Origin of the sequence: Hymenobacter sediminicola (assembly GCF_014250515.1) — a bacterium.
GTDB classification, from domain to species: domain Bacteria; phylum Bacteroidota; class Bacteroidia; order Cytophagales; family Hymenobacteraceae; genus Hymenobacter; species Hymenobacter sediminicola.
Genome location: NZ_CP060202.1, coordinates 3,867,181 through 3,915,000 on the forward strand (window position 1 = coordinate 3,867,181; position 47,820 = coordinate 3,915,000).

38 protein-coding genes and 2 rRNA genes (2 of these 40 cut by a window edge) are annotated in these 47,820 nt (G+C 57.5%); 11 read left to right on the forward strand and 29 right to left on the reverse strand.

Features of this window, described 5'->3' with window-relative positions:
* The 3 genes from porZ to H4317_RS16620 all read right to left on the reverse strand — a co-directional run.
* A protein-coding gene (gene porZ / locus H4317_RS16610) for a type IX secretion system anionic LPS delivery protein PorZ (RefSeq protein WP_185887679.1) crosses the window boundary here: on the reverse strand, nt 1–807 show its beginning. The gene continues 1,503 nt to the left of window position 1, outside the view; the window shows 807 of its 2,310 coding nt (coding positions 1–807); its start codon is at nt 805–807; the stop codon falls past the left edge of the window.
* A 57-nt stretch (nt 808–864) separates the two neighbouring features.
* The gene (locus H4317_RS16615; RefSeq protein ID WP_185887680.1) at nt 865–1,488 is read right to left on the reverse strand and encodes a thymidine kinase; all 624 of its coding nucleotides are present in this window, start codon (nt 1,486–1,488) and stop codon (nt 865–867) included.
* Between the two features lie 217 nt (nt 1,489–1,705).
* Nucleotides 1,706–2,032 carry a 2Fe-2S iron-sulfur cluster-binding protein gene (locus H4317_RS16620; RefSeq protein ID WP_185887681.1) on the reverse strand — a complete coding sequence of 109 codons (327 nt, stop codon included), beginning with the start codon at nt 2,030–2,032 and terminating at the stop codon, nt 1,706–1,708.
* Nucleotides 2,033–2,068: 36 nt separating this feature from the next.
* Here H4317_RS16620 and H4317_RS16625 point away from each other — a divergent pair, with 36 nt between their 5' ends.
* Together H4317_RS16625 and H4317_RS16630 are read left to right on the forward strand one after the other, a co-directional pair.
* The gene (locus tag H4317_RS16625) at nt 2,069–3,259 is read left to right on the forward strand and encodes a DUF8457 domain-containing protein (protein WP_185887682.1); all 1,191 of its coding nucleotides are present in this window, start codon (nt 2,069–2,071) and stop codon (nt 3,257–3,259) included.
* Between the two features lie 87 nt (nt 3,260–3,346).
* A complete protein-coding gene (locus tag H4317_RS16630; RefSeq protein ID WP_185887683.1) occupies nt 3,347–4,405 on the forward strand; it encodes a hypothetical protein in 1,059 nt (352 codons plus the stop codon).
* A 4-nt stretch (nt 4,406–4,409) separates the two neighbouring features.
* Here H4317_RS16630 and H4317_RS16635 read toward each other — a convergent pair whose 3' ends face one another.
* The 8 genes from H4317_RS16635 to purH all read right to left on the reverse strand — a co-directional run bounded on the left by H4317_RS16635 (nt 4,410) and on the right by purH (nt 14,092).
* Nucleotides 4,410–5,987, reverse strand: coding sequence for a hypothetical protein (locus H4317_RS16635; protein WP_185887684.1), 1,578 nt, complete (start codon nt 5,985–5,987; stop codon nt 4,410–4,412).
* 39 nt (nt 5,988–6,026) lie between these two features.
* Nucleotides 6,027–7,331, reverse strand: coding sequence for a rod shape-determining protein RodA (gene rodA / locus H4317_RS16640; protein ID WP_185887685.1), 1,305 nt, complete (start codon nt 7,329–7,331; stop codon nt 6,027–6,029).
* A gap of 107 nt (nt 7,332–7,438) precedes the next feature.
* Nucleotides 7,439–9,277: a penicillin-binding protein 2 gene (mrdA, locus tag H4317_RS16645; RefSeq protein ID WP_185887686.1), complete on the reverse strand. Its 1,839-nt coding sequence runs from the start codon at nt 9,275–9,277 to the stop codon at nt 7,439–7,441.
* A gap of 125 nt (nt 9,278–9,402) precedes the next feature.
* Nucleotides 9,403–9,930 (reverse strand): hypothetical protein, encoded by a 528-nt coding sequence (locus H4317_RS16650; RefSeq protein WP_211539049.1) that lies wholly within the window; start codon nt 9,928–9,930, stop codon nt 9,403–9,405.
* Entirely contained in the window at nt 9,927–10,853 is a 927-nt protein-coding gene (gene mreC / locus H4317_RS16655) for a rod shape-determining protein MreC (protein WP_185887687.1), read from the reverse strand. The genes H4317_RS16650 and mreC overlap by 4 nt, the downstream gene beginning before the upstream one ends.
* Before the next feature lie 88 nt (nt 10,854–10,941).
* Nucleotides 10,942–11,967, reverse strand: coding sequence for a rod shape-determining protein (locus tag H4317_RS16660; protein ID WP_044014329.1), 1,026 nt, complete (start codon nt 11,965–11,967; stop codon nt 10,942–10,944).
* 300 nt (nt 11,968–12,267) lie between these two features.
* Nucleotides 12,268–12,471: a hypothetical protein gene (locus H4317_RS16665; RefSeq protein ID WP_185887688.1), complete on the reverse strand. Its 204-nt coding sequence runs from the start codon at nt 12,469–12,471 to the stop codon at nt 12,268–12,270.
* Nucleotides 12,472–12,556: 85 nt separating this feature from the next.
* Entirely contained in the window at nt 12,557–14,092 is a 1,536-nt protein-coding gene (purH, locus tag H4317_RS16670) for a bifunctional phosphoribosylaminoimidazolecarboxamide formyltransferase/IMP cyclohydrolase (RefSeq protein WP_185887689.1), read from the reverse strand.
* 154 nt (nt 14,093–14,246) lie between these two features.
* Here purH and H4317_RS16675 point away from each other — a divergent pair, with 154 nt between their 5' ends.
* The 3 genes from H4317_RS16675 to H4317_RS16685 are packed head-to-tail and all read left to right on the forward strand — an operon-like array spanning nt 14,247 to nt 16,818.
* The gene (locus tag H4317_RS16675) at nt 14,247–15,431 is read left to right on the forward strand and encodes an acyl-CoA dehydrogenase family protein (RefSeq protein ID WP_185887690.1); all 1,185 of its coding nucleotides are present in this window, start codon (nt 14,247–14,249) and stop codon (nt 15,429–15,431) included.
* Entirely contained in the window at nt 15,424–16,173 is a 750-nt protein-coding gene (locus H4317_RS16680; protein WP_185887691.1) for a PIG-L deacetylase family protein, read from the forward strand. Before H4317_RS16675 ends, H4317_RS16680 begins: the two co-directional genes overlap by 8 nt.
* Nucleotides 16,174–16,215: 42 nt before the next feature.
* Nucleotides 16,216–16,818: a class I SAM-dependent DNA methyltransferase gene (locus H4317_RS16685; RefSeq protein ID WP_185887692.1), complete on the forward strand. Its 603-nt coding sequence runs from the start codon at nt 16,216–16,218 to the stop codon at nt 16,816–16,818.
* On the opposite strand, the gene H4317_RS16690 is transcribed toward H4317_RS16685, so the two are convergent.
* From H4317_RS16690 to H4317_RS16725, 8 genes are all read right to left on the reverse strand, one after another.
* On the reverse strand, nt 16,756–18,036 hold the full coding sequence (locus H4317_RS16690) for a glycosyltransferase (RefSeq protein ID WP_185887693.1): 1,281 nt from the start codon (nt 18,034–18,036) through the stop codon (nt 16,756–16,758). The two genes, H4317_RS16685 and H4317_RS16690, sit on opposite strands and share 63 nt — an antisense overlap.
* Nucleotides 18,037–18,216: 180 nt before the next feature.
* The gene (locus H4317_RS16695; RefSeq protein ID WP_185887694.1) at nt 18,217–19,431 is read right to left on the reverse strand and encodes a BamA/TamA family outer membrane protein; all 1,215 of its coding nucleotides are present in this window, start codon (nt 19,429–19,431) and stop codon (nt 18,217–18,219) included.
* Nucleotides 19,432–19,532: 101 nt separating this feature from the next.
* Nucleotides 19,533–20,465 (reverse strand): geranylgeranylglycerol-phosphate geranylgeranyltransferase, encoded by a 933-nt coding sequence (locus H4317_RS16700; RefSeq protein WP_185887695.1) that lies wholly within the window; start codon nt 20,463–20,465, stop codon nt 19,533–19,535.
* Between the two features lie 157 nt (nt 20,466–20,622).
* Nucleotides 20,623–20,817 (reverse strand): cold-shock protein, encoded by a 195-nt coding sequence (locus H4317_RS16705; protein ID WP_073284930.1) that lies wholly within the window; start codon nt 20,815–20,817, stop codon nt 20,623–20,625.
* A gap of 124 nt (nt 20,818–20,941) precedes the next feature.
* Nucleotides 20,942–21,445: a KdsC family phosphatase gene (locus H4317_RS16710; protein WP_185887696.1), complete on the reverse strand. Its 504-nt coding sequence runs from the start codon at nt 21,443–21,445 to the stop codon at nt 20,942–20,944.
* 131 nt (nt 21,446–21,576) lie between these two features.
* The gene (gene iscX, locus H4317_RS16715; RefSeq protein WP_185887697.1) at nt 21,577–21,816 is read right to left on the reverse strand and encodes a Fe-S cluster assembly protein IscX; all 240 of its coding nucleotides are present in this window, start codon (nt 21,814–21,816) and stop codon (nt 21,577–21,579) included.
* A gap of 120 nt (nt 21,817–21,936) precedes the next feature.
* The gene (locus tag H4317_RS16720) at nt 21,937–22,269 is read right to left on the reverse strand and encodes a 2Fe-2S iron-sulfur cluster-binding protein (protein ID WP_185887698.1); all 333 of its coding nucleotides are present in this window, start codon (nt 22,267–22,269) and stop codon (nt 21,937–21,939) included.
* Between the two features lie 61 nt (nt 22,270–22,330).
* The gene (locus H4317_RS16725; protein WP_185887699.1) at nt 22,331–23,167 is read right to left on the reverse strand and encodes a Rossmann-like and DUF2520 domain-containing protein; all 837 of its coding nucleotides are present in this window, start codon (nt 23,165–23,167) and stop codon (nt 22,331–22,333) included.
* A 191-nt stretch (nt 23,168–23,358) separates the two neighbouring features.
* Between H4317_RS16725 and H4317_RS16730 the strand changes: the two genes are divergently transcribed.
* Nucleotides 23,359–25,242 (forward strand): T9SS type A sorting domain-containing protein, encoded by a 1,884-nt coding sequence (locus tag H4317_RS16730; RefSeq protein WP_185887700.1) that lies wholly within the window; start codon nt 23,359–23,361, stop codon nt 25,240–25,242.
* 375 nt (nt 25,243–25,617) lie between these two features.
* Here H4317_RS16730 and ccsA read toward each other — a convergent pair whose 3' ends face one another.
* From ccsA to H4317_RS16770, 8 genes are all read right to left on the reverse strand, one after another.
* The gene (ccsA, locus tag H4317_RS16735) at nt 25,618–28,212 is read right to left on the reverse strand and encodes a cytochrome c biogenesis protein CcsA (RefSeq protein WP_185887701.1); all 2,595 of its coding nucleotides are present in this window, start codon (nt 28,210–28,212) and stop codon (nt 25,618–25,620) included.
* Nucleotides 28,213–28,347: 135 nt separating this feature from the next.
* The gene (locus H4317_RS16740) at nt 28,348–28,773 is read right to left on the reverse strand and encodes a cytochrome c maturation protein CcmE domain-containing protein (protein WP_185887702.1); all 426 of its coding nucleotides are present in this window, start codon (nt 28,771–28,773) and stop codon (nt 28,348–28,350) included.
* A gap of 123 nt (nt 28,774–28,896) precedes the next feature.
* Nucleotides 28,897–29,142: a CcmD family protein gene (locus H4317_RS16745; RefSeq protein WP_185887703.1), complete on the reverse strand. Its 246-nt coding sequence runs from the start codon at nt 29,140–29,142 to the stop codon at nt 28,897–28,899.
* Nucleotides 29,123–29,794 carry a cytochrome c biogenesis protein gene (locus tag H4317_RS16750; RefSeq protein ID WP_185887704.1) on the reverse strand — a complete coding sequence of 224 codons (672 nt, stop codon included), beginning with the start codon at nt 29,792–29,794 and terminating at the stop codon, nt 29,123–29,125. Before H4317_RS16750 ends, H4317_RS16745 begins: the two co-directional genes overlap by 20 nt.
* A gap of 95 nt (nt 29,795–29,889) precedes the next feature.
* Nucleotides 29,890–30,531: a heme exporter protein CcmB gene (locus H4317_RS16755; RefSeq protein WP_185887705.1), complete on the reverse strand. Its 642-nt coding sequence runs from the start codon at nt 30,529–30,531 to the stop codon at nt 29,890–29,892.
* 157 nt (nt 30,532–30,688) lie between these two features.
* Entirely contained in the window at nt 30,689–32,209 is a 1,521-nt protein-coding gene (locus H4317_RS16760; RefSeq protein WP_185887706.1) for a T9SS type A sorting domain-containing protein, read from the reverse strand.
* 127 nt (nt 32,210–32,336) lie between these two features.
* Nucleotides 32,337–35,624 (reverse strand): PD40 domain-containing protein, encoded by a 3,288-nt coding sequence (locus H4317_RS16765; protein ID WP_185887707.1) that lies wholly within the window; start codon nt 35,622–35,624, stop codon nt 32,337–32,339.
* Nucleotides 35,625–35,674: 50 nt separating this feature from the next.
* Nucleotides 35,675–36,772: an NAD(P)/FAD-dependent oxidoreductase gene (locus H4317_RS16770; protein ID WP_185887708.1), complete on the reverse strand. Its 1,098-nt coding sequence runs from the start codon at nt 36,770–36,772 to the stop codon at nt 35,675–35,677.
* A gap of 165 nt (nt 36,773–36,937) precedes the next feature.
* On the opposite strand from H4317_RS16770, the gene H4317_RS16775 reads away from it, so the two are divergent.
* The 5 genes from H4317_RS16775 to H4317_RS16795 all read left to right on the forward strand — a co-directional run bounded on the left by H4317_RS16775 (nt 36,938) and on the right by H4317_RS16795 (nt 45,062).
* A complete protein-coding gene (locus H4317_RS16775; RefSeq protein WP_185887709.1) occupies nt 36,938–37,573 on the forward strand; it encodes an MBL fold metallo-hydrolase in 636 nt (211 codons plus the stop codon).
* A gap of 75 nt (nt 37,574–37,648) precedes the next feature.
* Nucleotides 37,649–38,383, forward strand: a complete 735-nt coding sequence (locus H4317_RS16780) for a CDP-alcohol phosphatidyltransferase family protein (RefSeq protein WP_185887710.1) — start codon at nt 37,649–37,651, stop codon at nt 38,381–38,383.
* 134 nt (nt 38,384–38,517) lie between these two features.
* The gene (gene porU / locus H4317_RS16785; protein ID WP_185887711.1) at nt 38,518–42,513 is read left to right on the forward strand and encodes a type IX secretion system sortase PorU; all 3,996 of its coding nucleotides are present in this window, start codon (nt 38,518–38,520) and stop codon (nt 42,511–42,513) included.
* A gap of 49 nt (nt 42,514–42,562) precedes the next feature.
* A complete protein-coding gene (porV, locus tag H4317_RS16790; RefSeq protein ID WP_185887712.1) occupies nt 42,563–43,765 on the forward strand; it encodes a type IX secretion system outer membrane channel protein PorV in 1,203 nt (400 codons plus the stop codon).
* Nucleotides 43,766–43,775: 10 nt separating this feature from the next.
* Nucleotides 43,776–45,062, forward strand: coding sequence for a M16 family metallopeptidase (locus H4317_RS16795; protein WP_185887713.1), 1,287 nt, complete (start codon nt 43,776–43,778; stop codon nt 45,060–45,062).
* Nucleotides 45,063–45,283: 221 nt separating this feature from the next.
* Here the strand turns inward: H4317_RS16795 and rrf are convergent.
* Together rrf and H4317_RS16805 are read right to left on the reverse strand one after the other, a co-directional pair.
* A 5S ribosomal RNA gene (gene rrf, locus H4317_RS16800) occupies nt 45,284–45,395 on the reverse strand.
* A 98-nt stretch (nt 45,396–45,493) separates the two neighbouring features.
* A 23S ribosomal RNA gene (locus H4317_RS16805) occupies nt 45,494–47,820 on the reverse strand (it continues 579 nt past the right edge of the window).

Genomic DNA, 47,820 nt, shown 5'->3' on the forward strand with positions numbered 1-47,820 from the left:
CGCTGAGGACGTGAGGCTGGTGTAGAAATTGGCGTAGGTGGTGTTAATAGCCTCCCAAACAGAGCCGGAACGGTACCGCAGAATATTGCCGAAGCTGCGACCGGCATATACCTGCCCTCTATGCGTAACCAGGGTTTTGAAGAACCCATCATCGGCCGGAATATCCAGGGTCCAGGCCCGGTAGTCAGCCAGGTTGGCCGTGAGGCTGGCGTGGTGCAGGCCCTTATCGGTGGCGGCAAAGATGATTCCGCCCGAAACGGTGGTAGCGTACACCTTCACCCCTGCGCCCAGTGGCCCAATGTTGGAATACGTGTCGCGCACTTCCAGCTTGCTCAGGTCCACCACCACAATGCCAAAGTCGCAGGCGAGGTAGGCCCGCTGCCCGCTGAAGCTAATGGCATTAATGGCTTTGCTGCCCGAGAGTTGCTTGCGCTGAATGTCACTGATGTTGCGGATGCGGCCAGCATCAGCACTGATCAGGTCCAGATTGGCATCCTGATAGGCCACCAGCAGCTGCTGACTTACGGAGTCGTAGGCAATGGTTTTCACTCCAGCGCCATTTAGGCCGTCGCGGCTGGAGAGTAGCGTAGTCGTGCTAGTTTCCTTATCGAAGTAGTAAAATGAGTTGTCGGCGGCTACGTAGATGCGGTTGCCGGCCTCCGCCAGCACGCGGGCTCCGCTGGTAGGAAGGTGCAGCTGCCAGTCGCCGAAGCCTACGCTCTGCGCCTGTAGGGTAGCCGGCGCGGCCAACAGGGAAGCCACCAATAAAACGACACGGTAGGGTAACGCGCGTAGCAGACGAATCATGGGCAAGAACTGGCAATAATGAACTATAACTGGCTGCATAACGCCCGACGCCGGGAATTAGTGCTTGTGAGCCGCCGCCGTTTCCAGCGCCGATTTTTCCTGCATGCCTTCCAGAAAACACGGTCGGCAGCGGGCCTCGTACGCGTCGGTTTCGCCCAGCAGTATTTTATCTTCGGAAGCGGCCATGCGGAAGGAATACGAGGCAATTTCGCCGCAGCAGACGCACACCGCATGCACTTTGGTCACGTATTCGGCTACAGCCATCAGGGCCGGCATGGGGCCAAAGGGCTTACCCAGAAAGTCCATATCAAGGCCAGCCACAATAACGCGGGAGCCATGGTTGGCCAGCTGCACGCACACGTCCACGAGGCTCTCATCGAAAAACTGAGCCTCGTCAATGCCTACCACGTCGCAGCCCCCGGCCAGCAGCAGAATTTCCTGCGCCAGCGGCACCGGTGTAGATCGGATGCTGGTAGCATTATGCGACACTACATCCTCAATGTGGTAGCGCGTGTCTAGCGCAGGCTTGAAGATTTCGACCCGCTGACGGGCTATTTTGGCGCGGTTGAGGCGGCGGATCAGCTCCTCGGTCTTACCCGAAAACATAGAGCCGCATACCACTTCAATCCAGCCCCGGCGGGGTACATCACGGCCATTGCCGACACGGGGTTCAATAAACACAGACTTGTCAGTTGCAGGTTGCCAATTGCCCGGGAGCAGACACCCACCGGAACATCTAAAGTACGGCTTTCGGTGGGTTAGCTCCAACCCGATGTTGCCAGGTTTGTCCCGAAGTGCACAGCCTCAGGAAGTTGCTACCAATACAAGCTCATGCTCCAAATATTCAGCCGGCCGCATAGCGCCCCACCTACCGGACTGCTACAGAATAAAAGCGCTTCTAAAGCGTATACTGCATGTGCGGCAGCATGGTAGCGCTGGGCACGCTTCCTGTCACGTGTCCTTCAGCCAGCCGGGCTTGGCACGTCAGTCGTTCTTGTGGTAGCAGACGGCCGGCGGCGAGGTAACGCAACTCCGGGCCGGTGGGCGGCGTTAGGCCCTCGGCACCACTCGTAACAATGAGGCGGCAGGTGGTGCAGCGGCCTTTCGCGCCACACGCGTGCATCCAGTCATGGCCGGCGGCTTGTAGGGCTGCTAGCAGGGTGGCGCCGGCCGGCACAGGCACGGCCGCAGCAGCAGGCAGGTTTTGCACGGTGAGCGTAGGCATTTTCCTTAACTTTCTGGCCTGAATCAGGTGTTTTCGATGAACAACAAAGATAACGCGACCTTTCGCGAACAATACGGCCGCCGACTGGCTGCCCAACTCTGCGACCAGCACTTCGGCGCCCGCCCTACCGCTACCCTCGATGGTCCGGCGGTGCTACGCTTCACGCCCATCCGGCAGGTAAACCTGTTCGTGGTGCAGCAGTTGCTGGCGCAGTGGACTCAGGAAATGGCCCGTCTGCGCAGCCCCTATTTCGATTTCGAGGCTGAGGATGTGCGCCAGTCCCTCACGCAGTTTATGAATGTGCTGTCGCGCCGCATCAAGCTGGCTCGCCCCACTTTCGAGCCGCTGCTGGCCCGCGCCATCACCGACACGCTGGCTATTCTGCTGGACCCGGCCACTACATTCGAGCAGAAACTACTGGGCGCACAGGCTACCGCAACACCCGAGCAGTTGCGCGATTCGCTGCGTTATTTGGATGTAGACAAAGTTTTTTATCAGGATTTTCTTGAGTCGCTGCCCGCGGGCACCGCGCAACCCCAGGAAGCGCTGCTGAAACGGTTTGCTCTCTATCAGGAGGCGAACTACAAGCATCACGAGCCCCTGGCCAAGCTTGTGGAGGAGTTCAATGTGCTGCTGCCGCTGACCGAAGGCGAGTTGCAAGGCACGGTGCCGGCAGTTGCAGCTCCACCGGTGGTAGCTGCTCCTACTCCGTCTACCCCATCTTCAACCCCGGCACCGCCCGCCCCGCCTGTGGTGCCCCAGCCGGTTCCGCAGGCAGCACCAGCAGTAGCGCATACACCAGAAATGGCAATTGCCAAGCCCCACGTGGCGGCTTCTACTGCTGTAGCAGCTATGCCCATCAACAGCAATGCGGAAACAGCAGCTGTACCTCTTTACGAGAAGCTTAAAGCTGGCCAGCCAGCCACGGCTCCTCTCAGCGAAACTCTGCGGCCTGAGCGCGCTGCCTCCACTCTTGCCGACCAGGCACCCAAAGTAGAAACCTTGCGTGAGGCCATTTCCATCAACCAACGTTTCAGCTTCATTAATGAGCTGTTCAGTGGCGAAAACATGGAATACCACGCCGCCATTCAGCACCTAGACACACTGCCCGACGCCGACACGGCCAAAAGCTACGTCACGCAGGACTTGGCCGGCAAGCACGATTGGAGCCGCAAAGATGAGCACGTCAATAAGCTGCTGAAGCTGATTGACCGCAAATTCGCCTGATTTCTACCGCTAGCGCGTCATGCGGAACGAAGTTGAAGTAGTAGACTGCTAGGACATTACTAGCCTACTATTCCACCTCCGTTCCGCATGGCGTTTTCTACCCCCTCGATGCCTGACGTTTCCTTCCTCACTTCCCGCTGGCGGCGGTGGCTTCTGGTGTATCTGCTAGCGCTGGGCGTACTGGCTGGCCCGGCCTATACCATGTACGTACACTACGACTTCTCTCATTCGCTCGACACGCGCAGCTACCTGAGCATGGCGCGGGGGGAGTTTGAAGGTGTAAGTATCACGCGCCGCTACCGGGTACTGGTTCCGGCCGCGGCGGCCGTAGTGGCCTGGCCGCTGGAACAGGCCTATGCCCGCGTCTGGCCGCAGCGCGCCACCTCCGACTGGCCGCTACGGCTAGCCTTTTATATAGTGAATATGGCGCTGCTGGCGGCAACGGGCGTGGTTCTGTTTGAGACATGCCGGCTTTATGGGGCCACACCGGCTGCAGCGGCGTTGGCGGTAGTGGCGGTGCTGTGCAGCCGCTGGGCCGTATACACCGCCGGCCTGCCTCTCGTAGACAGCCTGTATCTGCTGGTTTTCGCGCTGGCCTTCTATGCGCCGCGCGCCGGCTCCGGCGTAGCCCTGGTGGCCGTGTTGGTGCTGGGCCCGCAGGCAAAAGAGTCGTTTGTGTTTCTGGTGCCGTGGCTGCTGCTGTTTGGCAGGCCGGCGCTGGGCTGGGCCCGGCAGTTGGGCTGGCTGGTGTTGGGCGGCGCGCTAACAATGGGAGTGCGCTACTGGATTGATGCCCGCATCGGCGCACCGCCAGCCGAGAGTGTGAGCAATGCGCTGGACCACGTGCATAACATCACCTACTCGCTCCGGCGGCTGTTTTCGGTGAAGGGGGCCGGCGAAATCTTCAGCATCTTTGGGTTCTTCTGGCTGGCGCTGCTAGCGGGCTGGCGCGGTAGCTCAACTGCTCGTTGGCAGTGGCTGCAGCCTGTAGGCTGGGCGGGGGCTGGGCTAGGGGCCGTGGTTGTAGTTCACATGCTGCTATCCGGTGACCTAGGCCGCATGGGCTACCTGGGCGCGCCGGTTTTTGCAGTGGCCTTCTCGCTGGTACTCACCCAAAAGCCGTGGCTGACGCAACAAGCATCGTAGTCTGCTAGCGGATTTCCGTGAGATATACAGGCCCAAAAAACGTCGGAAACGAGTCGGTGCGGACCAGTTGAAAGCCACGAAGCAACCGGAGGTGCGCCTCGTCGCCGCCCTGCGTGAGACGGGCGCGGTCCAGGAGTTGCGGTCCGCCCAGCACGTCGGTGTACACGCGCTGCCCGGCTGCCCGGCGCGCTTTCAGCCACGCCCGAAACTTCTCCGGCGACTGGCCCGGTTGCTGTACCAGCAGCGCTGGACCCGATAAAATGGTAGGTGGCCCTATTGGCTGGCCGGTGCGGTAGTGTAGCTGGTTCAGCACCAGATTGGGGTCGGAGAGCAGCCACCACGCCGTGGCCTCCTGCTCAGTACGGGCCAATAGGGAGGCCGTGTTGGTGAGGCGCAACCAGCGGAGCGGCACCAGCCCAAACGTGAGGTTCCAGAGCAGCAGCGCGGTACCAGCCAGTACCAACGGCCGGCTAGACCAGGGTCGTTGAATCAGCAGCAGGGCCAGCAAAGATGGTAGCATTACCATAAACTCGGCATTGCCGGCCGCCCACGCAGCGCAGGCAAGTTGCAGCACCAGAATAAGCAGATGAGCCTTAAAAAACAGCTGCTTGGCCCTGCCTGCCACCCCGGTAGGTGTAGCGGCAGATACAATCAGGGGGGCTGGCTCAGCCTTGCATTTTGCTTTCCACCAGTGCCAACCAGCATAAACCATTACTCCAATGCATAGTAGCCCTACAGCACCCAGGGCCGGCCAGCGCTGCAACAGGCTCAGGGTAGTGCCGTGCAGCTGTCCAAACGTACGAACCAGGTTTATGGCGGTAAGCAATAGTGTGCGGCCCGAAAGTGTTGCTCCGGCATGGCCATGGTACAGCTCGTAAAAGATAAAGCGCCACAAGGACTCCGGCGTGAAGAGCAGGTTCCAGGTAGGCAGCGCGGCCGCATATGCCACCGGCACCAGCAGCGCCGGCAACGCATAAAGCCCGGCAAATTTCCAGCGCCCACTCTGCCTGGACATGAGAATGCCCAGTAGCAGCCCTACTCCCCAGAATGCATGAATCTGGTGCAGCAGCGCGGCGGCGGCGGACCAGGCACCAGCCGCCACCCAACTTTGGGTGCCGCCCTGCCCGCTTACCCCCCGCCACCAACTCCGGCTGGCCAGCAACGAGAGCAGCAGCGGCAGCATGTAGGTTTCGTTTTCGGTGGCAAAGCGCAGCATCCCGAAGCTACTGCCCGCTACCAGCAGCCAGCCGGCCACCGGAGCCATTGGCCCACCCACGCGGCGCAGCAGGTCGCGTAGTACCAGCAGGCAGCCCCCAAAGGCCAGGGCGTTCATCACCTTTAGGCCCGCCAGCGTGTCAACGGAAGCGGGCAGCAGGTGCATCCAGAGCCAGCCCACCGCATTATAGAGCAAATGGTGCGGCAATAGCAACTCGTGGCCGTGGCGGACGCAGGCGGCGTAATACCAGGCATCGGGCGTTGAGTTGTGGGTAGGCAGCAGCAGCGCCACGGCCGTCAGCAACGCCACAACAGTCCATTCAGCGCGAGCCGGACGGAAGACAGAAACAGGCGGAGCAGTAGTCAAGACGAAGGAGCAGAAGCACAAATATGCGCTTCTATCTACTTAGTACCGTTCCAAATCCTGCTTACGATAGGCATCAATGCCCAGCAGAATGAACAGCAGAATGGTAAACGACCAGAGCGACGACCCGCCGTAGCTGAACAACGGCAGCGGAATACCGACCACCGGGGCCAGCCCAATGGTCATGCCGATGTTGATGGCGAAGTGGAAAAACAGAATGCTGGCCACGCAGTAGCCGTAGGTGCGCCCAAATACCGATTTCTGGCGCTCCGCCACATACAGCACCCGTCCCAGCAACGCCATGAACAGCACAATCACCCCGGTGGTACCAAGCCAGCCCCATTCCTCCCCGATGGTACAGAAGATAAAGTCGGTACTTTGGGCTGGCACAAAATCGAACTTAGTCTGGGTGCCCTGCAGGAAGCCCTTGCCGGTGAAACCACCCGAGCCAATGGCAATCTTGGACTGCGTCACGTTCCAGCCCACACCCAGCGGGTCGGCGGAAGGGTTGATGAGCACTTCGATACGTTTGCGCTGGTGGGGCTGCAGCACGTTGTTGAAGAAAAAATCTACCCCGAACACCATTCCGATTACGACAGCCCACACGCTTAATGACACCGGCAAATGGTGGCGCATCACCTTCGGATTGAAGACGAAGACCAAGCCCAGAATCACCGTAAAAACTCCTATCAACCACACTTTAGGCACCAGTAGCGCCAGAATCAGGATGATAGCGGCGGCGGCCAGAATCACCAGAATCAGCGGCGACATACCTTCCCGGAAATAGGCCAGCAGGAAAGCAGCAAACACCAGTGCCTGCCCGGTTTCGTTGGCGGCCAGAATTAGCAGCGGGGGAAGCAGCGTGAGGCCCGCCAGCACGGCTTGGTCGCGGAAGTTCTGCTGGCGCAGGTTGATGCTGGCCATGTAACGCGACACGGCCAAGGCGGTGACAAACTTGGCAAACTCGGCGGGCTGCAGCCGCATTGGCCCCAGCTCAAGCCAGGAGCGCGACCCGCCAATAGGACGCGCAATGAATGGCGTGATAATGAGCAGCAGAATCATGCCACCGTAGAGCACAAACGCAAACGTGTCGTAGGCCTTGTAGTCAATAACAAGCAGCATTACGATGAGCACTACGGCGGTACCAATCCACAGAATCTGCTTGAACCAGTCATAGACCATCAGCTCCTGAAAGCTCAGATTGCCGAACAAGCTGCCATTGGTCGGTGCATCGGGCGTGTAGCTGGCCGCGTACACGCTCACCCAGCCCAGCAGCACCATCAGGAAATAGATTCCGACAGTCACCCAGTCGACGCTACGCGAATATCTTGCTGGTGAGGAGGCCATGGTTGAAAGAAGAAGCTACTCTATTGGTAAGCAGGTGGAAGTAGTGGTTTCCTTCGGCAGAAAGGTTTCTACTGTCTCAGGATATTTGTTCAGGCGCCAACAGGGCTTTATCGTTTGCGGATAAATTGTTCGGCTGGCCCTTGGAGCCAGTTTTCCCAGCGTTTGCGCCAGGGCGCAATGTCGCCGCGCAGGTATTTCTCAATCATCAGAGAAGCCAATGGGGCCGCCGATGAGCCGCCGAAACCGGCATTTTCGATGAACACAACAATGGCAATCTTGGGGTCTTCGGCCGGGGCAAAAGCCGCGAAGGTGGCGTGGTCGGCACCGTGACGGTTCTGTACTGTGCCGGTTTTGCCCGCCACCGAAATGCCTACGTCCAGCAAAGACGCGTTGCTGCCGGTGCCGCCGCGGCCATCTACCACCTGCTGCATGCCCGGGATAATCGTTTCGAAATACTTCGGGTCTACCACCGTCACATGCCGTTCCCGGAATTGTGGCAGCGGCCCGCCGCTCCCGATTCCCTTCACGAAATGAGGCGTGTAGTAATAGCCGCGGTTGGCAATGGTTGCCATGACGTTGGCCATCTGTAGGCCGGTAATGCCCATTTCGCCCTGCCCAATGGACAGCGAATAGATGGTCCGAAAGTTCCAGCGGTGAAATCCGTAGGCCTTATCGTAGAAGTCTGATGTTGGAATCAGACCCTTTTTCTCCTGCGAAATATCGACGCCCAGCTTTTCGCCCAGCCCGAAGGTCATCACCTGCCGCCGCCACTCACTGTAGCCTAGTCGGGCATCCTCGAAGCGGTTGGTGGAACGCCCGCGCAGTACAGCCGTGCGCATCACCTGGTAGAAATAGGGGTTACAGCTGTTTTTGATGGCAATACTGACGTTGTAGGGGTGCTCGTGGCGGTGGGTGCAGCGCACTAGCTTCCAGTTGCAGTCGAAGCTGGTCTGGGGCGTCACGACGCCCATTTGCAGCGCCACCAGTTCGTTTACCAGCTTAAATACCGAGCCCGGCGGGTAGGTAGCCATCAGCGGGCGGTTGAAGAGCGGCTTGGCCGTGTCCTGGAGTAGTTCCATGTAGCGGTTGCCCATGCCCTTGCCCGTCAGCACCGACGGCTCGAAGCCCGGCGCCGATACCATGGCCAGGATTTCGCCGGTTTTGGGGTCGAGGGCTACGATGGAGCCGCGCTTGTTGCGCATCAGCATCTCACCGTATTTCTGCAGTTCAATGTCGATACTGGTGTGCAAATCCTGCCCGGCCACCGACAGCGTATCGTATTCGCCGTCGCGGAACGAGCCTTTCTCAATGCCGCGCACATTCACCATACGGTACTGCACGCCGCGCTTGCCCATCAACTGCTGCTCGTAGAAGGATTCCAGCCCCGAAATACCCAAAAAGTCGCCCGGCAGATACTTGGCATACTTCTCCTTCTCCAGGAAAGCCGGCGTGATGGCGCCTACATAACCCAGCGCGTGGGCCATGTTCTCGGTGCGGTAGGAGCGCGCCATCCGGGCCTTGATACTGAAGCCGGGAAAGTCGATGAGGTTGTCCTGGATGGCAGCCAACTCGGGCGTGCTCAGGTTCTGGACCAGCGGCGAGGCCTTGACGCGGGAGTAAGCACGGGCCATTTTCAACGATTCACGCACTTCTTCCAGCGGCAATTGCAGCAGCTGGCAGAAGCGCACCGTATCGAGCTGCTTTACTTCGCGCGGCACCACCATCAGGTCGTAGACGGGCGTGTTCTGCACCAGCAACTGGCCTTTGCGGTCATAGATCAGGCCCCGATAGGGCACCTGCACGATGCGCTGCAGCGTGTTGCGGTCGGCGGCCAGTTTGTAGCTGCCGTCGAGCACCTGAATGTAGAAAAGCCGGGCTCCGAAGGTGAGAGCTACAGCCAGAAAAATAGCCGCCACCACAAACCGGCGTCCTTCGAGATATTGCAAAGCGTGTGTTCTGAAAGAAAAGCACTTGCGGCCCTACGGCCGGATTCACAAAGGTACGGCCCGGCAGTCTTACTACCAGCTATATAGCCGCGCTATCCGGAAGCGGTTTCCAGGACGGTCGGTGCCTAGCGGTTCCGTCTTTTGGTGGGGAAGAAAATGAGCTGGATAATCAGCAGCGTGAGCCCTGTGAATAGCGTGCTGACCACAATCTTGACCAGCGTAAGTCCAAACGCCTGAAAGCTGCCCAGCTCCAGCAGAAAAAATGCGGTGTGGTGCAGCCCGATCAGCAGCGCCATGTATACCACAAACCACTGCCCGCCCATCTGGTGCACGTTCACCGAGTCCTGGGTTTCGTAGCCGTCGCGCGGCGTGAGCAGGCGCAACACCCACGGCCGCAGGTAGCAGAGCAGCACGGCCGCAGCCGCGTGTACACCGCCCGTGTCGTAAAAAATATCCATCAGCAGGCCCGTCACGAAGCCCAGCACCAGCTGCAGCACAATGGGCGTGCCGATGGGCAGAAACAGCAAAAAGCCGAGGTAAAAAAAGCACCAGCCAAGATCAAACAGGGCCAGCTTACTCACCAGGAGCATGTGCACGGCCATGTAGAACACAAAGCGCAGCAGCTGAATCAGCAGCATTCCTACTCCTTTCATGGCCGCTCCTCCCCTTCTGGCTTCATGCCGGCTTTTGCTTCCAGCGTGTCGCGCTCCACTTTCGGGCGCGGATTCACAACGTACACGTAAGTCAGTTTTGAGAAGTCGACGGACAGCCGCACCCGCACCGTCCAGAAGTTCTTGTCGGCTTCCTTCACAAACGAGTCAATGGTACCGATGATGACGCCCTCCGGAAACAGTGCGTTGTAGCCCGAAGTAACAATGGTGTCGCCGCGCACGAGTTTGTTCTGACGCGGAATGTAGTCGAGCAGTGCGTGCGTGAAATCGTCGCCGGGCCACTTAATACTGCCGAAAGTGCCGTCGCGCTTGATCTTGGCCGATATCGACGTTTTGGAGTGCAGAATCGACGTGACGGTGGAGTAATGCTCGCTGGCCACTTTCACCCGGCCTACCACACCTGCTGCCGCCAGCACGCCCATACCCGGCCGGATACCCTGTTGGGTGCCAACATTCAGCGTGAGGTAGTTATCCACACGTCGCAGTGAGTTATTCACAACCCGCGCCGCAATGAGCGGATAATCCGGGTCGCGGGTAGGCAGCGTGCGCAGGCCTAGCAGCAGTGAATCGGGGTGCGGGAGGCGAGCCATACGGGCCCGCGACGTGCTATCCTGAGGCACGGGTAGGCTGTCAGCCTCGCGGCGGCTTAGGTCGGCGCGGTAAAGCTGCTGGCGTAGCAGGGCATTCTCCTGCACCAGTCCTTGATTGATACTTACGAGACGGAAGTAGTCGAATATCTGCGTCCGCACGTCCAGAATCTGGCCTACGTAAGCATTCGATGAGTTGAAAAATGCTGCCCGCTGATAGGTGCTGTTGCGCACCAGCAAGTACAAGCTCGCCACTTCCAGCAACGCAAACACGAGCATACCCCGGTAGCGAAACAGAAAAGCGAAGAGGTTACTCATGAATCAAATACGCATGAGGAACGAACAGGAGGAACAGAGAACCGGCCGTTGCGAAATTCTCTGTTCCTCCTGTTCGTTCCTCATTAGATTACGTCAGCAGAACGCTGCGGAAGGCCTGAATATTCTTGATGGCGGCACCCGTACCGCGCACTACCGCCCGCAAAGGGTCTTCGGCAATGTGAATGGGCAGCTTGGTTTTGGCGGCCAGCCGCTTGTCGAGGCCCCGCAGCAGCGCGCCGCCACCAGTCAGGTGAATACCATTTTCGTAGATATCGGCCGACAGCTCGGGCGGCGAGATTTCCAGCGCTTTCAGTACGGCTTCCTCAATCTTGGCCACCGACTTGTCGAGGGCAATAGCAATTTCGGAAGAAGTCACCTTGATAACCTTCGGAATGCCAGTCATCAGGTCGCGGCCACGCACCTCGAAATCGGGCGGCGTTACGTCCAGTTCGGTCAGGGCCGCCCCTACTTCAATCTTGATGCGCTCTGCGGAACGCTCCCCGATCAGCAGGTTGTGCTGGCGGCGCATGTAGTCGAGAATGTCCTGGTTGAACACGTCGCCAGCCGTTTTGATGGACTGGTCGCAGACGATGCCTGACAGGGCAATTACCGCAATTTCGGTGGTACCACCTCCAATGTCGATAATCATCGAGCCCACGGGCTGCTCCACGTCGATACCGATACCAATGGCCGCGGCCATCGGCTCCTGAATCATCCAAACTTCTTTGGCCCCGGCGTGCTCAGCGGAGTCACGCACAGCGCGCTTCTCTACTTCCGTAATGCCTGACGGAATGCAGATGACCATGCGGTGCGACGGCTGAAACAGCCGGGTCCGGGTGTCAATCATCTTAATCATGCCCTTAATCATCTCCTCGGCGGCATGGAAGTCGGCAATTACGCCGTCTTTGAGGGGGCGAATGGTTTTGATATTGTCGTGGGTCTTTTCGTGCATTTGCTGCGCTTGCCGGCCCACGGCAATTACTTTGTTGGTTGTACGGTCTTTGGCGATGATGCTCGGCTCGTCCACCACGATTTTATCGTTATGAATAATGAGCGTGTTGGCCGTCCCCAAGTCAATGGCGATGTCGCTGGTCAGGAAATTAAAGAAACCCATTGATTAGCGGCAGTTTAAAAGAAGGTGCGCGGATGGAGTCCGTGCAAAGTGGGCGCAAAAGTACGGAAGTTTCGGCGAAGCACAGCTGGTATAATCATGGCATGCTTATAGGCTGGCCGAAGGTATTGTGGTCATTGCGAGGCGCAACGAGTAAAGCAGGCATCTTAGTATAGTATAATTCCGGCTTGGGGCGGAGCTCTGTTACTTTTCAGCAAAAAGCCCCGCCGTCTGCGTACGCCGGGGTTTTTTGCTGAAAAATGCGGTAGGGCTTTTGTTCGTTGGATTACGGTGGTGGGCAAACTAGGCTGTTAGCTCCTGCTGGCGCAGTCGGCGCGCCCGCCGCCAACCCACTAGCCGACCGACACTCCCCATCAGAAAACCAACCGCCAGCAGCGTAAAGCCCAGACGGGCGCTGGCCAGATGCCCGACCCGGATAACGGCCCCACCCAGCAGCAGTAAGACACCTACTACGTACAAGAGAACTTCCAGACGGCTGGTTTTCATAGGCTAAGTGGTTGATGGCGGAGCAACAGTCAAGTTTAGCAATAAAACTCTCTTCTACTACACCCGCTGCCCAGCCGCTTCTTGTCTAGTGCTTGAAGTGGCGCACTCCGGTCAGGACCATGGCCATGCCCAGGCGGTTGCAGGCGTCAATAGAGTCCTGGTCTTTGATGGAACCACCGGGCTGCACCACTGCCCGGATGCCGGCTTCGCCGGCAATTTCCACGCAGTCGGGGAAGGGGAAGAAGGCATCGGATGCCATAACCGAGCCCTGCAGGTCGAACCCGAAGCTGCGGGCCTTCTCAATGGCCTGGCGCAACGCATCGACGCGTGAGGTCTGACCCACGCCGGACGCCAGCAGCTGACCGGCCCGCGCCAGCACAATGGTGTTGCTCTTGGTGTGCTTACACACTTTGAGGGCAAACTCCAGCGCTGCCACCTCATCAGCAGTCGGGGCCGACTCCGTGACGGTCCGGAACTCAGTGGCGCCTTCTACTACTTTGTCGAAGTCCTGCTCAATCACGCCATTTAGCAGTGTTTTCACCTGTTTAACCGGGAAAGCCACCGGCTTCTGGCGCAGCAGGATGCGGTTTTTCTTGCTCTGCAGAATGGGTAATGCTTCAGCTTCAAACTCCGGCGCAATCAGCACCTCGAAAAACAGCTTGTTCAGCTCTTCTGCTGTAGCCGCATCTACCGGCTTATTCACAATGATGACGCCGCCAAACGCTGATACCGGGTCGCAGGTCAGGGCATTTAGGTAGGCAGATTGTAGGGTATCGGCCTGGGCGACGCCACAGGCGTTGGTGTGCTTGAGAATGGCGCAGGCGGCCGGACCGTTGGCATCGAACTCCTGCATCAACAATACGGCAGCATCCACGTCCACGAGGTTGTTGTAGCTGAGCTGTTTGCCATGCAGCTGATCGAAAAGAGCGTTTAGGTCGCCGTAGAAAGTGCCGGCCTGGTGCGGGTTTTCGCCGTAGCGCAGAGCAGTGGCGGGCTTCTGGCTTACTTTCAGAGCTGCGCCGCTCAGCTCGGTACCCTGGGCCATGTACTGGAAAATCTGGGTGTCATAGTGCGACGTTACCTCGAAGGCGGCGGCCGCGTAGTGGCGGCGGTCCTCCAGGTCGGTGGCGCAGTTTTTCTGCGTCAGCAATTCCGTTACGGCCGCGTATTGGTCGCGGCTGCTGACCACCAGCACGTCGCGGAAGTTTTTGGCGGCGGCACGCAGTAGCGAAATACCCCCGATATCAATCTTTTCAATAACCTCCTGCTCCGGAGCGTCGGAAGCCACGGTTTCTTCGAATGGGTACAGATCCACGATGACCAAGTCGATGGGCGGAATCTGGTGCTGGGTGGCCTCGGTTTGGTCGCCGGCCTCGTGGCGGCGCTGCAGAATACCACCGAACACTTTTGGGTGCAGGGTTTTTACGCGGCCGCCAAATACCTCTGGAAAGCCCGTCAGACTCTCTACAGCCGTTACCTCGGCTCCTTGCTGCTCAATGAACTGCTGCGTGCCGCCAGTGGAATAGATGGTTACGCCGTGGGCTTTCAGCAACGCGACCAAAGGCTCCAGACGGTCTTTGTAATAGACGGAAACGAGGGCGGAACGAATAGGCTGCGACATGGCGACAGGGGTTGGTGAGGGTGTGAAATGCGCCACGAAGGTAGGACGACCAGCGCACCTGCCTATGTTACCGAATTGTTACGTTGCAGAAAAACGGCTGGCAATAACTAGTCCGCCGCAAATGCAGTACTAGTAGTATCCAATCTGCCTGACTATGTCTACTGCCTTCTCCTCCACTTCTGCCATCGAGCCGGAGTCGGATATACTTGCTTATGTCCCCCCTGTTATACTTCCCCCCGAGCAAGCGGCGGCAGCGCTAGCGCCGAAGCTACTAGCCCATGCCCCGCATTCCGACCATGATGGCGGCTTTCCAGTACAAGAATTTAGCTGGCTGCGCGAAACCGGCCTGCTCCGAGCCCCATTGGAAACTCGCAGCGCCAGCCTGACAGCATCTGCCCAGACGTTGAAACTGCTACAGACCCTCAAACACATCGGGCGCGGCAATTTGGCGGTGGGGCGTGTGTACGAAGGCCATGTAAACGCGCTGCAGTTATTGCAGCGTATCGGGCAGCCGGAACAGATTAGCGGCTGGGTGGCTGATGTCCGCGCTGGTCATTTGTTTGGCGTCTGGAACACGGAAGCGCAGGATGGCGTGAAGCTGGAGCCGCTACCCAACGGGCGCTACCGGCTGCAGGGCAGCAAAACGTTTGCGTCGGGTGCCGGCCATGTCACGCGCCCGTTGCTGACGGCTGCTTTGCCGGATGGCGGCTGGCAAATGCTCATTCTACCAGCCGATACTCAACAGCCGGCGTTGGATTCCAGCTTCTGGCGGCCACTGGGTATGCGGGCTTCGGCCAGCTTCCGCGTTGATTTTTCAGGGTTGGAAATCAGTGAAGCAGATTTGCTGGGCCAGCCCGGCGACTATTACCGCCAACCGTGGTTCAGTGGCGGCGCCATTCGGTTTGCGGCCGTGCAGCTGGGTGGAGCAGAAGCAGTTTTTGACGAAACCCGCCGCTTTCTGCAGGCGCTTGGCCGCACCGATGACCCGTATCAGCGCCAGCGCCTCGGCGAAATGACCCTGCTTATTGAAAGTGGTGCTCTTTGGCTGCGCGGCGCGGCCGACCATGCTTCCCGCCCCAGCGCTGAGTCGGCGGCCGAAGCCACGGTAGCCTATGCTAATATGGTGCGAACTGCCATTGAGGACATATGCCTACGGGTATTGCAACTGGCCGAGCGAAGCGTAGGAGCCCGTGGCCTGTTGCAGCCGGAACCATTCGAGCGGCTACACCGCGACCTGACGCACTACCTGCGCCAGCCGGCCCCCGATGCCGCGCAAGCCGATGCCGGCCGCTTCGCACTGACCCATACTGCGCCTGCTTATCAGCTTTGGAATGCATAAGTCAGAGCCGCTCGATTTCAATGCGCTGCCGGTACGCTCCCCTGAGTTTGCCGCGACGCTGGGTCCTACTGTAGTTATTGTGCCGCATCCGGACGATGAAAGCTTAGGGTGCGGCGGTTTGCTGGCATTGCTGGCTCAGGCGGCACAGCCGGTATGGTGTGTGCTGGTAAGCGACGGGACTATGTCGCACCCTAACTCTGTAAAGTTTCCGCCAGCCGCCCGGCAGGCGTTGCGCGAAACTGAGTTGCAGGATGCTTTGCAGGAGCTAGGTGTAGGCTCGCACTTGCTGCAAACGCTTAACCTACCTGATGGGGCCGTGCCGACTTCCGATACGCCGGCTGGCAGTGCGGCAGCAAAGCAACTGCACAACTTTTTGCGCCAAATAGGTGCTACTACCATTTTGTGCCCCTGGCGCCGCGACCCACACCCTGACCATCGGGCTACCAGCGAGTTGGTACGCGCAGCTTTAGCTCAACTACCGCAGCCGCCTCGCCTGCTTGAATATGTGGTATGGGCCTGGGAACGCGCCAGCCCGACTGACCTGCCGCATACTGATGAAGCAGTGGGTTGGCGGCTCGATGTGACACCCGTACTGGCCCGAAAGCAACGTGCCATTGCCGCGCACCGCTCCCAGCTGGCTCCGAGTATTATTGATGATGACCCGGCGGGATTTGTGCTTTCAGCTGGCATGTTGGCCCACTTCGCCCAGCCCTATGAGGTGTATCTGGAAGCCAAAATGTAGCCTGCTTTGCCGCAATTTGAACTCTGCCCTTTTCCACGCTCCATGAATCCGAACCAGCCAAGCACCCTGCCGCCCACCTATTTTGATGACGTATACCGGGCCAACTCTGACCCGTGGAATTTTGAAACCAGTCCCTATGAGCGGGCCAAATATGCTGATACCATTGCGGCGCTACCCAGTGAGCCATACGACAGCGGCTTCGAGGTAGGATGTTCCTTGGGTGTGCTGACGGAACAGCTGGCGCCGAAGTGCCGGCATCTGCTGGCCATAGATGTGGCGGAAGCACCTCTCGAACGGGCCCGCCAACGCTGTGCCCAGTTGCTACAGGTAGAGTTTGAGCGCATGATGCTACCCGCGGAGTTTCCAGTCGGCCGGAGCTTTGACCTGATTGTGCTGTCGGAGGTGGGCTACTATTGGGCACTGCCCGACCTGCAATTGGCTTCTGAGAAACTGCTGAACGCCCTGCGGCCGGGCGGCCATCTGCTGCTGGTGCACTGGACACCGCCCGTACATGACTACCCCCTGACCGGTGACGAAGTACACGAGTTTTTTCTGGCACAGGCGGTTGCTTCGGACAGTCCTCTAAAGCACCTGCACGGCCACCGGGCCGAACAATACCGGCTCGATTTGTTGGCCCGACGCTAAGCTAGGCTGCCGGGTAGTCAGGCCTATTTCATGGCGCGAAACTAATTGGCGCAACTCAGCTATGGCTTTTGGCAAAGGCACGAGGCGCTTCCGTCGCCACCGGGCCCGATGCTGCTGCACCCATTCCCAAAGCGCCCCAAATGAAGCCGCAGCAGCCAACTGCCGCGACAGCGCAGGCGCAGGCACACTCAATGCGGCCGCCAGCTGTAGGCACAGCGGCAGGCGCTGTTGGCGGCCGCTATCCTGCAGTTGGCTCCACAAGTGGCGCAGCTGCTGCCGGGTTTTCCATTCTGCTACGAGGCCAGCCCCGCTTTCCACCAGTGGTTCGCGCTGCTGCTGCGCTAGGCTAGCCCACTCACGCAACTGCCAGGACAGCCCAACTGCCACTCGCCCCTCGTAGCGCGCCGATGTACTGACTCGAACCTGTGGGCTATGGCGCAACTGAAGGTCGTGGCGGCGCAACGCTTGGTAGAGGGCTTCATCTTCCAGAAAAGGCACTACAGGTAGCCCTCCTACTTGTCGATAAGCAGCAACTGTGAGGGCCAAGCTGGCACCAAAGTGCTGATGATGGCGCGGCCATGGGTCGGCGGGCTCGGGGTCGAGAAGGGCTTCTAGGCGGGTACGCAACAAGCGGTACAGCGTATCGTGCAGGTGCGTGCGGCGGACAGTGCATCCCTGAGAAAAAGCCGCATCCGGCAGTATGCGCCCCCCTACCGCGTCGGCTCCTGCTTCAAACTCGGCCAGCATAGCTGCCAGCCAGGTTGCGGCAACACGAGTATCCGCATCTGTGCTGGCGATAATGCCTGCTGGCCCGGCTGTGAGTTCTAGGCGGCGGCAGGCCTCATCCATCAGCAACCGGCGCGCTTTGCCAACGTGTGCTTCTGCGGAGGGCAGCGTGGTTTCGGCTATATACAATGCCATGCCAGGGTGACGAGACGCAAAGGAGCGCACAGTTGCGGCCGTCTGGTCGTGGCAGTTGTTGGCGAGTACTAGCACCTCATACTGGCCGTAACTCAACGGCTGGCCTTGCAAATCCAGCTGTACAGCCAAAGCCGCCAGGGTAGCGGGTAGCTGCTCCGCTTCATCTTTAGCCGGAATGATGACACTTATTTTCAGGGCGGGTGCAGGCGGCGGCAGATGCTGCCAGAGGCCAGCGGCCACACTAGGGGCAGCCGGGTCGCTGTTGGTATAAAAGCGCACAGGAGTAGCGTGGTTCATTTGGCCATCTTCTACGCGAAAGCCAGCAGGAAGATGAGTTGGAAATGCCTTTTGCAGCCTACAGACGAGCTTTGCCAGCGCTGCTGGGAGCCGCTGAGTATACAAAAGCACCACCCAGGGTGGGTGGTGCTTCCGAGTTGCGGGCATTTCTGCCAGCACATGTTAACTGGAAAAAGCGGGCTAGAATGCTTCGCCCACAGCGAAGATGATACCGGAGTTGCCACCCGAGCCTACGCCATAGTCGAGGCGGATATTGAGCCGGTCGCGGCGGTTGAACCGGAAACGAGCACCCAGGCCACCGGCGAATTTGGTACCATCGAAGGAGTAGTCAGAAAGGTTGTAGCCCACCTGACCAACACCCATGAAAGCGGCAATATCGAAGCGCCAGATCAGCTTCTGGCGGATTTCGGCCTGAAACGTGCTAAACTGCCGGTCGCGGTAGCGGGCTTCATAGATGCCGCGCATCAGGTAGGCACCATTGTAGAGCGAACCGCCCAGCGTAGCACCCATACCGCCTAGCTCCCGGAAAGGCACGTTGCCAGAGTGATACTGCCCCAAAAACTGCAGCGCCAGAATGGTATTGTTGGTCCCGAACAGCGGATTGAAGTGGCGGGCGTCTATCTGGTAGCGGTTAAACTTGTAGTCGCTGCCGAGGCCGGAACCGTTGAACAGCATGTGGGCATCCACGAAGTTGCCGCGGTAGGTGGCCAACACATTGTCGCGGCCGTCATAAAGCAGCGCCGGGCCTACACCCGAGCTGATACCGCCGCCCCGCTGGTTTTCCGGGATGGAATAGTAAGGAGCCGTATTACCATCATTGTCCTTCAATTCCACGTCGCCGAGGTTGGTGAAGCGGTAGCGCAGACCCACAAACAAGTTAGGCACTACCCGGGCCAACGCTTTCTCGTCGAATACCCACAGCGGGTACTGAATATGCGACTCAATATCTTTGCTGGTGTTGTTGCCGACGCCGTAGTAGTTGAACGCCAGATCATAATAGCTCAGCTCGCCGGAGAAATACAGCTTTTCGCCCGGCGTGAAGATGTTGTGGGTAAGCTGAATGGTGGTTTGCTTCTCCTGAGAGAACCAGGCAATCAGGCGGGCATTCGACTTGCGCACCGTGGTATCCTGCCCGAAACGCCACACCGGCAAAATAGCCGCGCCGGCGGCGAAGCCCGTTTCCTGCTGGTAGAACACGATAGGAACCGGAATAAAACTGGGCTTGTCGCTGGGCGCAAACCGAGACTTTTTGGGCTGTCCATCGGTGGTGGTGGCGCTTAGGCCGGGGGCGGGTGCCGTGACTACGGCAGTGGTAGTATCAGGCGTAGGGACTACTTGAGCAGACCCAAGCCGGGCCAGTAAACACAGGGCCAGCGGCGTGTAGAGAAAGCGCATAAAAGGCTTTATAAGAAAGAGGAAGACGAGAGCTGCCCTACTGAAAACAGTCGAGCTGCAGCCCTAATATCCTCCCTAACGAAGCGGAGCCTGCTACGGTTTTACCCTATTCCTGCTACCAGCAGCATCGAGAGCACACCGGCCAGCATGATGCCTTTGCACCAGCGGCTCAACTCGGCAAAATGGCGCCGCCGGTCGGCGCGCAGCAGCAGCTGTGTCAGCCACAACAGCGGCCCTAGCACCAGCACTAGCAGCCAAGCGCCAAGTACCCATTTGCTATGCACAAACGAGTGCCAAACCCCTCCTATAACCAAAGACAGCAGGCACGCCAGAAAAAACCCGGCTACCCACTTGCTGCGGGCCACGCCCCACACAATAGGCAATGTACGGCAGTCGTGCTGAGCATCGCCGCGCATGTCTTCCACATCTTTTACTATCTCCCGCACCACGGTCAGCAGAAACGCGGCCAGCGCATACACCCATACGCTACTAGTGCCAGTGCGCAGTTGCAGTTCGGGCAGCAGTACCAGCGCCGCTGTGAGGGTTGCAATACTGACGTTGCCGACCAGCGCTACCCGCTTAAACCGCACCGAATAACCCCACAGCAGCAGCGCAGAACCCAAATTCACGAGGCCCAGCAAGGGCGAAAGCAGCCCGCTAATTCCAACTCCGACCCCCGACAACAGCACGTGCGCCAGCATGGCCCGGCGCCGGTTCACGACCCGTCCGACAACCAACTGCTTCGGCCGGTTGATGGCATCAATCTTTACGTCGTAGTAGTCGTTGATGATGTAGCCGGCGGCGGCCACGCACAGCGCCGCTAAGGCCAGGATACCGAACCGGGCGCTCCAGAGTGCAGCCACCGGATTGCCGGGCAACAGTAGGCCCGCGCGCACCAGCACCAAGCACAGCAGCATGATCAGCAGGTTGGGCAGCCGCACCAGTCGCGCAATAGGCATTAGCCCTACTTCGTGCTGCGGGCCGGCTGGCTCCGGCGGGGTAGCACCCGAAAAAGAAGTGGCTGATGAGGACATAAGGCGGGCACTACAGGCAAAATGGAAACAAAAGCATAACACCACCGCCTCACTTGATGGGCCCTGGGTGGCGGTACCACCTGCAAAGGTGCCAAAAAGAAAGCCCCTCCGACGGGGGAGAGGCTTTCTTCGTTCTAAAAAACCGGTAAGTCGAAACTTACACTTTCTTCACGTTTACCGCATTTACGCCCTTTCGGCCTTCCTGCGTCTCAAATTCCACACGGTCATTCTGCTGGACCTGTCCTCCGTTAAGACCGGTAATGTGAACAAAGAAGTCTTCTTTGGTCACATCATCTGTAATGAAGCCGTAGCCCTTCGCCTCATTAAAGAATTTTACGGTTCCTGTTTTCATGAAAAAAAGAAAATGATGAATGGATGAGTGGGTAAATATAGAGGATATTCAGAAAAGTGCAACCTCGCCTAAACCAAGCAGTAACAGCGAAATAAGGCCTCCTAACGGGCACGCTGGCCGGAGTTTACCACGTCTTCTGAACCTTCATCACAGCTTCAATCAACTCGCGTACGGCACCGTGCCCACCGGGCAGCGACGATACGTAGGTGCTGATGGCGCGTACATCGTCGGCGGCATCAGCGGGGCAGGCAGCCACGGCGCAGCGGCGCATTACTTCCAAGTCGGGCATGTCGTCGCCCATGTAGGCAATATGCACAGGGTCGAGGCGGTAGGTGTTGACGTAATTATTGAAGATTTTCATCTTGTCGTCAACTCCCAGGTACACGTCGCGGACGTCCAGCGACTCTAGGCGTTTGCGTACCCCCTCTTCCTCACGGCCCGATATAACGGCAATGCGGTAGCCGTGCCGCAGGGCATGCCGGATAGCGTACCCGTCGCGGATATGAAAAGCGCGGGCTTGCTCACCGGAATTGAGGGCTAGCAGCGTGCCATCGGTCAGCACACCGTCCACGTCGAATATAAAAGCCTTAATACCCGATAAGTCGGGTGCAGCAGCAGGAGAAGTCATAGCAATGGGAGAATGGTAGAAGCAGAGTACCAATGCAGCAAAGGACCTGTCCCGGTGCCTGCCCGATGCACATACGAGTCGGGGCAGCGGGCAGATCCTTCGGTAAGGCTACATACGCAACGTATGTGCGGCTATTTCTGGTTGTCGCGCCACTCGTAGACCCATTTGGCCTGAATCTGCTCCAGATGGCCTTCGTTGGCCTGGTCGCGGGTGCCGGAGAAGTTAGGCAGGGTCAGTACCCACTCCAGCAGCTCGGTGAAACGGATACGGTAGATTTTGGCTTCCGTGAAGTCGTCGCCGAACTTCTCGTACAGGGCCATAGCTACATCCTCATAGTCGTTCCAGTGAATGGGGGGCTCGAAGTGGTTCATAAGGTACTTACTGCTTGTTTTGATATACGTATGTGCCAAGCGGCTAGCTACTGCAGGGGCCTGGCGCTGGCTGATGTATGGCATCAAACAGAGCAAAGCCTACAGTACGCTCACACATTATTAGTGGCCCAGGAAATCCTGCGGCGGAACCAGAATAGCCAGATTTTCGCTGGCACCCTGCACTACGCACTGGCAAGCCAGCCGTGAGTTGATACGCGGATTTACGGCCCGATCTATGAAATCTTCTTCTTTGTCGCTGATTTCAGGTAGTCCATCTTCGCCCCGCACCACATAAACGTGGCAGGTGCTGCAGCCGCAGACGCCGCCACAGTTGTGCTGAAGCTGGATACCGTTGTTGAGGGCCACGTCCAGCACCGATTCCCCTTCGGCGGCTACGTGCGTCTGGTCGGGCTGGCCGTCCTGGAACTGAAAGGTAATATTGACAGCTTTCACGCAAAAAATCCTCAGCAGAGGTAAAAATGAAGCCACGAAGGTACGCACCCCCGCTGCCGATTCAAAGCTTCACAGGGCCTTGGTTGTTTGCAGGCAACCCTGTGCCCTGCCGCTGAATACTGTCAGTCAGAAGATTATATATTTCCAACCACTGTGTATGCCCAGCCAACGCGGCCCGGTGCCGGTCGAGAGTAGGCGTGTCGTGGCGGGCGGCCGGGCCGGTCTGCACTGTGAAAGGCGGATAGGCCAGGGCTTTTTCTACGGTTTCCTGAAGCAGTGGCCCCAGCAGCGCCAGTGGCAACGCTTGCTGCTGCAGCAGCGCGTGGCTGATACCGAGCAGATGATTGGTGAAGTTGCAGGCAAATACAGCTGCTATATGAATAGACTGGCGCTGAGGCGTGCCGACTCGCTGCACGCTGCGGCTCAGGGTAGCGCCTAGTGCCAGCAGAAGCTCCTCTGCAGCTGGTCCGGTGGCTTCTATACATAATGGCACCGTCTGCCAGTCTACGTCCCGCCCCTGGCTGAATGTCTGCAACGGGTAGAATACGCCCCCACGCACTTCCGGACAACCCGAAAACACACTCAAAGGAACCGTACCAGAAGTATGTGCGACCAAGGCATTGGCCGGAAAGTGAGCCTGCGCAAGCAGGACCGGAATGGCAGCGTCGGGCACGGCCAGCAGATAAACATCAGCCACGGGCAGGCTGGCCATATCGAGGGAAGGCAGCACCTGCGCTCCGGGCAGCAGGGCAGCCAGCGCTTCAGCTGATGCCGTAGTACGGCTCCAGATATGCACCACCTGATGCCCAGCCTGAACCAGAGCTGGCCCAAGCTGGCTGGCAACCCGACCGGCTCCTAGCAGAACCACGCGCAACGAAGAGGTATGGAACGGTGTCATTGGCAGAACTCAGAAATCAGAAGCAACAAAGTAACCGGCCATAACTAGTTTTGACGCCATGTTGCGGGCAGTTCTCAGAGAAATTGAACAACTTGTGTCCGGTAAAACCCCTTCAAAACATTGCAGGGGCCGAATATTTGCCGTTTTCCACCCATAAACTCCATTCATTTTCAACAACTTTACCCTTTCCAATGAAAAATTCTTACACTGCCCCCTGGCGTAAGCTGGCGCTTACAGCACTGCTAGGCCTTGGTTCTACAGGTGCCTTCGCTCAGGCCCTGAACTACACGGCGGCCAACGCCCGAAACCTGGCCGGCACGTACACCGACCTCGGTACCAGTGGCTCGGTTATCACCACGGCTAACACGGATGCAGCCAACTCGGCGGCTACTCCAATCGGCTTCAGCTTTACCTTCAACGGTACGGCCTTCACGGAATTCACGCTGAATACCAACGGCCTCATCAAGCTGGGTAACACGCCTGTTTCTGACCCGACTATTACGAACTACGTAGCAGCCACCGACCTGAACATTGTGGCCCCAGCCGGCGGCATTGACCTGGTTGGAGCAGCAAACCAAACTACTTCGCCTACGGAATACCGTGTGTTTACAAGCGGCACCGCTGGTAGCCGGGTTTGCACCATCCAGTTTGAGAACGTAGCTGATAAGCCGGTAGCGGGTGCTTCGCAGTTCGCCACCATGCAGTTCCAGATCAAGCTCTACGAAACTAGCAACACCATTGAGTTTGTATATGGTGCCTGGACGGCCGGCACGGCCACGCCAATCGGCCTAGGCTTCCTGGTAGGTCTGAAAGGTTCCAGCTCGGCTTTCGCCGACCGTCTGTTTGCCCAGAAGGCATCGAGCGCCACGGCCTGGACGACAACTGTATTCGCGCAAGAGTCGGGCGGACTTATTCCTTCTCACTTCGTGCGGAACACGTTCCTGCCTGATGCTGGCCGCACGTACCGCTTCACGTCGCCTACTTGCGTGGCGCCTACCGCAATAACCTTCACTAACACGACTACGACCGGTACGACTGTAAACTTTACGGCTCCTGCCAACGGTACTGGTTACACGATTATTTACGGCGCTCCTGGCTTTAACCCTGCTTCGGCCGGCACGACCGTTACTACCCCATCTTCGCCCTACACATTCACTGGTCTGGCGGCTTCGACCTCCTACCAGCTTTACATCCGTGCTAACTGCGGCGCTACTGACCAAAGCTCACTGGCTGGTCCGTTCACTTTCTCGACTACCTGCACGGCTCCTATCATCAATACGTTCCCGTACACCGAGAACTTTGATGGTGTACCTACCGGCACGCTGCCTTGCGGCTTCACGGTTGCTAATACCAACGGTGACTCTGTTACGTGGCGCAACCGCGCTACCGTTCCGGGTGCTACCGGCCCGATTGTAATTTCCGCGTCATCGCCTAACGCCATGACCTATTATTACAACGAGGATGGTACCACTGCTGCAAACGACTGGTTCTTCACGCCAGCGCTGTTCCTGCGTCAGGGCGGCACCTACAAGCTTTCCTTCCAGTACCGCAACTCGGGCGCCAACTATCCTGAGAGAATGGAAGTGAAGTACGGCAACGCGGCTACGGCGGCTGGTCAGACTACTACCCTATGGTCAAACCAAGCCATTGCTACTACTGCCTTTACCACGGCCAACGAAACCAGCACTCCGGCTGTAGCTAATATTACTCCTGCTACAACTGGCAACTACTACATTGGCTTCCATGTCACCAGCGCTGCTGACCAGTTCTTCCTGGCAGTCGACAATCTGAGCATTGCCGGTATCCTGGGTACTTCTTCGGCCCTGAACAAAGCCGTTTCGATGTTCCCGAACCCTTCTACGGGTATGGTAACGCTGGACGTGCGCGGCGCCAACGCCAAGAACAACCTGCAGGTAAGCGTGATGAACATGCTGGGCCAGACCGTACACACGGCCTCGCTGAAGGATAACTTCGAGAACCAGCTCAACCTCTCGAGCCTGGCCAACGGTGTGTACTTGCTGAAGGTGCAGACTGGCTCGGACTTCACGACCCGTCAGCTCACCATCGCCAAGTAAGTTTTCTTACTTCGCAACAAAGAAAGGGCAGCCAGTGTGGCTGCCCTTTTTTCGTATTACAGTCTGTTGGGTGGGCTTCTACTTTGCTATCAGCACATGTTAGCCGGCTTACGTTGATAGCCCCTCACCATTCCAAACCACTCATAAAACCATCTGGATAGTCAGCAGGTCAGCATACTATGCGTCGGCAGGGCGCAATAATCCAACCTGGTGCTCTAGTGCTGATAGGCTTGCTCCAAAGGGAAGACCTGTGCTTCTGCTGTGTAGAGCCTAAAGACAGCGCAATTATCGGGAAAGCAAGTCCACAGAGAAGCCTCTTCCTGCTAGCAGAAAGAGGCTTCTTTGTACTATCACTCGTGCGGGAGGAAGCGGTAGCTATGCTACTGGCTCGGGGTGTGCTTTGGCAACGGTGCGGCTAATCTTCGGCGCAGTAGCTGGCACAGACGCTTCTTTGCGGCTGCCTTTGCGCAGTGCCAGTCCGAAGCCAACTGCCATCAGCAGCGTGCCACTCCAGAGCAAATTGATAAAAGGCTTCTCCACGGCTTTCAGGATGATATAATCCTTCTGTGTGGTGCTGATGCCGAACGTAAATTTGCCGGCCGTTGGATCTACGGAATTGAGCGAGATGCGCAGGCCAAGGTCTTCGATTTCGTCGGGGACGCGGCCTATCATCTTGTTGCGCACCACAAACAGGGGGTGCACATGGTACTGCTTTTTCTCGCCGAATACCAGCATGTCGGCCTGAATAGCCAAGTCACCTTTGGCAAGACCGAGGCCTGCGGTTTCCTTGGCAGGCTCTACGCCCCGGAATACAGCGAAGTAATCGTTAAGGAAAATGGTATCCCCAACCGACAGTTGGCTTTCCTTCACCTCACTCCAGTCTTTCTCCTTAGTCGGATCGGGCACGGAGCTGATGTGGGAATAGATGTCGTGGTCGAGGAATTTCTTGATATCGGGTGAAGCCAGCAGGCCGCCCATTTCCTCGTTTACCTGCGCCCGTGGGTAAAGGGTGAAGGCATTGCCGGTTTCACGGTCTTTGTACTCGACGCGGTAATAGGTGTTTTCGGGCAGAATTTCGACGGTGTCGCCGGCTTTGTAATACACCTTGTCGTCGCGCTTGATTTCGCCACGGGCCAGCGCCTTATACTCATCGGCTGTGCGGAAGAGCAGGTCCTTGTTGACGTAGCCAGGCACGCCGGGCACATCAAAATACTGGCCGGTATAGCTCACATCGTACTGGCCCATGGGCGTCGCGTCGTTGCGCCACAGCAGCACGTTGTCGCGGTTCAGGTCTTCCGGAAACTCCTTCGAGTACACCAAGCCCGATACGTTCTTAGAAATGATGTTGGAGTAGCCAGCCGAGCCCAGAATACCAAGCAGCATCAGCGCAATACCCAAGTGCGCCACCGCGCCACCCGACAGCTTCACGCGGCGCAGAATCAGTTGCGAGATAGTGCTGATGTTCGCCAGTACGCCAAACAGCGCCGCTGTCAGTAGCACGATGTAAGTAGGCTGGATTTCGAGGTCGTTGTAGCGGAGGAGCAGAATAACCAGCGCCGCGCCCAGCAGCGTCAGCACGGTAGGCGTGCCCAGCGCATTAGCCAGCGTGGATTTATCGTTGCGCTGCCACCACATCAACTGGGCCAAGCCCGACAGCAGCGCAACGCCCACGCCCATCCAGAGCTGAATTTTAGTGAAGTGCGCAATCTGGTCGGCTGGCAGGGCCATGTTGGATTTGATACCAATAAAGCCCAGAAATGCATTGTACACCGGAATGCTGGTAGTCACGAGCACCTGAAAAGCACCCAAACACAGCACCGTGGCCCCCACAAACACCCACAGTTCGGGATTGTAGGTGGTCAGCTCCTTCTCTGATATCGGAATAGACTTCCAGCGGTATACGAGCAGAGCAATGGCCAGCACCACGAAAGCGCCAAGGTAAATCATGAGCTGCCCAGACAGCCCTAAATCGGTGAAGGAGTGCACGGAGGCATTGCCCAGTACGCCCGAGCGGGTCAGGAAAGTAGCGTAGAGAATCAGCAGGAAGGTGGTGATTACCAGCACGAACCCAGTACGCAGCGCCGTACGGCGCTGCTGCCACAGCACCAGCGCATGGATACCGGCTACCAGCACCAGCCACGGAATGTATACGGCATTTTCCACCGGGTCCCAGTTCCAGTAGCCGCCGAAGTTCAGCGTTTCATAGGCCCAGTAAGCGCCCATCATGATGCCTACTCCCAGCACCAAGCCACCCCACAGGCTCCAGCGCAGCGCGGGCTTCACCCACTTACTGAACTCGCCTTTCCAGAGCCCCGCAATGGCAAACGCAAATGGTACGAGCGTAAGGGCAAAACCCAGGAACAGCGTGGGCGGGTGAATCACCATCCAGTAGTTTTGGAGTAGTGCGTTTAGGCCCGTGCCATCCGTAGGCACGAAATCGGGGTTCATCTTGAACACCGGCAGATCCACGAGGAAGTCGCGAAGCAGAATAAACGGCGACGAACCGATTTTCACGCCCCCGAATACTACGCCCAGAATCATAGACGTCAGGAAGAGCTGTACGCCGGCAAAAATGGCCATTACCGGAGCTTCCCAGAGCTTATTCCAGCGCATAATGGCTAGCCCTAGCACTACATGCCAGAAAATCCAGAGCAAGAAGCTTCCTTCCTGCCCTTCCCAAAAACAGGAAATCATGTAGTACACCGGCAGGTGGTTGCTGGAGTGGCTCCAGGCATAGTAGTACTCGTAGCGGTGCCCGTGGATAATGCCGAACAGACACACAATGACGCTAAGCACCGCCACGCCATGCAGCAGAAATGCACCACGGCCCAGTCGCAGCCACGTTGCGTCGGCTTGGCCTAGCGGCTGGTTGCGGGCGGCCATGTAGTAGGAATACGCCGCTACTGTGGCCGCCACGAAAGCCACAATTACGCTAAGGTGCCCCGCGTCGCCGATGAAAGTGTTGAGCATTTGGTCTGGTGCTAACTGCGCATGGGCTTGCCGGAGCAGCCACAAGCAGTGGTATTTAGTGCATGGATTACGTCAGCAGCAAGGCTGCTTCAGCAAACTCAGCTTGATCCTGTTCTGGTACTCCTCTTGTTTCCTCTACCGCGACGCAGTAGCACCTTTGATGTCCTTCTCCACATACTTGGAAGGGCACTTGAGCAGAATTTTGTCGGCCACGAAGATGTTCTTGCGCATGGCTCCCGTAATCACCACCTGCTCCGATTTGTCGAAATCCTGCGGCTTGGGATTGAAGTAGATAACACGCTGCGCAATACGGTTGGTATCAACCAGCGTAAAGGCAAAGTAGTTGGGGTCGAGTACGGGGTTATACTCCAGGCCCAGGATGTTTTTCTGCCCGTCGCGGGGCAGGCGGCCCACTACGTGCACTTTGGTGAGGTTGCCTTCAGCAGCCCGCTCGCGGGCTTCCCTGAAGGAAACGTACACGCTGGCGTCGCCGGCGGCGCTCATGATGATGCCAATGGCAACAGCAATAACAGCAATGGCAAGAATGTGTGCTTTTTTCATGGGTGTGCAACAGGTGGCCTTAGTGGGCAGGGCAGTCAAAACAACAGAAACGCGCGGAAAAATCCGAAGAATGCGAGAAGAAGGGAATGATTTATATCAGCTTCAATTTCTGCGGCCAAGCCGCTAATCTTTCAGCTCCCGCTCTAGGCGGCTTACCTTCTTTTCCAAAGAAACCAGCAGCGCCAAAAGCCCCGCCAGCACCACCGAAATGACAGCCACTACCACGTAGATTTTGCCGTCGGCCCGGAAGGCATCGGCCATTTCGGGCGAGTCGTCGGCGGTAGATTGAGCGGCGGCGTGCAGCATGGGTAGCACCAGCGCCAGCAGAAGCAGAAATGCCCGGCGGAGGTTAGGCAAGCTGTTTTTCATACACTTTGAGTTTGAGCAGAGAAATGCGGCTGGCTACCTGAGCCAACCAGAACGCCAGTAGCGTCCAGCCAATAACGGCCGGATAGAATACCGCCCGCATGGCATCATCAAGGTCGTATTTGGCGAAGGCCGGGTTGCCGCCTGCGCCAGGATGCAACGAATCGGTGAGGCGCGGCAGAATATAGAACAACGGCATAGCCGTGGCGAAAGCAAAGATGTTGTAGATGGCCGAAATGCGGGCCCGCTGCTGCTCATCGGTGAAGGAGGAGCGCAACACCAGGTAGGCCCCATAAATCAGCATGGCAATGGCCGCACCGTTGAGCTTGGGGTCGTTGGTCCACCAGGTGCCCCAGGTGTAGCGGGCCCAGATGCTACCCGTCGCCAGCCCCACTACGCCCATCAGAATCCCGATTCGGGCCGACTCATAGGAGTGAATATCCAGCTCCGGCGTAGGGTTGCGCAGGTAGCGGATCGAGTAATACACCGAGGCAATCAGGATGAAGGTCATCCCGAACCACATCGGCACGTGGAAGTACAGGTTGCGGATGGTTTCGTTGAGAATAGCCAGCCGCGGCACTGGCACCAGCAGCCCAGCTACTCCTGTATAGAGCAGCAATACTACAGTCAGCGCCTTCCACCAGTTTTTCTTCATATGCTAGGGTATCAACTTAGGAGTTAGGGCTTTGTTGGCCACCGGCGGCTGTTTTGGAAGTCGAAAACTGAAAACCGAATGAGTACAGCCAACAATTAGCTTCGCCACAGAAAAGGAAACAACAGGTACGATACCGCCGCCACAATCATGTTTAGGGCGGCCAGTGTGAGTAGCGCGCTTTGGCTGGCTTCAAATTCGAGCCCATCCAAGGCGTTTTTGGAGACTTTGATAAGCAGCAGCAGCATCGGAATCATGAGCGGGAAGCCCAGCACAGCCATCAGCGTGTTGCTGTTGGTAGCTTTGGCCGCAATGCCCGATACCAGCGTGAGCGTGGAAGCAAAACCCAGCGCTCCTAGCGCCACATTGCCCACAAACAGCGGCACATTCTGCACGGGGTTGCCCAGAATGAGCAGATACAGGCCCAGCCCGGCCAGCGCCAATCCTAGCAGCAGCAGCGCGTTGTAAGCTATTTTGGCCAGAATCACGGCCTGGGGCCGAACCAGAGTGTAGTAATACAGCATCCGGCCGCGGCTTTCCTGCAAAAACCCTTTGGCCACGGCATTCACCGCTGAGAAGAGCAGTATGATCCAGAATAACGCGTTCCAGGCCGGTGCGGGCGGGATGCCGCCGCGCAATGAAAAGCTCAGGTAGCACACGAATACCGTGCTGCCCACGTAGAGCAGCATGCCGTTGAGAGCCGCGCGCTGCCGCCATTCTAGGCGGAAGTCTTTGAGCATCAATGTCCAAATCTCACGAAGGAGCAACACGGCAACAGGGCTGGTGAACAGGACCGCAAAGATACAACCCAACTCCCGGATTAGCAGGCCTCCCGATAAACACAAAGCGCCACGACCTGTCAGGCCGTGGCGCTTTGTGTTTATATAGTGATTCTGACTACTCTACCAGCAGCTTGCCGGTAGCTACTGTCTGGCCCTGCGTAAGGCGGTATGCATACAGGCCTGGCGCTACAGAACGGACATCAAGTGCCACCTGCCCGGCGGCCGGCACCATATTCCGGCTGGCTACGGCGCGGCCCAGCGCATCCAGCAACTGAACCTCTACCGCACCAGCGCCCGGCACCTGGAACGTAACGGCGGTATGGGCTGGGTTAGGATACGCCTGCACGGCCAGCAGCACAGGAGCACGAGTAGCCAGTGGCTGCAGAAATGGCTGGAACGTCACGAGGCCCAGCGCCGCTTGGTCGGGCTGATGGAAGATGTGGGTTTCGATAACCGTAGCCGAAGCGGAACCCCAGTCGTTGTTTTTGGCATTCACGGCGTCGGGGCCGTTGTTGTAGAAGTCGTACACCACGCCGCCGTTGCCGTTGTTCACGAACCGGTTGCGGCCGACATCAGTGGTATCGGCGCCACCAGGGTTGCCGAAGCTGATAGCTGGGCTGCCCACTGTACCGCTCCGAACCAAGGTCACGCCCCACAGATTGCCGGTCACCACATTGCGGCTCACTACCCCGGTTTGGGTCTGGTTGCCCTGGAAATTGAGGCCGCTGCCACCGGTCAGGGCGTTTGGGTTGGTATTGTTGTTCTCTACTATGTTGCCTGTTACGTAGCTCGAAATACTGGAGCCAATGACGGCAACGCCATAGCGGTTGTTACGCACCGTATTGCGCCGGATGATGGCGGTTGTGATACCGCCGCCGCCCAGCAGATTCGAGACGCCAATACCACCGGCCATATTGGTGGCCGGATTGCCAACTACCAAGCACCGCTCAATCAGGATAGGCTGAGCCGGGTTGCCAGTGCCCAGGTTCACCTGCGGATAGTTACCATTCTCAGTGTCGTTGTGCCAGAAAATGCAGTCCTGGATAACGGGTGACGTAGGCCGGTTGGAAGGCGAATTGATACCGGCACGGGCGTTGCGCACGAAACGGCAGCGCTGCACCAGGGCACGGTTGCCGGATAGGGCCAGACCGGCACTATTGGTCAGGCGGCCACCCACGGTTGAGAGGTTATTGCGGAAGGCGCAGTCCGAAAATTCGACGGCAGCATCTACCACCCGCACACCACCGCCACGCTCCACCACCGTCCGGCGCAGTACCGAGCCGGCGCTGGTGGCACTCAGCTGCATGCCCATCCACGGGGTAGCCGCATTCTGGGCCGTAAATACTACCGAATCGGGTGGGGTGATGCGCAATACGCCATCCACGCTCATCAGCACCCGGTCGGCTACCCGAATGGTTTCATTGGTTGTAATACTCAGCGTATCTGTAGGAGCCAGCCGAATGGTATCGGTGATGGTCCAGATGCCGGCGGCCTGGGTCACGTATCCACCCGAGGCGGCAGCCAGTTGCGTGAGCGTGTAGCGCCGGCCGGTGCCGGGTGTGCTGTACTGGGCTTCAGAGCGTAGCACCGGCGTAGCCAGCCACGTCATCAGCAACACGAGTAGGGTCTTTTTCATAGCAACAGGGGGTGAGGTGGAGAGAGAAGGTAGCTCTAAACGACGTAAAAAAGCCACCCGGGTTGTCCGGATGGCTTTTTACTTAGGCGCGTCATGCTTGTAACCCGCTGTTTTGCTTGCGCTGGCGCTAGAAGTCGTAGCCTAGCGTGAAGTAGAATTTCGGGCCTTTCTGCACGTAGTCTTCCTGGCCCCAGGCTACATCCGCTTTGCCATAGAAGCCCAGCAGAGTGCTCCGAATGCCAAAACCATAGCCAATCAGCAGAGGGTTGCGGAAGTTGATAACGGTAGCGGAAAATGCGTTGCCACTACCTCCTACCACCTTCGTGTTGAACGAGTTATTCTCGTTAAATGGGTTGTTGCCGGAGTAAGCGGAGCCGGCGTCGCCGAAGGCCGTGAGCTGCAGGTTCCGGAAGAAGCCCGAGTAGATAGGCTTGTTCGACAGATACTGCACAATGGGCACCCGCAGCTCGGAGTTGAAGAGCACATAACGCGGCCCTACCCGCTTGCTGTAATTGAAGCCCCGCAGGTTGGTCACAAACTGCTGGTAGAATATTTCGGTTGGGTCGGCGAAAGGAGTAGTGGAGGATAGAAGCTGAGAGTCTTCATAGTCGTTGCCTATCCAGTTGTCCATGCCGCCCAGGCGGAAAAACTGCTTTTGCTTGCCGATGAACTGCCCGTAGCTGGCGCGGTTGGCCCAGATAATCTGGCGGTGAATCTTCTGATAGTGGCGCAGGTCGATGTAGATTTTGCCAAAATCCTGATTGCCTTCCTTAAGGCTGTTCAACTGCAACAGGCCGATTTTCATCCGGGTGCCTTCCAGCATGTTCACGCCCGTCGTCACGGCATTGTCGAACACCAGTTCCCCATTGGCTCCCAGGTACTGGCGGTCAATATCGAGGGTACCGGAAAGCTCATCAAATACATTGCGCGACACCGTGACGAAGCGCGGGCCGCCACGCACGCTCAGGTTATGCGTGAGCGGATAGGCAATAGTCGGCGCAATTTCGTGCCGGGCAAAGCGCAGGCGGCCCGCTCCGCGGATATCGAAGAAGTACGCCTGCTTATCGTAGCGGATGCTCCAGTCGTAGCGGTGCTTGAGGTTGGTGTACTCCGCAAATATGTTGCTGGTGCGCAGGTCAGTCAGCGCGAAAATGCCTCCCCGGAAGCGGTGGTCCTCAAACAGATCCGACATGTTTACCTGCCCAATCAGGCCCAGGCCCAGCAAAGGGTCGGAGTACAGCGACGACACCACATTGTCAATGCTGAAGCGCGTGTCGTAGCGGAAGGGGCCGGCGGGCGCCTGGTTGGCAGCTGCCAGTGGCGCCGAAGCTGCCGGGGCGGCTACTACCGGTGTGGTACGGTTCCGGCGGTTGGTAGCGGCACGGTCGGCGGGCAGATCCTCGTCAAATTGGTAGTCACTGGTATTGATGGGCGTGTTGGCCGTTTGAGCCGGGCGCTCCACCTGCTGAATCTGAGTTTCCGAGGTGGTTTGCGCAGGCGCAGGCGTTACTGGCGGAGCAATTGGTGCGGCCTTGGCTGCGGCCGGTTTGGAGCGGTCCTCCAGCGTCTCCTGGCGCGCTGTTTTAGACAGCACCAGGTTTTCGGGCAGCACATAGCCCGGATACAGGTATACAAAGTCGCGGGCCCGGTTGGCCGCCACAAAGCCCAACGTATTGGTGGTGGCGTTGTAGTCGAAATCCTTCAGACTGGCGCGGAAGCTGCTTACGGCCGTGCGCTGCTTGGTACGCAACGAATAGCGGTATACGCTTCGGATGCCGCTTTCCTCACCCAGATACACAATTTCATCGTCGGAAATTGCGCGTGGACGGCCTTCATTGGAAATAGTGCTTACCAGTAGTTCCACCGGCTGGGCACGTCCGTCGAGATGGTACAGGAACAGGTCGTAGTTGTTCACCACGCCTCCAAAGCTGCCGCGGGCAGTGCCCGCCGAATCGAGCCAGCGGTTGGAGCTGAACACAATGGCGCTTCCTCCCGGCAGGAAAGAAGGCTGAATATCGTCGAAAACGTCGTTGGTGAGCTTTTCGGGGCGGCGGCTACCAGCGCGCAGCACGTACAAGTCGCCCTGCCCGTTTGCCACGCCGCTAAACACCAGCGACTTGCCGTCAGGCGAGTAGCTCAGGTCTAGAATCTGCTGGAAGGGCTCGAAAATGGTAGAGGCTTTGTCGCGGCCGAAGGGCAACGTTTCTCCCAGCCGGGCAAACAGGCCGGCGGCGCCGCCATCGGCGGGGCGCACCCGCAGGCTCATCAGGCCTTTCTCCATTTCAGCCACGGCTACCTGGCCATTGCCGCGCCACGCCAGCACCGGCAGCCGGTTTTCTACCTGCTGGCCCGGTGTTTTGTAGCCGCCCCGGTGAATAGTATGCCGGCCCGAACCGTCGCGGTTGGCTACCAGCACTTGGTAACGCCCCCGGTCGTTGCTCACGTAAGCCAGTTGCTGCCCGTTGGGGCTCAGGACTGGTTGCGAATAGAAGATGTTTTTGCGGTTGTTGCCGGTAAGTGCTTTGGCGTCGTCCACTTCTGCCAGAGGCGTCAGAGGTTGCGCGTTCAGCTGCCGGTAGTAGGCCAGCCAGTCGCGCAAAAACACTTTATACGGCACATTAAGCGAGGAGCTGATACCCACTTCCACGTCGCGGGTGATGCGCGTGAGGTTGAGAATGTTCTGGATAGTGGTGTAGCCGTAGCGCTCCGCAATGTAATTCCAGAGGCTCTGGCCAGCCAGCTGCGGGTTACGCAGGAAGAATGGCGCCGTACGGTTGCCATCGTATTCCTGGGTCATGTCGCGCATGTAGTCGTCCATTTCCACGCTCCAGCCTTCGGCGGCATACGCCGAGGCCCCGCCCACAAACCAGTCGGGGAGTTGCAGCAGGTAGGTGCTCTGGATGACTTCCTTCAGCGAGCCGCCATACATCATGTCATTGAGCAGCACGCGCGTTACCTGGTAGCTCAGGTCGCGCTTAAACTCTGTCTGCTCGCCCTGGAAGGCAATCTGCACCTTACTCATGCGCAGCAGGTCCGTTTCGCCCCCGGTCTGGTACTTGTCCTGGTCCAGCCCGATGTTGCTCTGCCGCAGGTCGCCCACGGAATTGTAGAGCATCACCGTAGTTTTGGAATAGGGATAATAGCCGACCAGCGCGGTAATCCGCTGCAGTTCCTTTTCCACGTACTCGGCGGCTCGCCGGGCGGCCACGTCGCCGCCACCGTAGTAATAGATGTTGAAGTTCTGGGTGCTGAGCAGTTGCCAGTCGAATTTCTTGTACTGGATGCGGACCCGCCCGAACGACTCCTGTGATGTCTGGGCCTGCGCCGCGCCGCCGGACAGCAGCACAAACAGCGCGGCACCCAGCACCAGGCAGCGTTGCGTTCCTGACCACCGAAAAAAGGATACGTGCTTCATAGGAAAATCAGTAAGCCAAAGGCGGCCCGCCTTGCAGTAGGTCGTCGTATTCAGGATGAAAAACCGACGGCCGACGGGGCCGCCTGATATAACGCTTGGTAGCGTTTAATATTGACCTCGGGCCACAACTCAGCCTCCGGGTGTTCGAGGTGTTCGGCGAGCAGGGCGGCCAGACGGGGAGCCAGCATCACGCCCTTCGAGCCGAAGCCATTGAAGATACTTAGTACCGGCACTTCCGGATGCCGCCCCAGCAGCGGTTTCCGGTCGCGCACGGCTGGCCGCACTCCGGCACGCTGGGCGCGCACCGCAAAGGGCAGGCTGGTAGTGGCGGCCAGACGCTGGCTTAGCTCCGTGCGGGCTTCGGGCGTGGTACCGGCCGCAAAGGGCGGCCAGCGGTAGGTTGCCCCCACCCTGAACTGCCCTTCGCTAAGCGGCACCACATACGCTCCTTTGTTGAGCACCTGGGCCTGCGACAGACCCGGACACTCAACATCCAGCACTTCGCCTTGGTTGGGCGTCAGGGGTAACCAGTGAAAAAACGGATTTTGCGTAGCGGCGGCACCTTCACAGCAAACCAGCTGCCGTGCGCGCACACGTCCTGCATACGTAACTCCCGTCGGGCCGGTAACGAGTTGCTGCCAGTCAAAAGTTTCGTGTTGCAGTAGCCCATTTTCGAGGCTTTCTGCTGCCAGGGCCGCCAGCAACTCCCTCAGCCGCACATAGCCGCCGCGTCGGATGCACAAGCCACCGAACTCATTTAGTATGCCGGATGGCGTTGGCAGTTCAGCACCCGCATTTTCCACAAAGTCCTGCCAGGGCTGGTCGGCGCTGCGGGCCAGCATCGTGTTCTGCTCCGCCACCGACGAAAACAGCTTCCAGATAGGGAGCTGTACAAAAAACTGCTCTCCAAAATGCGCCTCCATCTCGCCGTACAGCTGGCTGGCTGCTGTCAGCAGCTCATCGGCACGCCAGGCTAGCGCAAACCGCTTGCCCGCCACTGGGTTCATCAGGCCGGCAGCTACATTAGAAGCCGAGTCGGGATTGGGTGCGTCGAGAACCAGCACACTACGGCCGCGCCGGCGCAATTCCCAGGCCAACGTAGCGCCGGCGATACCGTGGCCCAGAATCAGGTAGTCGTATTCTTGCATGATGGCTGGCAAGGTAAGCGGAAAGCGGCAACAACACTCCAGAGAGGAAAGGACCCGAAAATGCCGAAAATGGTGGCAGGGTGCCCTCAGTCAACAACAATAAGACTCGTAACTTACCACCCGGTTCCCTTCGGCTACGGCCGGTTTGTCTTTTTTTCTCTTTGCATGACCGTTTCTGGTTTCACGTTCAACGCATTTTCTGAAAACACCTACCTGCTACACGATGCCACGGGTCAATGTGTCGTGGTAGACCCCGGCTGCTACGAGCGGGCTGAGCAACAGGCATTACAGGAGTTTATTGCAGATAATAAGCTGGAAGTGGTGCTTCTACTAAATACGCACTGCCACATCGACCACGTGTTCGGCAACCAGTTTATTATCGATACTTATAAAGTGCCTTTTCTGATTCATGAGGCAGATTTGGCTACGTTGCGAGCCGTGCCCACATACGCACCCAGCTACGGTTTTCCGCGCTACGCTCCTGCCGAGCCAACCGGCTTCCTGACTCCAGATAAGCCGGTACGTTTTGGTGAAACAGAGCTGGAAGTGCGTTTTGCACCGGGCCACGCCCCCGGCCATGTGGTGTTTTACCACGCTCCCACCAAAACCGTTATTGGTGGCGACGTGCTGTTTCAGGGCAGCATCGGCCGCACCGACCTGCCCGGCGGCGACTATGCTACGCTTATCAGCAGTATCAAAACGCAGCTGCTCACCCTGCCCGACGACGTGACGGTATACTCCGGCCACGGTCCGGCCACTACCATCGGGGCAGAGCGCCGCTCCAATCCATTTCTGAACTAGCATCCCGGATAGCAGGGCACACGCTATAGCGCCTGCTACCTCGCCGAAGTCTTTCGTTTACAAGTCGCCTTACTCTTGAAAAAACACCTTCCTAACGCGCTGACCTGCCTCAACCTATTGTGTGGCTGCGTGGCGCTGAGCATCATTCTGGCAGGGCCAGTATTCTCCTTTGACTACACGGGTTTTGCAACGCCACCACTTGTACAGGCAGCCTACCTCATTGGTATTGCCGCCGTGGCCGATTTCTTCGATGGATTGGTGGCGCGGGCGTTGCATGTATCGTCACCGATTGGCAAAGACCTTGACTCGCTGGCTGATATGGTGTCGTTTGGTGTGGTGCCGGGCGCTATTTTGTTCAAGCTGCTCCAGCTGGTACTGCCAGCAGCCGGCCTGCCGGCCATGCTGGCCTATCTGGCCTTCGTGGTCAGCATTTTCTCAGCACTGCGGCTGGCCAAGTTCAACAATGATACCCGCCAGTCCGATTCGTTTATCGGGCTGCCTACGCCGGCCTGCACGCTACTGGTAGCCTCGCTGCCGCTCATCCTGGCTCACGACTCCTTCGGTGTTTCAGGCATTATTCTCAATCCTTGGGTGCTGCTGGGTTTGTCGGCGTTGTTGTCGGGGTTGCTGGTGGCGGAGATTCCACTTTTTGCGCTCAAATTCAAAAATCTGCGCTGGCAAGACAATTCGGTTCGCTTCGTGTTTCTGTTACTGTCAGTGGCTCTGCTGGTAGGCTTGCAGGCGGCCGCCATTCCGCTCATCGTTTTGCTGTACGTGCTGCTGTCGGTGCTACGGCCATCTGTGGGATGATTTTTGTGGTACTGCATTACAATATTTGCATACACAGAGAGTTAAACTAACTACCAGGCAGTGAACCCCTACCCGCATCAATGTGTTGCAGGGCCACTACCAGTCTGTTTGCACTCTCTATTGAACACACCTCTATGCGCTACTTTACGCTTCTGGTAGCTAGTTGCTGCCTGCTGCTGGGCTTTTCCTCTTCGGTTTGGGCGCAGGACAGTCGCCGGTCGGTTGCGAAGAAGCTAAGCTGGGCTGGCACTGAGGAAATTCCGGGGCCTGACCGCCGCCTGCACCGCGTACCTATTTTCACCGGCATGCAGCACCGCAGTGGTTCGTTGCAGGGCTATGCTGTTATTTCAGTACCTGGTACCGTGGCAGATGGTCAGATTCGCAATGCTGTGTACGATGCTTTTTCTGCTGCCGAGCTAGCACTGCTGCGTGGGTTTCTCCCTGCTTCCGCTGTGCCGGAAGTGTTTGAGCGCACTCAGCGCGGCCAGCCCGTTACGCTGGTGATGGTACCGGCTATGCGGCGCAGCCCCAAAAGCGGACAAATCGAAAAGCTGGTTTCCTTCGAGTACAGCTACCTTTCTGGCGCGCCGACCGTACGCCGGGGCCAGCAAATCAATTACGCCGCTCATTCAGTGCTTGCTACCGGCACCTGGTACAAGGTGGGCGTCGACCGGAGCGGTATCTTTAAGCTAGACCGGAGCACACTATCGGCCATGGGTCTCGATGTGCAAACCTTGGATCCGGCCCGCCTGCAGGTTTTTGGCAATGCAACCGGCATGCTGCCCCAGGCCATCAGCACGCGCCGCCCCGACGACCTGGTGGAAAATGCGGTGTACTTCTCCGGCGACAACAACACGACGCTTGATGCGAACGAGTACTTCCTGTTTTATGCCCGGAGCCCGCATGTGTGGGAACCCGACACAGTCAACAATTCCCGCCGCTTCCGGCACGTACAGCACCTCTATTCCGATACAGCATACTATTTTGTGACGGTGGCTGCGCCGCCCCGCACCGGCCGCCGCGTAGCACCTGCACCGGCTGCCGGCGTGGCCAATGCGCCGGCTATTGCGCAATACACGGCCCGCTGGTTCTGGGAGCATGATTTGGTAAACTTGGCCAAATCAGGCCGTCAGTGGCTGGGTGAAGGCTTCAATCCAGGCACGCCGCAAAACTTTCCTACCGACCTGACTGATATAGTAGCCGGCTCTACGGTGCAGATAACGTCATCGGTTGCCGGAGCTACCAACGCCAACGACCAGCATTCCTTCCGTTTATCGGTCAACGGGACAACTCTGAGCCAAGCACTGCCTACCGTTTCGCAGTCGGACCACCCAGAATATGCGGCTACCAGCGTCCGGACTTTCTCTTATATTCCGCCGGCTTCCATTTCGTCGTTGAGTGTAGGCCTCACGTACTTGGGTGGCTCCAATGCCAAAGGCTACCTCGATTATCTGGAGGTAAATGCGCTACGGCCTCTGCGGCTTACCGGGTCTTCGCTAGAGTTTCGCTCGTTCAGCAACCTGAATCCGGGTTCAGTCAGCCCGTTTATCCTAGCAGGAAGCAACACCAGCACGCAGGTGTGGGAAGTATCTAACCCACGTCGGCCTCGCTCCTATGTGCTAAACGCCTCGGGTTCCTTCACGGCTCCCACCGATTCTATTCGCGAGTTTGTTGCCTTTAACCCCAGCGGTACATTCAGCTCTCCCCGCAGCTTTGGCCGGGTCGTCAACCAGGACCTGCACGGCACCCTGAACCCGGCGCATGATCTAGACTTGGTCATTGTGACACACCCCACTTTCCGGACAGAAGCGCAGCGCCTGGCCAACTGGCGCACCAGCCACGACCGGCTGAAAGTAGCAGTAGTAACTACTTCGCAGGTCTACAACGAGTTTGGCGGCGGCGGACAGGATGTTTCGGCTATCCGCGACATGATGAAGATGGTGTATGACCAGCGCGACTCACCACGCCGCAACCAGTATTTGCTGCTCTTCGGTGATGCTTCCTACGATTACAAATCCAAGCCCAGCAACCTCAACAACACCGCGAATTTGCCTGCCGACTGGTGGTCGAAACGCTCCCCCAACCGCGCCGACGAAATAGCGCAGAACTACGTACCCACCTATGAGTCGCGCGAGTCGTTTGCGCAGATTTACGGCCGTGCCGATGGTTTCGGCCCGCAAACCTTCTGTTCCGATGACTACTTCGGCATTCTGGATGAGGGCGAGGGTGAGTGGAGCGAAATCAGTGCACCCGGCGAATTGATGGATGTAGGGGTGGGCCGTTTGCCGGTGCGGGCACCTAGTGGCTCGCCTTATTCGGCCACGCAGGCCACAGAAGTAGTAGACAAGCTGATTGCTTATGATTCCCGCTCGGCAACTGGCAAATGGCGCAACCGCCTCACGTTCGTAGCCGACGACCAAGATGGTAGCTCGCACGTCACGGGGTCTGCCGAACCCTTTTCGGCGCAACTCGTCCGCGAGTATCCGCAGTTCAACCTCCGCAAGGTATACCTCGATATGTATCCGCAGGTAAACGCGGCTGGTGGCGAACAGTCGCCGGACTGTAATCGGGCCCTGGATGAGTCATTTGAGCAGGGTTCTCTTATCATCAACTACAACGGCCACGGCGGACCGGCCAGCCTTGCGCAGGAACAGATTCTGACCAAAGCCACCATCACGGGCCTGCAGAATCAGAACAAGCTCACGTTCATGGTAACCGGCACCTGCGACTTCAGCACCTATGACGACCCGGAACGGACCTCGGCTGGCGAAATGATGCTGACAGATACCAAAGCCGGTGCCGCCGGTTTGTACACCACTACCCGGCTCGTATTCTCTACTTCCGCTACGGAATTGGTACCTAATTTCCTGGATTCGGTGCTGACATACAGAAGCGGCATGCCTACCCGCTTGGGCGACGCGACTCTGTATTCCAAGAACTCGGGTGCCAGTGTCCTCAACCGCAACTACGTGCTTCTCGGTGACCCCAGTGCCCGCCTCGCCCGCCCCGATGTAGCCATGACCCTGGATTCACTTAATGGGCGGACACTTAGCAGTACTACTTCAGATACACTGAAAGCACTATCCTTGGTGCGTCTTTCGGGTTCGGTCCGTACCGGCACTGATATCAACTCTGCTATCAACTCCAGCTTTTCGGGAATTGCGCAGGTTACGGTGTACGAAAAGCCTACTACAGTAACCACTCTCGCTACTTCGCCCGAGGATGTCCGGTTAAACATTCAGGTGCAGGAAGGTATCATTTACGATGGGCAGGCAACTGTCACCAATGGGCGCTTTTCCGTGCGGTTTGTAGTGCCCCGCGACATCAACTACAACGTTGGGCTTGGCAAAGTGAGCCTGTATGCATCCAACAGCAGCGGCGAAGTCGTAGATGCCCATGGCTACCGCAGCGTGCCAGTTGGGGCGGCCAGCAACGTCATTGCACTCGATACCATTCCGCCACGCATTACGTTGTTCATGGACAACGAGAAGTTCGTGTTTGGTGGCCTGACCAGCCCGAGCCCGACGCTCATTGCTAACCTGTTTGACGAAAGTGGCATCAACACAACCGGATCTGGGATTGGCCACGAAATCACCGCCACTCTCGACAACGACCCCACCAAGCTCACCATCCTGAATTCGTTCTACACTGCCCAGACCAATGACTACCAGAAAGGCACTGTCAACTACGGCTTCAAGGACCTCAGCACTGGACCGCACGTGCTTCATCTGAAAGCGTGGGATACCTACAATAACTCCGCCGTACGCGACATTGAGTTCATTGCCGCTACCACCGATAAGCTGGCCCTGAGCCACGTGCTGAACTACCCGAACCCCTTTGCAGCTAATACCACATTCCACTTCGACCACAACCGTCCCAACGATGTGCTCGATGTGCAGGTGCAGATTTTCACAGTTTCGGGCCGCTTGGTGCGTACGCTTGAGGCAACAGTCAACAGCGGAGCTTCTCACGTGCCGGCCAACTACTCAGACCCGTCGCTCTCCTGGAACGGCCGCGACGAATACAACGACCAGCTGGCGCGCGGTGTGTACGTTTACCGAGTCAGTGTACGTTCTCAGAAAGATAAGTCGACTACTTCGAAATTCGAAAAACTGGTTATCCTGAATTGACCAAGGCATTTTTCGCCTACCTTCCCGCCTTCTTCACCTTCCTCCTTCTATGACCTTTCTGAAGCTGCCTGTGCGTTTTGCGCTGCTTTCCGGATTTCTCGGCCTGCCCATGCTCAGCATGGCTCAAACCAACCCGAACACGCTGACGACGGCCGTTCCCATTCTTACCATCAGCCCCGATTCGCGCTCTGCTGCCCTTGGCGAGGCTGGGGTAGCGCTTTCGCCTGATGCAAATGCTGGCTACCACAACGCAGGTAAGTTGGGTTTCCTCAACACACAGTATAGTGTGTCTCCCTCTTACTCGCCGTGGCTGCGCAGCGTCACCGACGACATGGGCCTAGCCTACCTCTCCGGCACCGCCAAAATCGGCCAGCGCTCCGCCATTTCGGCTTCGCTGATGTATTTCGACCTCGGCACTATTTCTTTCCGCGACGATTTCAATGTATCGAAAGGCGACTATAATCCCAAGGAGTATGCCTTCAGCGTAGCCTACGGTCAGAAGCTCACCGATAATTTCGGCGTGGGTGTAGCTGCGCGCTATATCCGTTCTAACCTCACCGGCAACAGCAGCGGCACCGATTCTCGTCCTGGTAATGCTGCCGCTGTCGATTTGGGTGCGTACTACAACAAGGACCTTTCCATCGGCGCCTCCGATTACAACCTGGGTCTGGGTGCGACTATTACCAACATCGGCAACAAAATCACCTACACCAACGCCAATCAAGCCGACTTCCTTCCTACCCGTCTGAAGCTGGGCTTCGCGTTTACGCGCGAACTGGATGCCTATAATAAGCTCACGCTGACGGTAGACGGTGCTAAACTTCTCACGCCAAGCCCTTACTACATTGAGGGCGACACCTTGGGCAAGCTCAAATCAATTCGGGCTGAAAACCTTGCCCGGCGCAACAAAGGCGTTGTAGGGGCCGCACTAGGCTCGTTCACAGATGCTCCCGGCGGATTTAGCGAGGAACTGCGCGAAATCAACCTCTCAGCTGGCGTAGAGTACACCTACAATGACCTGCTGATGGCTCGCGTTGGCTATTTTTACGAGTCGCCCGTAAAAGGTGACCGGCAATACCTGAGCTTTGGCTTGGGAGTGCGCTATCAGGTATTCGGCGTTGATGGCGCTTACTTGGTTCCTAACTCCCGCGCCAATCCGCTGGCCCAAACCATCCGCGTATCGCTGCACTTCAACTTCAACCAACTCGAAGAAGCCTTCGGCGACGGAAACACCGACGCCCCTGTCAACTAATCCTTTCCTGATGCTCGACCGTCAAGTCGCTCCTCCCGTTCAGCCGCTGGCCAGTGTAACGCTGCCCGCGGCTGACGTGTTTTCGCTCCCTAATGGAGCCCGCCTGCACGTTCTCCGGAACGATGCTCAGCCAGTCGTACGCCTACAAATCGTGTTCAAGGCCGGCAAGTGGTATGAACCTGCACCCGGCATTTCCCTGCTCACGGCCCGTATGCTGCTGGAAGGCACTGCTACCCGCACTGCCCGGCAGATTGCCGACGAAGTAGCATTCTTTGGCGCTTCCCTAGAATGTGAGCAAGGGTTTGATAGAGCCACATTAACACTCTACTGCCTAACGCGCCATCTGCCTAAGCTGCTACCTCTGGTGCAGGATGTGGTAACGGCCTCCGTCTTCCCGCTTCCTGAGTTAGAACAGCTCAAAATGCGCACTATCCAGAACGTGCGGATAGAACGCCAGAAGACTAGCTACCTCGCTTCAGAGCGATTCTCGCACAATCTATATGGTGCGCACTACCCATACGGCAACGTGTTCGATGAACAAGTCTTTACTCTGATTTCACAAGCGTCGGTACAAGATTACTACCGTACCAGTTACTCGCTAAGTCAAGCAGAGATTTTTCTCTGTGGTGACATTCCCCAAGAGCATGAAACGCTCATAACGGAGCTTTTTGGACATTCGGCTCCAGCAGCGTCGGCTTCTTCTGTTGCTAGTCAGAGCCCATATGCACCAATGAGCGGCCCTCTTCAAGACTATGTATCCGTGGCCGACAGCATCCAATCATCTCTGCGAATCGGAAGGTTATGGCCTACTCTTGACCATGCTGATACGCATCAGCTTCAGTTGTTAGTGAAAGTATTAGGAGGCTATTTCGGATCACGCCTCATGAAGAACATCCGCGAAGACAAAGGCTTCACCTACGGTATATATGCTAGTGTAAGCCCACGTGAACATGCAAGTTCCTTTGTTATTGGCACCGACGTCAACGCAAATAGCGCCGATGCAGCCATCCACGAAATTCAGCATGAGCTACGAGTTCTACAAAACGAGCTTATTCCTGCAGAAGAGTTGCAAACAGTCAAAAACTATATGACCGGCAAGTTCGCTAATGAACTCAGCACCGTTTTCGAACAATGTGATAAGTATAAGAGCATTATCTTCTTCGGTTTGCCCACTGATTATTATACTACCTTCATCAAACAAGTGAACCACACGAGCGCCGAACAGTTGCTAACACTCGCTCAACAATATCTATCTCCAGAAGAAATGGTAGAGGTAGTAGCTGGTCCTAAACTGTAGTCCTACAAAATATATAAGCAAAGAGGCCGCTGTTTTAGAACAGCGGCCTCTTTGCTTATATATTACCTATAACAAGACTCGATTCCATTACTGGACCATCCGACACTGGAAGTACAGTCCCTGCTCCCTCCCTGATGGGGTGGATAGAAACGGACGTCGCCCCTGGCCGCGGCATCCGGAAGGGGACGCGTGCAGCCAGGGGCGACGGGCAAATACAGTAAGGTTGGCGGCGACCGACTCTCCCACCGATGAAGGCAGTACCATAGGCGCTCCGGGGCTTAACGACTCTGTTCGGAATGGGAAGAGGTGAACACCCGGGCTAAAGCCACCATTACTGGTGCAGTCCACAGCCACTACCCGCAGGCAGCAGCGCGACTGTAAAACGTTGACGCAAGGACAAGAAAGAAAACGGGTAAGCGTGAGCGGTGTACTACAGAAGCGTTCGAGTCATTAGTATCCCTCGGCTGTGCCATTTCGGACTCTACACCTAGGACCTATCAACGTCGTGGTCTCCGACGACTCTTATTAACGGATATCTCATCTTCAGGTGAGTTTCGCACTTAGATGCTTTCAGCGCTTATCTCATCCCAGCGTCGCTACCCGGCGCTGCATCTGGCGATACAACCGGTGCACGAGCGGCTGGTCCAACTCGGTCCTCTCGTACTAAAGTCAGGTCCTGTCAAATATCCAACGCCCACCACAGATAGGGACCGAACTGTCTCACGACGTTCTGAACCCAGCTCGCGTGCCACTTTAATCGGCGAACAGCCGAACCCTTGGGACCTTCTCCAGCCCCAGGACGTGACGAGCCGACATCGAGGTGCCAAACCTCCCCGTCGATATGAGCTCTTGGGGGAGATCAGCCTGTTATCCCCGGCGTACCTTTTATCCTTTGAGCGATGGCCCTTCCATGCGGAACCACCGGATCACTATATCCGTCTTTCGACCCTGCTCGGCTTGTAGGCCTCACAGTCAAGCCCGCTTCTGCTATTGCGCTCTGCGTACGGTTACCAAGCGTACTGAGCGGACCTTTGAAAGCCTCCGATACTCTTTTGGAGGCGACCACCCCAGTCAAACTACCCAGCAGACACTGTCTCCGTTGCCAGATTAGGCACCAAGCAACACAAGGGTGGTATTTCAACGGCGACTCCCCAAAACCTAGCGGCCCTGGTTCAACGTCTCCCACCTATGCTACACATGTGTTACCCAGCGTCAATGTCAACCTATAGTAAAGGTGCACGGGGTCTTTCCGTCCCGTGGCGGGTACTCGGCATCTTCACCGAGACTACAATTTCACCGAGCTCATGGCTGAGACAGCGCCCAGATCGTTACACCATTCGTGCAGGTCGGAACTTACCCGACAAGGAATTTCGCTACCTTAGGACCGTTATAGTTACGGCCGCCGTTTACCGGGGCTTCGATTCAAACCTTCGCCTTGCGACTAAGTTCCCCTCTTAACCTTCCGGCACCGGGCAGGTGTCAGGCCTTATACTTCCGCTTGCGCGTTCGCAAAGCCATGTGTTTTTGTTAAACAGTCGCCTGGGCCTTTTCACTGCGGCTTCTTGCATTGCTGCAAGGAAGCGTCCCTTCTCCCGAAGTTACAGGACCATTTTGCCGAGTTCCTTGGCCATGATTCACTCGAGCCCCTCAGGATACTCTCCTTGACTACCTGTGTCGGTTTGCGGTACGGGCTAGAATTCAGTAAACGCTTAGCAGGTTTTCTTGGCAGTCTGATTAGGCAAACTATCTCCGTGGCCGAGGCCGTAGAGTACTATCATGGTTCAGCAAGATCGGCGTACTTAACTACCGTTCCTATACCTACGCACTTTAACGGGCACTTCCGTCCGCCCGCGTTGCTTTCACTACTGCGTCACTGCATCACTCCAAATCCTAGGTGCTGGAATATCAACCAGCTGTCCATCGACGTAGCCTCTCGGCGTAGCCTTAGGTCCCGACTAACCCTGCTCCGATTAGCGTTGAGCAGGAAACCTTAGTCTATCGGGGGGCGGGTTTCTCACCCGCCTTATCGTTACTCATGCCTACATTTGCTTTTCTAGCCGCTCCAGCTCGCCTGACGACGCACCTTCACCGCTGCTAGAATGCTCCCCTACCACTTAGTCATACGACTAAATCCATTGCTTCGGTACCGGACTTGATGCCCGCGTATTATCGATGCCCTCTCGCTCGACCAGTGAGCTGTTACGCACTCTTTAAAGGAATGGCTGCTTCCAAGCCAACCTCCTGGCTGTCAAAGCAAGTGGACCTCCTTTGTTCAACTTAGTCCGAATTTAGGGACCTTAGCAGATGGTCTGGGTTCTTTCCCTCTCGGCCTGGGACCTTAGCACCCCAAGCCTCACTGCCGGCTATATTATGTGGCATTCGGAGTTCGTCAGGATTCGGTAGGCTGTGACACCCCCTAGTCCTATCGGTAGCTCTACCTCCACATAACTCAACGCCGACGCTGTACCTAAATACATTTCGGGGAGTACGAGCTATTTCTCAGTTTGATTGGCCTTTCACCCCTACCCTCAGGTCATCCAAATCCTTTTCAACGGAAACTGGTTCGGTCCTCCAGTTGGTGTTACCCAACCTTCAACCTGCCCAAGGGTAGATCACAAAGTTTCGCGTCTACCCCCTCTGACTCTGCGCCCTATTCAGACTCGCTTTCGCTGCGGCTCCATGACTTGAGTCATTTAACCTTGCCAGAGAGGAGTAACTCGTAGGCTCATTATGCAAAAGGCACGCTATCAGGCCACAA

Bases quoted from the DNA above. Each gene is read 5' to 3' on its own strand.
- H4317_RS16620 (WP_185887681.1), bottom strand. From the start codon at position 2,032: ATGCCTACGCTCACCGTGCAAAACCTGCCTGCTGCTGCGGCCGTGCCT.
- H4317_RS16625 (WP_185887682.1), top strand. From the start codon at position 2,069: ATGAACAACAAAGATAACGCGACCTTTCGCGAACAATACGGCCGCCGA.
- H4317_RS16630 (WP_185887683.1), top strand. From the start codon at position 3,347: ATGGCGTTTTCTACCCCCTCGATGCCTGACGTTTCCTTCCTCACTTCC.
- rodA (WP_185887685.1), bottom strand. From the start codon at position 7,331: ATGGCCTCCTCACCAGCAAGATATTCGCGTAGCGTCGACTGGGTGACT.
- H4317_RS16650 (WP_211539049.1), bottom strand. From the start codon at position 9,930: ATGAAAGGAGTAGGAATGCTGCTGATTCAGCTGCTGCGCTTTGTGTTC.
- mreC (WP_185887687.1), bottom strand. From the start codon at position 10,853: ATGAGTAACCTCTTCGCTTTTCTGTTTCGCTACCGGGGTATGCTCGTG.
- H4317_RS16660 (WP_044014329.1), bottom strand. From the start codon at position 11,967: ATGGGTTTCTTTAATTTCCTGACCAGCGACATCGCCATTGACTTGGGG.
- H4317_RS16665 (WP_185887688.1), bottom strand. From the start codon at position 12,471: ATGAAAACCAGCCGTCTGGAAGTTCTCTTGTACGTAGTAGGTGTCTTA.
- purH (WP_185887689.1), bottom strand. From the start codon at position 14,092: ATGTCGCAGCCTATTCGTTCCGCCCTCGTTTCCGTCTATTACAAAGAC.
- H4317_RS16675 (WP_185887690.1), top strand. From the start codon at position 14,247: ATGTCTACTGCCTTCTCCTCCACTTCTGCCATCGAGCCGGAGTCGGAT.
- H4317_RS16680 (WP_185887691.1), top strand. From the start codon at position 15,424: ATGCATAAGTCAGAGCCGCTCGATTTCAATGCGCTGCCGGTACGCTCC.
- H4317_RS16685 (WP_185887692.1), top strand. From the start codon at position 16,216: ATGAATCCGAACCAGCCAAGCACCCTGCCGCCCACCTATTTTGATGAC.
- H4317_RS16690 (WP_185887693.1), bottom strand. From the start codon at position 18,036: ATGAACCACGCTACTCCTGTGCGCTTTTATACCAACAGCGACCCGGCT.
- H4317_RS16695 (WP_185887694.1), bottom strand. From the start codon at position 19,431: ATGCGCTTTCTCTACACGCCGCTGGCCCTGTGTTTACTGGCCCGGCTT.
- H4317_RS16700 (WP_185887695.1), bottom strand. From the start codon at position 20,465: ATGTCCTCATCAGCCACTTCTTTTTCGGGTGCTACCCCGCCGGAGCCA.
- H4317_RS16705 (WP_073284930.1), bottom strand. From the start codon at position 20,817: ATGAAAACAGGAACCGTAAAATTCTTTAATGAGGCGAAGGGCTACGGC.
- H4317_RS16710 (WP_185887696.1), bottom strand. From the start codon at position 21,445: ATGACTTCTCCTGCTGCTGCACCCGACTTATCGGGTATTAAGGCTTTT.
- iscX (WP_185887697.1), bottom strand. From the start codon at position 21,816: ATGAACCACTTCGAGCCCCCCATTCACTGGAACGACTATGAGGATGTA.
- H4317_RS16725 (WP_185887699.1), bottom strand. From the start codon at position 23,167: ATGACACCGTTCCATACCTCTTCGTTGCGCGTGGTTCTGCTAGGAGCC.
- H4317_RS16730 (WP_185887700.1), top strand. From the start codon at position 23,359: ATGAAAAATTCTTACACTGCCCCCTGGCGTAAGCTGGCGCTTACAGCA.
- ccsA (WP_185887701.1), bottom strand. From the start codon at position 28,212: ATGCTCAACACTTTCATCGGCGACGCGGGGCACCTTAGCGTAATTGTG.
- H4317_RS16740 (WP_185887702.1), bottom strand. From the start codon at position 28,773: ATGAAAAAAGCACACATTCTTGCCATTGCTGTTATTGCTGTTGCCATT.
- H4317_RS16745 (WP_185887703.1), bottom strand. From the start codon at position 29,142: ATGAAAAACAGCTTGCCTAACCTCCGCCGGGCATTTCTGCTTCTGCTG.
- H4317_RS16750 (WP_185887704.1), bottom strand. From the start codon at position 29,794: ATGAAGAAAAACTGGTGGAAGGCGCTGACTGTAGTATTGCTGCTCTAT.
- H4317_RS16755 (WP_185887705.1), bottom strand. From the start codon at position 30,531: ATGCTCAAAGACTTCCGCCTAGAATGGCGGCAGCGCGCGGCTCTCAAC.
- H4317_RS16760 (WP_185887706.1), bottom strand. From the start codon at position 32,209: ATGAAAAAGACCCTACTCGTGTTGCTGATGACGTGGCTGGCTACGCCG.
- H4317_RS16765 (WP_185887707.1), bottom strand. From the start codon at position 35,624: ATGAAGCACGTATCCTTTTTTCGGTGGTCAGGAACGCAACGCTGCCTG.
- H4317_RS16770 (WP_185887708.1), bottom strand. From the start codon at position 36,772: ATGCAAGAATACGACTACCTGATTCTGGGCCACGGTATCGCCGGCGCT.
- H4317_RS16775 (WP_185887709.1), top strand. From the start codon at position 36,938: ATGACCGTTTCTGGTTTCACGTTCAACGCATTTTCTGAAAACACCTAC.
- porU (WP_185887711.1), top strand. From the start codon at position 38,518: ATGCGCTACTTTACGCTTCTGGTAGCTAGTTGCTGCCTGCTGCTGGGC.
- porV (WP_185887712.1), top strand. From the start codon at position 42,563: ATGACCTTTCTGAAGCTGCCTGTGCGTTTTGCGCTGCTTTCCGGATTT.
- H4317_RS16795 (WP_185887713.1), top strand. From the start codon at position 43,776: ATGCTCGACCGTCAAGTCGCTCCTCCCGTTCAGCCGCTGGCCAGTGTA.